The 52,099-nt window shown below is 44.3% G+C and carries 50 protein-coding genes, 1 tRNA gene and 1 pseudogene; 42 read left to right on the top strand and 10 right to left on the bottom strand.

Annotated features, from left to right (window positions below; genetic code table 11):
- Positions 1–114: 114 nt before the first annotated feature.
- The 5 genes and pseudogenes from BACCOPRO_RS17165 to BACCOPRO_RS05930 all read left to right on the top strand — a co-directional run bounded on the left by BACCOPRO_RS17165 (position 115) and on the right by BACCOPRO_RS05930 (position 3,395).
- Positions 115–894: a toll/interleukin-1 receptor domain-containing protein gene (locus BACCOPRO_RS17165; protein WP_008141850.1), complete on the top strand. Its 780-nt coding sequence runs from the start codon at positions 115–117 to the stop codon at positions 892–894.
- Positions 895–906: 12 nt separating this feature from the next.
- Complete coding sequence (locus BACCOPRO_RS05945; RefSeq protein ID WP_008141848.1) at positions 907–1,743, top strand: DUF4062 domain-containing protein; 837 nt, start codon at positions 907–909, stop codon at positions 1,741–1,743.
- A gap of 9 nt (positions 1,744–1,752) precedes the next feature.
- A pseudogene (locus BACCOPRO_RS05940) lies at positions 1,753–1,932 on the top strand (AlbA family DNA-binding domain-containing protein); the annotation flags it as partial.
- A gap of 129 nt (positions 1,933–2,061) precedes the next feature.
- Entirely contained in the window at positions 2,062–3,042 is a 981-nt protein-coding gene (locus BACCOPRO_RS05935) for a virulence RhuM family protein (RefSeq protein WP_008141844.1), read from the top strand.
- Between the two features lie 14 nt (positions 3,043–3,056).
- Positions 3,057–3,395 (top strand): hypothetical protein, encoded by a 339-nt coding sequence (locus BACCOPRO_RS05930; RefSeq protein WP_008141843.1) that lies wholly within the window; start codon positions 3,057–3,059, stop codon positions 3,393–3,395.
- Between the two features lie 860 nt (positions 3,396–4,255).
- Here BACCOPRO_RS05930 and glsB read toward each other — a convergent pair.
- Both glsB and glsA read right to left on the bottom strand, forming a co-directional pair.
- Positions 4,256–5,239, bottom strand: a complete 984-nt coding sequence (glsB, locus tag BACCOPRO_RS05925) for a glycine N(alpha)-acyltransferase GlsB (RefSeq protein ID WP_008141839.1) — start codon at positions 5,237–5,239, stop codon at positions 4,256–4,258.
- 23 nt (positions 5,240–5,262) lie between these two features.
- On the bottom strand, positions 5,263–6,081 hold the full coding sequence (gene glsA / locus BACCOPRO_RS05920; RefSeq protein WP_008141838.1) for a lyso-glycine lipid O-acyltransferase GlsA: 819 nt from the start codon (positions 6,079–6,081) through the stop codon (positions 5,263–5,265).
- A gap of 293 nt (positions 6,082–6,374) precedes the next feature.
- On the opposite strand from glsA, the gene rsmH reads away from it, so the two are divergent.
- The 15 genes from rsmH to BACCOPRO_RS05845 all read left to right on the top strand — a co-directional run bounded on the left by rsmH (position 6,375) and on the right by BACCOPRO_RS05845 (position 24,372).
- Positions 6,375–7,289, top strand: coding sequence for a 16S rRNA (cytosine(1402)-N(4))-methyltransferase RsmH (rsmH, locus tag BACCOPRO_RS05915; RefSeq protein ID WP_008141837.1), 915 nt, complete (start codon positions 6,375–6,377; stop codon positions 7,287–7,289).
- A 12-nt stretch (positions 7,290–7,301) separates the two neighbouring features.
- Complete coding sequence (locus BACCOPRO_RS05910; protein ID WP_022276774.1) at positions 7,302–7,649, top strand: FtsL-like putative cell division protein; 348 nt, start codon at positions 7,302–7,304, stop codon at positions 7,647–7,649.
- A gap of 2 nt (positions 7,650–7,651) precedes the next feature.
- Positions 7,652–9,781 (top strand): PASTA domain-containing penicillin-binding protein, encoded by a 2,130-nt coding sequence (locus BACCOPRO_RS05905; RefSeq protein WP_008141835.1) that lies wholly within the window; start codon positions 7,652–7,654, stop codon positions 9,779–9,781.
- 7 nt (positions 9,782–9,788) lie between these two features.
- On the top strand, positions 9,789–11,255 hold the full coding sequence (locus tag BACCOPRO_RS05900; protein ID WP_008141834.1) for a UDP-N-acetylmuramoyl-L-alanyl-D-glutamate--2,6-diaminopimelate ligase: 1,467 nt from the start codon (positions 9,789–9,791) through the stop codon (positions 11,253–11,255).
- Positions 11,256–11,266: 11 nt separating this feature from the next.
- A complete protein-coding gene (gene mraY, locus BACCOPRO_RS05895) occupies positions 11,267–12,535 on the top strand; it encodes a phospho-N-acetylmuramoyl-pentapeptide-transferase (RefSeq protein WP_008141833.1) in 1,269 nt (422 codons plus the stop codon).
- A 4-nt stretch (positions 12,536–12,539) separates the two neighbouring features.
- On the top strand, positions 12,540–13,874 hold the full coding sequence (gene murD / locus BACCOPRO_RS05890; RefSeq protein ID WP_008141832.1) for a UDP-N-acetylmuramoyl-L-alanine--D-glutamate ligase: 1,335 nt from the start codon (positions 12,540–12,542) through the stop codon (positions 13,872–13,874).
- Between the two features lie 10 nt (positions 13,875–13,884).
- A complete protein-coding gene (locus BACCOPRO_RS05885; protein WP_008141831.1) occupies positions 13,885–15,216 on the top strand; it encodes an FtsW/RodA/SpoVE family cell cycle protein in 1,332 nt (443 codons plus the stop codon).
- Positions 15,217–15,275: 59 nt separating this feature from the next.
- Positions 15,276–16,406 carry an undecaprenyldiphospho-muramoylpentapeptide beta-N-acetylglucosaminyltransferase gene (gene murG / locus BACCOPRO_RS05880; protein WP_008141830.1) on the top strand — a complete coding sequence of 377 codons (1,131 nt, stop codon included), beginning with the start codon at positions 15,276–15,278 and terminating at the stop codon, positions 16,404–16,406.
- Positions 16,396–17,772, top strand: coding sequence for a UDP-N-acetylmuramate--L-alanine ligase (locus BACCOPRO_RS05875; protein WP_008141829.1), 1,377 nt, complete (start codon positions 16,396–16,398; stop codon positions 17,770–17,772). The genes murG and BACCOPRO_RS05875 overlap by 11 nt, the downstream gene beginning before the upstream one ends.
- Complete coding sequence (locus tag BACCOPRO_RS05870; protein WP_008141828.1) at positions 17,769–18,506, top strand: cell division protein FtsQ/DivIB; 738 nt, start codon at positions 17,769–17,771, stop codon at positions 18,504–18,506. Before BACCOPRO_RS05875 ends, BACCOPRO_RS05870 begins: the two co-directional genes overlap by 4 nt.
- A gap of 3 nt (positions 18,507–18,509) precedes the next feature.
- Positions 18,510–20,081: a cell division protein FtsA gene (gene ftsA, locus BACCOPRO_RS05865; RefSeq protein ID WP_008141827.1), complete on the top strand. Its 1,572-nt coding sequence runs from the start codon at positions 18,510–18,512 to the stop codon at positions 20,079–20,081.
- A 45-nt stretch (positions 20,082–20,126) separates the two neighbouring features.
- Complete coding sequence (gene ftsZ / locus BACCOPRO_RS05860) at positions 20,127–21,434, top strand: cell division protein FtsZ (protein WP_008141826.1); 1,308 nt, start codon at positions 20,127–20,129, stop codon at positions 21,432–21,434.
- A gap of 38 nt (positions 21,435–21,472) precedes the next feature.
- Positions 21,473–21,922: a GatB/YqeY domain-containing protein gene (locus BACCOPRO_RS05855; protein WP_008141824.1), complete on the top strand. Its 450-nt coding sequence runs from the start codon at positions 21,473–21,475 to the stop codon at positions 21,920–21,922.
- A 224-nt stretch (positions 21,923–22,146) separates the two neighbouring features.
- The gene (locus BACCOPRO_RS05850; RefSeq protein WP_008141822.1) at positions 22,147–23,061 is read left to right on the top strand and encodes an ABC transporter ATP-binding protein; all 915 of its coding nucleotides are present in this window, start codon (positions 22,147–22,149) and stop codon (positions 23,059–23,061) included.
- Positions 23,062–23,079: 18 nt separating this feature from the next.
- Positions 23,080–24,372: an ABC transporter permease gene (locus BACCOPRO_RS05845; protein ID WP_008141821.1), complete on the top strand. Its 1,293-nt coding sequence runs from the start codon at positions 23,080–23,082 to the stop codon at positions 24,370–24,372.
- 5 nt (positions 24,373–24,377) lie between these two features.
- Here BACCOPRO_RS05845 and recO read toward each other — a convergent pair whose 3' ends face one another.
- Positions 24,378–25,103 (bottom strand): DNA repair protein RecO, encoded by a 726-nt coding sequence (recO, locus tag BACCOPRO_RS05840; protein WP_040311249.1) that lies wholly within the window; start codon positions 25,101–25,103, stop codon positions 24,378–24,380.
- A 173-nt stretch (positions 25,104–25,276) separates the two neighbouring features.
- Between recO and BACCOPRO_RS05835 the strand changes: the two genes are divergently transcribed.
- The 5 genes from BACCOPRO_RS05835 (at position 25,277) to BACCOPRO_RS05815 (ending at position 31,071) form a co-directional block, all read left to right on the top strand.
- Positions 25,277–25,348: transfer RNA gene (locus tag BACCOPRO_RS05835), tRNA-Glu, on the top strand.
- Positions 25,349–25,390: 42 nt separating this feature from the next.
- Positions 25,391–25,645 carry a 30S ribosomal protein S20 gene (rpsT, locus tag BACCOPRO_RS05830; protein WP_008141817.1) on the top strand — a complete coding sequence of 85 codons (255 nt, stop codon included), beginning with the start codon at positions 25,391–25,393 and terminating at the stop codon, positions 25,643–25,645.
- A 198-nt stretch (positions 25,646–25,843) separates the two neighbouring features.
- Entirely contained in the window at positions 25,844–27,814 is a 1,971-nt protein-coding gene (gene gyrB / locus BACCOPRO_RS05825) for a DNA topoisomerase (ATP-hydrolyzing) subunit B (protein WP_008141816.1), read from the top strand.
- Between the two features lie 756 nt (positions 27,815–28,570).
- A complete protein-coding gene (locus BACCOPRO_RS05820) occupies positions 28,571–30,262 on the top strand; it encodes a hypothetical protein (protein ID WP_008141814.1) in 1,692 nt (563 codons plus the stop codon).
- An 83-nt stretch (positions 30,263–30,345) separates the two neighbouring features.
- On the top strand, positions 30,346–31,071 hold the full coding sequence (locus tag BACCOPRO_RS05815; protein ID WP_008141813.1) for a BT1926 family outer membrane beta-barrel protein: 726 nt from the start codon (positions 30,346–30,348) through the stop codon (positions 31,069–31,071).
- Between the two features lie 127 nt (positions 31,072–31,198).
- Here the strand turns inward: BACCOPRO_RS05815 and BACCOPRO_RS05810 are convergent, their stop codons facing one another.
- The 4 genes from BACCOPRO_RS05810 to BACCOPRO_RS05795 all read right to left on the bottom strand — a co-directional run bounded on the left by BACCOPRO_RS05810 (position 31,199) and on the right by BACCOPRO_RS05795 (position 34,087).
- The gene (locus BACCOPRO_RS05810) at positions 31,199–31,966 is read right to left on the bottom strand and encodes a UDP-2,3-diacylglucosamine diphosphatase (protein WP_040311248.1); all 768 of its coding nucleotides are present in this window, start codon (positions 31,964–31,966) and stop codon (positions 31,199–31,201) included.
- 56 nt (positions 31,967–32,022) lie between these two features.
- Positions 32,023–32,343: a metal-sulfur cluster assembly factor gene (locus tag BACCOPRO_RS05805; protein ID WP_008141811.1), complete on the bottom strand. Its 321-nt coding sequence runs from the start codon at positions 32,341–32,343 to the stop codon at positions 32,023–32,025.
- Between the two features lie 62 nt (positions 32,344–32,405).
- Positions 32,406–33,098, bottom strand: a complete 693-nt coding sequence (gene radC, locus BACCOPRO_RS05800; protein ID WP_008141810.1) for a RadC family protein — start codon at positions 33,096–33,098, stop codon at positions 32,406–32,408.
- Entirely contained in the window at positions 33,098–34,087 is a 990-nt protein-coding gene (locus BACCOPRO_RS05795) for a glycosyltransferase family 2 protein (RefSeq protein WP_008141809.1), read from the bottom strand. The genes radC and BACCOPRO_RS05795 overlap by 1 nt, the downstream gene beginning before the upstream one ends.
- A 150-nt stretch (positions 34,088–34,237) precedes the next feature.
- Between BACCOPRO_RS05795 and BACCOPRO_RS05790 the strand changes: the two genes are divergently transcribed.
- Genes BACCOPRO_RS05790 through BACCOPRO_RS05775 form a run of 4 tightly spaced genes read left to right on the top strand, consistent with a single transcriptional unit; the run spans position 34,238 to position 36,575 of the window.
- Complete coding sequence (locus BACCOPRO_RS05790) at positions 34,238–34,744, top strand: GFO_1088 family ECF-type sigma factor (protein WP_008141808.1); 507 nt, start codon at positions 34,238–34,240, stop codon at positions 34,742–34,744.
- A complete protein-coding gene (locus BACCOPRO_RS05785) occupies positions 34,741–35,202 on the top strand; it encodes a hypothetical protein (protein WP_008141806.1) in 462 nt (153 codons plus the stop codon). The genes BACCOPRO_RS05790 and BACCOPRO_RS05785 overlap by 4 nt, the downstream gene beginning before the upstream one ends.
- 13 nt (positions 35,203–35,215) lie before the next feature.
- The gene (locus BACCOPRO_RS05780) at positions 35,216–35,665 is read left to right on the top strand and encodes a DUF6108 family protein (protein WP_220095125.1); all 450 of its coding nucleotides are present in this window, start codon (positions 35,216–35,218) and stop codon (positions 35,663–35,665) included.
- A 25-nt stretch (positions 35,666–35,690) separates the two neighbouring features.
- Positions 35,691–36,575, top strand: a complete 885-nt coding sequence (locus tag BACCOPRO_RS05775; protein WP_008141803.1) for a hypothetical protein — start codon at positions 35,691–35,693, stop codon at positions 36,573–36,575.
- 81 nt (positions 36,576–36,656) lie between these two features.
- Here BACCOPRO_RS05775 and efp read toward each other — a convergent pair whose 3' ends face one another.
- On the bottom strand, positions 36,657–37,223 hold the full coding sequence (efp, locus tag BACCOPRO_RS05770; RefSeq protein ID WP_008141802.1) for an elongation factor P: 567 nt from the start codon (positions 37,221–37,223) through the stop codon (positions 36,657–36,659).
- 190 nt (positions 37,224–37,413) lie between these two features.
- On the opposite strand from efp, the gene rpmH reads away from it, so the two are divergent.
- The 7 genes from rpmH to BACCOPRO_RS05740 all read left to right on the top strand — a co-directional run bounded on the left by rpmH (position 37,414) and on the right by BACCOPRO_RS05740 (position 42,841).
- Positions 37,414–37,575: a 50S ribosomal protein L34 gene (gene rpmH, locus BACCOPRO_RS17445; protein ID WP_007564314.1), complete on the top strand. Its 162-nt coding sequence runs from the start codon at positions 37,414–37,416 to the stop codon at positions 37,573–37,575.
- 147 nt (positions 37,576–37,722) lie between these two features.
- A complete protein-coding gene (locus tag BACCOPRO_RS05765; protein ID WP_008141801.1) occupies positions 37,723–38,370 on the top strand; it encodes a PASTA domain-containing protein in 648 nt (215 codons plus the stop codon).
- 25 nt (positions 38,371–38,395) lie between these two features.
- On the top strand, positions 38,396–39,460 hold the full coding sequence (locus BACCOPRO_RS05760) for an RluA family pseudouridine synthase (RefSeq protein ID WP_008141800.1): 1,065 nt from the start codon (positions 38,396–38,398) through the stop codon (positions 39,458–39,460).
- A gap of 2 nt (positions 39,461–39,462) precedes the next feature.
- A complete protein-coding gene (locus BACCOPRO_RS05755) occupies positions 39,463–40,443 on the top strand; it encodes a D-alanine--D-alanine ligase (protein ID WP_040311244.1) in 981 nt (326 codons plus the stop codon).
- Between the two features lie 167 nt (positions 40,444–40,610).
- The gene (locus BACCOPRO_RS05750) at positions 40,611–41,765 is read left to right on the top strand and encodes a 1-acyl-sn-glycerol-3-phosphate acyltransferase (RefSeq protein WP_008141797.1); all 1,155 of its coding nucleotides are present in this window, start codon (positions 40,611–40,613) and stop codon (positions 41,763–41,765) included.
- A complete protein-coding gene (locus tag BACCOPRO_RS05745) occupies positions 41,762–42,418 on the top strand; it encodes a NigD1/NigD2 family lipoprotein (protein ID WP_008141796.1) in 657 nt (218 codons plus the stop codon). The genes BACCOPRO_RS05750 and BACCOPRO_RS05745 overlap by 4 nt, the downstream gene beginning before the upstream one ends.
- A 24-nt stretch (positions 42,419–42,442) precedes the next feature.
- Entirely contained in the window at positions 42,443–42,841 is a 399-nt protein-coding gene (locus BACCOPRO_RS05740) for a rhodanese-like domain-containing protein (RefSeq protein ID WP_008141795.1), read from the top strand.
- A 77-nt stretch (positions 42,842–42,918) separates the two neighbouring features.
- On the opposite strand, the gene BACCOPRO_RS05735 is transcribed toward BACCOPRO_RS05740, so the two are convergent.
- On the bottom strand, positions 42,919–43,881 hold the full coding sequence (locus BACCOPRO_RS05735) for a Rossmann-fold NAD(P)-binding domain-containing protein (RefSeq protein WP_022276798.1): 963 nt from the start codon (positions 43,879–43,881) through the stop codon (positions 42,919–42,921).
- A gap of 180 nt (positions 43,882–44,061) precedes the next feature.
- On the opposite strand from BACCOPRO_RS05735, the gene BACCOPRO_RS05730 reads away from it, so the two are divergent.
- The 6 genes from BACCOPRO_RS05730 (at position 44,062) to BACCOPRO_RS05705 (ending at position 50,636) form a co-directional block, all read left to right on the top strand.
- Positions 44,062–44,292, top strand: a complete 231-nt coding sequence (locus BACCOPRO_RS05730) for a DUF2007-related protein (protein WP_008141792.1) — start codon at positions 44,062–44,064, stop codon at positions 44,290–44,292.
- Complete coding sequence (locus BACCOPRO_RS05725) at positions 44,289–44,759, top strand: amidohydrolase family protein (RefSeq protein WP_008141791.1); 471 nt, start codon at positions 44,289–44,291, stop codon at positions 44,757–44,759. Before BACCOPRO_RS05730 ends, BACCOPRO_RS05725 begins: the two co-directional genes overlap by 4 nt.
- Positions 44,760–44,772: 13 nt before the next feature.
- Entirely contained in the window at positions 44,773–45,741 is a 969-nt protein-coding gene (locus BACCOPRO_RS05720; RefSeq protein WP_008141789.1) for a lytic transglycosylase domain-containing protein, read from the top strand.
- Positions 45,742–45,772: 31 nt separating this feature from the next.
- The gene (gene lacZ / locus BACCOPRO_RS05715; RefSeq protein ID WP_008141787.1) at positions 45,773–48,883 is read left to right on the top strand and encodes a beta-galactosidase, LacZ type; all 3,111 of its coding nucleotides are present in this window, start codon (positions 45,773–45,775) and stop codon (positions 48,881–48,883) included.
- Positions 48,884–49,098: 215 nt separating this feature from the next.
- Positions 49,099–49,542: a radical SAM-associated putative lipoprotein gene (locus tag BACCOPRO_RS05710; RefSeq protein WP_008141786.1), complete on the top strand. Its 444-nt coding sequence runs from the start codon at positions 49,099–49,101 to the stop codon at positions 49,540–49,542.
- Complete coding sequence (locus BACCOPRO_RS05705; protein ID WP_008141785.1) at positions 49,539–50,636, top strand: TIGR04133 family radical SAM/SPASM protein; 1,098 nt, start codon at positions 49,539–49,541, stop codon at positions 50,634–50,636. The genes BACCOPRO_RS05710 and BACCOPRO_RS05705 overlap by 4 nt, the downstream gene beginning before the upstream one ends.
- 70 nt (positions 50,637–50,706) lie before the next feature.
- Here the strand turns inward: BACCOPRO_RS05705 and BACCOPRO_RS05700 are convergent, their stop codons facing one another.
- Positions 50,707–51,366 carry a hypothetical protein gene (locus tag BACCOPRO_RS05700; RefSeq protein WP_008141783.1) on the bottom strand — a complete coding sequence of 220 codons (660 nt, stop codon included), beginning with the start codon at positions 51,364–51,366 and terminating at the stop codon, positions 50,707–50,709.
- Positions 51,367–52,099: the final 733 nt, after the last annotated feature.

The raw sequence follows: 52,099 nt of genomic DNA, 5'->3' as shown, positions 1-52,099 counted from the left end.
GGAGATAATAAGTTCTGCCATCCATAAATTAGTAATAAAAGATGTGGTTCTACATGCGGACAAAAAAATTGAAGCAACAAAAGAAATAATAAATAATAAATAAGAAATAACATTATGGATAATTCTATTAAACAAAATATAGCAGAATGCCATAATATAGTGAATCATATTCGTGGTTCTATATATAATGGAAATTGTAATCGTTGCTTTCAATGTGGAGAATTAAGTAAATTATATAGTGCACTTAGCAATTTATCAACAAGCATTAAGTCGAATTTACCTATTGAAGAAGTATTTATACAGAAATACTTACCCGCATTGATTGGAACGCCTAAAATCAAAATTGATAGTTTAATAGCTATTGAAGTTATCATCAATATCATAATGGCAAAGTATGATTTAAAAAATGTAAATCAAAAGAAAATATTCATTAGTCACTCTTCTAAAGATAAAGCTATCGTTCAATTATTTGTTGATGACATTCTGCAATTAGGAATAGGATTAAAACCAGAGCAAATATTTTGCACCTCTATTGAAGATATGGGTATTAAAAATGGAGAAGATATTAGGAAGCACATTCATAATAACATAAAGAATGCTGACTATTCTTTCTTGCTTATATCCAAAAACTATAAAGAGAGTGAGATTTGTTTGAATGAAATGGGAGCTGTTTGGGCTTATGATAACAATGTTAAGTTATATTTATTGCCTGATGCAAATTTTAAAAATATTGGTTGGTTGTGTGATACAAGAATTGCTGAAAGAATAGATAGTTCTATTTCTTTAGATGCATTACATGAACAGCTACAACGATATTATTCTTTGCAAAATACATCCATTACAAGTTGGAGTAGACATAGAGAAAAATTCCTTCAGGACATTAAACAGATTTAATTATAATACTGTATGTTTCAAGCAAATGTATATAAAATAATGATAGGTGCTCCTTCCGATATTAAAGAAGAAGTTAACATTGCAATAGATGCAATTTACCATTGGAATAATATTAATGCCGAAAAACAAAAAACTGTACTATTGCCATTGCATTGGTCTATTAGTGCATATCCTATAATAGGTATGCACCCACAAAAAGCAATTAATCAGCAAGTAGTAAATAAAAGTGATTTACTAATTTGCATATTTGGAGCCAAATTAGGCACTCCAACGCAAGATTACGCAAGTGGAAGTGTTGAAGAGATAGAAGAGCATCTAAAAGCTGGAAAGCCTGTAATGATATTTTTTAAGCAAGCTCTAAATATCAATGAAATCAATATTGAGCAAATTTCCCGTTTACAAAATTTCAAGAAGGAAATTGGACAAAAAGCTCTATATGAAGATTATAATAATGTTGATGAATTTAAACGAATCTTAGAAGATAAACTTTCTTTATGTATAAATGATAATTTTATAAAGGATAAAATCATTGTAAATGAATTAGAAGTTAATAATGAGATTTCTCACGAAGAGCTATCTGACTATGATAAAGCACGATTAAAATCGTGGACTTCTGTAGATAATCCTGATTTTTTTCAAGCCCATTTTATAGGAGGATGCATATACGGTTTAGGAGCTTCAAACCAGTATGAAATTAGAAGTGGGCGAGAAAAAATAGAATGGGATTCTTTTTTTGATAAACTATTAAAACTTGACCTTATTAAGATTAAAGGTTACGACAAGTACAATCACCCTATTTATCAATTAAAAGAATCAGCATATAAATATGTAGAAACACATAATTTATAAAATTACTTTATGCCAACCGAATCTCAAAACATAGAATTCAAAGAATCTTGGCGTGACGAATTTCTAAAATGGATATGCGGTTTTGCTAACGCACAAGGCGGTGTACTTTACATCGGCATAAAAGACAAAGGTGAAATATGCGGTGTGCAAGATACCAAAAAGCTGATGGAAGATATTCCTAACAAGGTACGTGAGCTACATAGAGTTTATTTTCCCTAACGACAAGCAAAGTTGGTTGCAAAAATATCGCCTTACGGCAAAAGGGTTAGCGTTGAAAGAGTGTTTGAGGAATAGCAAATAGCAATTTAGATAATAAACATGAACGAAGAAAATAAAATAATTCTATATCAGGACGATAACGAAATAACTCGTGTATCGGTACGTTTTGCTGACGAAGATTTATGGCTGACTCAGAGTCAGTTAGCAGAGATATATGACACATCACAACAGAATATTAGTCAGCATATAGACAATATCTATAAGGATGGAGAACTTATAGCAGAAGCAACTAACAAGAAATTCTTGTTAGTTCGTCAGGAAGGCAATCGTCAGGTAAGGCGTAATATAGACCATTACAACCTCGATATGGTTATAGCTTTGGGATATCGTGTCCAGTCTCAAATAGCAACACGCTTCCGGCGTTGGGCGACACAACGTTTGCATGAATATATTCAGAAAGGTTTTGCGATGGACGATGAACGGCTGAAACAGGGAGGAAACCGCTATTTCCGAGAGTTATTGCAGCGTATCAGGGATATTCGCAGTAGCGAACGAAATTTTTACCAGCAGGTTACGGACATATATGCTACAGCTACGGACTATGATCCTCGTAGTGAAATGACTAAAACTTTTTTCGCCACCGTGCAAAACAAACTGCATTATGCGGTTCATGAGAATACAGCTGCTGAGGTAATATATAACCGTGTGGACAATGAAAAACCGTTCGTCGGAATGACCAATTTCAAAGGTAATTACGTAACCAAAGATGATGTAAAAATTGCGAAAAATTATTTGTCAGAAATAGAGCTGCAACGGCTGAATCTGTTAGTTTCAGGATTTCTCGATTTTGCAGAATTCCAGGCATTGGAGATGAATCCTATGTCTATGAAGGACTGGATAGAAGCTCTTGACAATCAGATTATAGCTCACAAACGAAAAATCCTGATTGGTAAAGGTAATATTTCACATAAACAAGCCATAGAAAAAGCTGAAAAGGAATTTGAGATATACCGCAAGCGAGAAATGGATATGCTTGAAAGTGATTTCGACAAAGAGGTTAAAAGATTAAACAAGAAATAAAGTGATATTATAATATGAATAATGCAATTGATTTAGCCTTTCTTACGGCAAAAGTAGCTACATTAAAAGATGAGAAAGCAAAAATGATTGTTGAAGGTGCTTCTTTAGCATATAACATAGCTCAAGTTGCCCGTTTCCGTTCTATGATTGTGGAATTATTACAAATATGCAACTATATTGTGTACAAAGCTAGAATCACAGGAGGATGCACACAAGGAGAATATGATTTAGCTTTGGAATGCCAACGGCAAATTGAAGAATGCAACCAACAAATTGCCAAACACGGGACAATGACTGTGGTAGATGGTATATCTTTGCTTATGGATATGTTTGGTAATTTGAATAAAAAATGAATCGGTTGGAATCCCACACCGAGCTGAAGCAAAAACACAAGTCATCTGCTTGTATTTCAAAATAAAGCGTTACCTTTGTAGAGTAATAGGAAATCGACTCCGCAAGACACTGCAAAATATTGCAAGAATTTGGTGGAGCAATAGCGGGAGATTACTTCTTTAGCTAAAAGATACATCAAAGATATTCAGCCACTTATCGTTAGATTACGATTCCTGGTGGCACCACTTTGAAGAAAATAAAAGACAATGAAATCCTGATTTCCAAGCGAAATCGGGATTTTTTGTTTTCCAGCAGCATGTAAAAAACAAAAATATCACCGTTCGAGGTGGAGCAAAAGCAGGAATGGCGGCAATCATCAGCCGCATCTAAAATACGGACAATGCATGTAGTTCCATACGAATAATAAGCCGCAAATTCTGCGGTTAACTATCCGCAAAATATTTATTTACAGAAAAGCTGTGGCGCCTCATGTATATACGAACATAAAGAATGTACTTTCCTTTCGTGAAGCAAGAAACCTGGGAGTGAAAATACTGACCGCTCGACACTCCGACATCGAGTAGTACAATCCGCCAAATCGAGTAGTACGATTCGGCCTCAACGTACTACTCGATGAGACGGAAACGTGCGGTCGATTCGGTCTCAACGACCGCACGATTCCGGCCCATCTTCCAGACACCTTCAGAGGGTCTTCAGAAAGCCTTCGGGCTTTTAAAAAAACGTTTCGATGTTTCAGACAAAACGCTTCGGCGTTCTACTTAAAACGTTTCAGCGTTTTTTCAAACGAAAACTGCCCTGCACCAACCTTTCTTTTCAGGCTGTTACAGGGCAGACTTATTACAAGTAAATCCAGATATCTTTATTTTTTTGACACAACCGAGCAGGCTCCGGAAGTAATTTGCAAAGCTTCCGGATGTTCCTTGATATAGGACTCAATGTGACGGACACGCTTTTCTTCCAGAATTTCATCAACCGCAATCAGAATACCGGTTTCTTCCACATCTCCGAAGCCGTCATTGATAGCCGTACCAAACATACGCATCGTCGGCGACAGGCTCATGTAGGCATTTACCAGCGGCGGAATATTGTAGCCCAGTTTGCGGACTTCCGTATTCAGCACCTTGTAGTCTTCCTTGAACGTATCATAACAGAAAAGCTTTTCCAGTTCCGAGGTTTCCGTTTCTATCTGAAGAGGTTCCATCGGAGTTATCAGGTTGTCTTTGTCCGAGAAATGCTTCTTGAGGAAATACAGGATCATGTCGCGTCCGCGGTGACTGTAGCTGGGATACATGGTCATCTTTCCATAGAAATACTTCACATTCGGCTTAATGACCGTCAGGGCTCCCAGTCCATCCCACAAGTTGTCGAGTGCAAACAAACCTTTTGAACCGGCACGAGTGGACTGATATTCCAGTGTCACAAAAGAGCGTCCGAGCTCAATCGTCGTAGGAAGATACTCTTTCAGAAACTTTTCTGAGAAATTAAACATGTGTGCCGTAGCCAGTACAGGCTTACCCTGTGCATCAAATTCAACTTCATCTCCCAGTATATACCGATATCCCCCTAAAATTTCTTCCGCATCCGGATTCCAGACAATCAGCTGATGATATGGATTTTCCATCAAATCATATTCATCCAAGTCCAGTGCTTTTCCCGTACCGCCACCGGCTGCACGGAATGCAATCTCACGCAAACGTCCGATCTCCTTCAATACATTCGGAGCATTTTTCCACGTAACGATATAGATCTCGTTATGGCTCTTGTTCGTGAACCGCAGGCGTTTGTCTTCCGTAAGTTCCGACTTCAACACTTCCTTGTTAATCGGTGCAATAATATCTTCCATATATTTCTGTTAATAGCTTTTTCTCAAAGTTTATATACCAGTTCGCGCACATAGTCGGCCCATTCGGCAGCATTCCTTGACTTGTTGAAGGTTTGCCAGGGAATAGGCTTCCCGAAAGTCACCTTAAAGGTCTTGTGACGGTTCTTGTACATCTCATCGACCAGAAACAGCATTGCTACATTGAATTTCACTCCCAAAAACTTGCAGAGGTTCGCCAGATTGTAGAAGAAGTTAGAGTTTCTTCCTTCGAAATGAATAGGAACTACCATTCGCTCGGTCTCTACGCTCTTTACGATAAATGTCTTCTTCCAGGGCAAATCTTTGATAACTCCATGCTGACGGCGCGAACACAAACCGGCCGGAAACATAATGATATGATCATCCGAACGGAAACCGGCTTCCACCATTCTGGGGAAATCCCGCGACTGGGAACCCGTCTTGTTGATCGGAATGCAAAGAGGCGCAAGCCCATGCAAGTTCATCAACAGATCGTTGACCAGATACTTGATGCGGCCTCCATAGTGTTTCCCCAACACATAGCCTAGCGCAACTCCGTCCTGACCTCCCAGCGGATGATTGGAAACGAATGTACACAAGCCTTCAGACGGCAGGTTTTCAATGCCTTCCACTTCCAGCTTGATGTCCAGATATTCCATGCAAGCTTCCAGAAAGTCTACCCCCGACTTGTCAGCCGTACGGGTCAGAAAGGCATTTACCTCATCCTGATGGACAATGCGCTTGAGAAAGGACACGACAAAACGGGGAATCTTTTTGGCCTTTTCCCCTGCCTTATCCTTCAGGACCTTATCTATGTCAATTAAAAAAATAGAATTTTCAGCCATCTTCGCACATTTTTACTGTGCAAAAGTAACGTATCTTTTGAAAAGTCACTCATTTATTCTAGAAAAATGTTACAATTCACCTTAAAAAAGATACAAAGCTTTCCTTCCGGATGAGAAATAATACACTTATGTAACACGGCAGAAACAGCCGTAAACAGGTCATTTATCGCTTTAACGACCTGTTGATAACTTCTTGAAAGTTTTTTATTTATTTATAGTTAGTATTTGTCGGGAAATATCTAATTTTACGCCTTGATTAATATAATAAGGTATTCCTAGCAAAAAACGGACTGATGAACGAGACTGAACAAACATATCACATTCCTGTATTACTGGAAGAAAGCATTGACGGAATGAACATCCAGCCGGGTGGTATCTATGTAGACATGACATTCGGCGGAGGAGGACACTCTAAAGAAATCCTGCGGCGCATGGACAAGGACAGCCGGCTGTTCAGCTTTGACCAGGACGAAGACGCCGAACGCAATATTGTGAATGACGAACGCTTCACATTCGTACGAAGCAACTTCCGATACCTCCACAACTTCCTGCGCTATTATGGTGTGGAAAAGGTGGATGCCATCCTGGCCGACCTGGGCGTTTCGTCGCATCACTTTGACGATTCGGAACGGGGATTCTCGTTCCGGTTCGACGGCAATCTGGACATGCGCATGAACAAACGGGCAGGTATCACTGCCGCAGACATCGTGAACACGTACGAAGAAGAGCGGCTGGCCGACTTATTCTACCTGTACGGCGAACTGAAGAACAGCCGGAAGCTGGCTGCAACCCTCGTAAAAGCACGCAGCAGCAAGAAGATCGTTACCATCGGAGACTTTCTGGATATCGTCAAACCGCTCTACGGACGCGAAAGAGAAAAGAAGGAACTGGCAAAGGTCTTTCAGGCACTGCGCATCGAAGTGAACCAGGAAATGGAAGCCTTGAAAGAAATGCTTTATGCGGCAACTGAGGCTCTGAAGCCGGGCGGCCGCCTGTCGGTCATCACTTATCATTCACTGGAGGACCGCATCGTGAAGAATGTCATGAAAACCGGCAACGCCGAAGGCAAATCCGTTCAGGACTTCTACGGCAACGTGCAGTCTCCTTTCAGACTGGTAAACAACAAGGTAATCGTTCCGACTGAGGAAGAAATCATACGCAACCCGCGTTCACGCAGTGCCAAACTAAGAATCGCTGAAAAGAAATAAAGACCGATGATTATGGAACAACAAGACGAGAAACGACAAGAAACTTCACATATCACCCTGCGAAGTATATTGGGTGGAGACATCCTGGCTCACGACTGGCTGAAGAGACAAGCCAAACTGCTTGTGCTCATCGTCATCCTGACGTTCCTGTATATCGACAACCGTTATGCCTGCCAGCAGGAGCTGATTGAGATCGACAAGCTGAAGAAAGAACTGACCGACATCAAATATGATGCCCTGACCATTTCTTCTGAACTGACAGAGAAGAGCAGACAGTCGCGCATTGAAGAATTTATATCCAAGGAGGGTACTCCGCTGGAAACCGCAGCCACCCCCCCCTATCTGATTAAAGAAAAGTAAGCATGATACCTGAACAGAAAAAAGTTATGTTGCGCTATACGACTCTCGTGCTGTTCTTTGCACTGATGTCCGTATGCATTATTGTGAAAGCGGGACTCATCATGTTTGCCGAAAGACAATACTGGAAAGATGTAGCCGACCGCTTCGTCAAGGAAAATGTGGCCATCCCGCCTACCCGGGGAAACATCATCTCTGCCGATGGCAAACTGATGGCCAGCAGCCTGCCCGAATATAAAATCTACATGGACTTCAAGGCCGGAGGCTATAAGAAGGATACCATGCTGATGAACCACCTGCAGGAAATCTGCGAAGGGCTTCACCAGATATTTCCGGATAAAAGCGCCCAGGAGTTCAGACGGCACATTCTCAAGGGAAGAAAACAAAAGAGCCGCAACTATCTGCTGTATCCCAAACGCATCTCTTACATCGAATACAAGGAAGTAAAGAAGCTTCCGGTATTCTGCCTCGGCAAGTATCAAAGCGGCTTCCATGAACTCAGCTTCAACCAGCGGAAGAAACCTTTCGGTTCGCTGGCCATGCGTACACTGGGAGACATGTATCCGGACATGGCACAAGGAGCCAAGAATGGTCTGGAGCTGGCGTATGACTCTTTGTTAAAAGGAGAAAACGGAATCACGCATCGCCAGAAGGTGATGAACAAATACCTGAATATCGTCGACAAGCCGGCAGTGGATGGCTATGACATCATTACGACAATCGATGTCAATATGCAGGATATTGCAGAAAAGGCTTTGGTGGATCAGCTGAAGAACCTTGAAGCACAATCCGGTGTGGCAGTCGTCATGGAAGTGGCAACCGGAGAAGTGAAAGCCAACGTGAACATGACCCGGGCCAGCGACGGAAATTATTACGAAATGAGAAACCTCGCCATCAGCAACCTGATGGAACCCGGTTCAACCTTCAAGACGGCATCCATCATGGTAGCCATGGAGGATAAATACATCACTCCTGATTATGTAGTCGATACCGGGAATGGTATTGTCAACATGCATGGCAGCAACATGAAAGACTGGAACTGGCATCATGGAGGCTACGGTCCGCTTGATGTAACTCACATTCTGGAATATTCTTCCAACGTGGGTGTTTCAACGATCATCGATAAATTTTACGGGAAAGATCCCCAGAAGTTTATTGACGGCTTGAGAAGAATGGACATTGATACTCCGCTCCACTTAGGCATTGCCGGTGAAGCCAGCCCGCGTATTCTGGGTCCCAAGGAACGTTCTTACTTTGCCCGGACCACTTTACCCTGGATGAGTATCGGATATGAAACGATGTTCCCGCCGATCTACATCCTGAACTTCTATAATGCCATTGCCAATAATGGTGTCATGGTAAAGCCTAAGTTCGTAAAAGCCATTGCACGCGACGGAGACATTGTCGAAGAGTTCGAAACAGAAGTGGTCAATCCCAAGATTTGTTCGGACACTACCCTGATGTATATCCGGGAAATTCTGAAGAAAGTGGTTTCTGAAGGTCTGGCCAAACAGGCCGGAAGCAAGCAGTTCTCCGTTTCAGGAAAAACCGGAACGGCACAGATTTCCCAAGGTAAGGCGGGATATAAAAGCGGTAAGACCAAATATCTGGTCAGCTTCTGCGGTTATTTCCCATCCGAAAATCCGAAATACAGCTGCATCGTTTCCATCGAAGGTCCTAACGGATATCCGTCCGGAGGTGTACAGGCCGGAAGCGTGTTCAGCCGCATTGCCGAACGGATCTATGCAAAGCATCTGTACAAGGATCTGGCCGAAGCCAAGGATTCTACTGCCATATTCATCCCCGACGTGAAAAACGGTGATCTGAAAGAGGCTGCCTTTATCCTGCAGCAACTGAATATCGCCAGCAACGGAAGCAGTATTCCGCAAGGAAAGAATCCGGTTTGGGGAAAGGCAACACATACTGCGAACGAGGCAGAACTGAAGAAGATGACAACAAACAAAAAGCTTGTCCCCAACGTAAAAGGCATGGGAGCTAAAGATGCCGTATACTTATTGGAGAGTTACGGGCTGAGAGTAAAACTTTCAGGTCTGGGAAAAGTCAGTGCACAAAGTATCCAGCCGGGAAGTTACATACATAAAGGACAAACCATATCATTAACACTAACAAACTGAGAATACAATGAAACTGGGAAATATACTGCAGGCCATTACTACAGGAATGGTCAAAGGCAATTTGGATAAAGAAATAAGCGGAATCCAGATGGACTCCCGTCAGATTAAAGAAGGTGACCTTTTTGTCGCCGTCAAGGGTACACAGACTGACGGACATGCTTACATCGGAAAAGCAATCGAAAAGGGTGCGACAGCCGTAGTATGTGAAACGCTGCCCGAAACCTTGTCAGAGACTGTAACCTATATACAGGTTAACGACTCGGAAGATGCGGTTGGCCGTCTGGCTACAACTTTTTATGGAGATCCGACCTCGAAGCTGGATCTGATCGGAGTAACCGGAACAAACGGAAAAACGACAATCGCCACCTTATTGTATAATATGTTCCGCAAATTCGGCTACAAAGCCGGACTGATCTCCACGGTTTGCAATTACATTGACGGCGAAGCAATCCCTACAGATCACACTACCCCCGACCCCATCACACTGAATCAGCTGCTGGGACGGATGGCGGATGAAGGTTGCAAGTATGCATTTATGGAGGTAAGCTCTCATGCTGTTGCCCAAAAGCGGATCGGAGGCCTGAAATTTGCAGGAGGTATCTTCACCAACCTGACACGCGACCACCTGGACTATCACAAGACTTTTGAGAATTATCTGAAAGCAAAGAAGGCATTCTTTGACGGTCTTCTCAAAACAGCTTTTGCCCTGACAAATGCCGACGACCGCAACGGACTGGTCATGACGCAGAATACAAAAGCTAAAGTGGCAACCTATTCGCTCCGCTCACTGGCAGATTTCAAGGGTAAGGTGCTGGAAGATGGTTTCGAAGGAATGTTGCTGGATATCAACAACCGGGAAGTAAACGTCCAGTTCATCGGACGCTTTAATGCTTCTAACCTGCTGGCTGTATATAGTGCTGCATGTCTGCTGGGAAAACAACCGGAAGATGTTCTGCTCTTGCTGAGCACACTGCGTCCTGTTTCCGGACGTTTTGACTCACTCCGTTCAACGAAGGGTTATACTGCGATCGTAGATTATGCACACACTCCCGATGCCTTGACGAATGTTCTGAATACAATTCATGAAGTTCTGAACGGCAGAGGAAAAGTCATCACCGTCGTAGGAGCCGGAGGAAACCGCGACAAGGGCAAACGCCCGATTATGGCTCAGGAAGCTGTTCGCCTCAGCGACAGAGTCATCATTACTTCCGACAATCCGCGCTTTGAAGAACCGCAGGATATCATTAATGACATGCTGGCCGGCCTCAAGAGCAATGATATGAATAAGGTGCTTTCCATTACAGACCGCAAAGAGGCTATCCGCACAGCCTGCATGCTGGCTCAAGCCGGAGACGTGATCCTGGTTGCAGGAAAAGGACACGAAAACTATCAGGACATCAAAGGTGTAAAACATCATTTTGATGACAAGGAAGTTTTGAGTGAAATTTTTAAGAATGAAAACAATCAAGAATAAATCAGACCAAGATGCTATACTATTTATTCAGATACCTTGAACAATATGACTTCCCGGGAGCACGTATGTTTGGCTACGTGTCTTTCCGCTCATTAATGGCAGTCATTCTTTCTCTGCTGATTTCTGCAATCTTTGGTGAATATTTCATCAAACTGTTGAAGCGGAAGCAGATTACGGAAACACAGCGGGATGCTTCTATCGATCCGTTTAATACGAACAAGATCGGGGTTCCGACCATGGGAGGAATCATTATCATTGTTGCGATCCTGATTCCCTGCCTTCTTTTGGGAAGACTTCACAACATTTATATGCTGCTGATGCTAATCACCACCGTCTGGCTGGGTACGCTTGGCTTCCTGGATGATTATATCAAGGTATTCAAGAAAGACAAGGAAGGGCTTCACGGCAAATTCAAAATCATTGGTCAGGTCGGACTGGGACTGATTGTCGGCCTAACGCTTTACCTCAGCCCGGATGTAGTGATTCGGGAAAATGTGGAAATCCAGCGAGACGGACATGTGGTGGATGTGATCCATAAATCACACGATGAGAAATCTACCAAGACAACGATTCCGTTCTTTAAAAACAACAATCTGGACTATGCTGATTTTGTCGGATTCATGGGAGAACATGCACAGACAGCCGGGTGGATTGTCTTTGTACTGATTACGATCTTTGTGGTAACAGCTGTTTCGAACGGCGCCAACCTGAACGATGGTATGGACGGCATGGCAGCTGGTAATTCAGCAATTATAGGAGTAACGCTCGGTATCCTGGCATATGTCTCGAGTCACATTGAATATGCAGGTTATCTGAATATCATGTATATCCCGGGAAGTGAAGAACTGGTAATCTTCATCTGTGCTTTCATCGGAGCCCTGATCGGTTTCCTGTGGTACAATGCTTTCCCGGCTCAAGTATTTATGGGTGACACCGGAAGTCTGACTATCGGCGGTATTATCGCTGTATTCGCCATTATCATCCACAAGGAACTCCTGATTCCTATTTTATGTGGTATATTTCTGGTGGAAAACCTGTCCGTCATCCTGCAGGTTAAATATTTCCAGCGGGGAAAACGGAAAGGACGTAAGCAACGCGTATTCAAACGTGCTCCGATTCACGACCATTTCCGTACGACTCTGGCCCAGTTGGATCCAAACTGCACTTACCTGATCAAGAATCCGGCAAGTGTATTCCATGAGTCAAAAATTACGGTCCGCTTTTGGATTGTAAGTATTGTGTTAGCAGCTATTACGATTATAACTTTAAAGATAAGATAAGATCATGGCAAAGAGAATTGTCATATTAGGAGCTGGTGAAAGCGGCGCGGGAGCTGCCGTACTGGCAAAGAAACAAGGCTTCGATACCTTTGTATCAGACATGTCCCAAATCAAGGACAAGTATAAGAAGATGTTGGATGAAAGAGACATTCCATGGGAAGAAGGCCATCACACGGAAAGTCTTATCCTGAATGCCGATGAAGTTATCAAGAGTCCCGGCATTCCCAATGATGCACCTCTGATTCTGAAACTGAAAGAACAAGGTACACCCATTATCTCAGAAATTGAATTTGCCGGCCGATATACGCAGGCAAAGATGATTTGTATCACAGGCAGTAATGGCAAGACGACGACAACCTCACTGATTTATCACATCTTTAAAAAGGCAGGACTGAACGTCGGACTGGCCGGCAATATCGGACAGAGCCTTGCTTTTCAGGTGGCAAAATGCAATTATGACTATTATGTCATTGAATTAAGCAGTTTCCAACTGGATAACATGTACAAATTCCATGCTAATATCGCCGTGCTGATGAACATTACGCCCGATCATCTGGACCGTTACGGATATCAGATGCAAAACTATGTAGATGCCAAGTTCCGCATTATCCAGAACCAGACCGATGCTGATGCATTTATCTTCTGGAATGACGACCCGGTTATCCAACGGGAATTGCACAAATACGGCATACACGGCCATTATTATCCATTCGCAGAAAAAAGAGAAGAAGGACTGGCTGCTTTCGTGGAAGAAAACAAGGTCTATTTCACGGAACCGATAGCTTTCAATATGGAACAGGAAGAATTGGCTCTTACGGGTACACATAACCTGTTCAATTCCATGGCTGCTGGAATCTCTGCCAATATCGCAGGTATACGGAAAGAATGTATCCGTGAAGCGTTGAACGACTTCAAGGGAGTGGAGCACCGCCTGGAAAAAGTTTGCCGCGTACGAGGAGTAGAATACATCAACGACTCCAAAGCAACAAATGTCAACTCTTGCTGGTATGCCCTGCAAAGCATGAAGACCAAAACGGTTCTCATTCTGGGAGGAAAGGACAAGGGTAACGACTATAATGAAATAGCTGATCTGGTTCGGGAAAAATGTTCCGGTCTGATCTTCATGGGACTGCATAATGAGAAACTGCACGACTTCTTCGACGGTTTCGGATTGCCGATTGTTGACGTACAAAGCATGAAAGATGCAGTCGATGCAGCCTACCAGATGGCTAAGAAAGGTGAAACCGTCCTGCTTAGCCCCTGCTGCGCAAGTTTCGACCTGTTCAAAAGTTATGAGGACAGAGGCGACCAGTTTAAAAAATACGTAAGAGAACTCTAATAAACCAGAGATGGACCTGTTAAAGAATTTATTCAAGGGAGATAAGGTTATTTGGATCATATTCCTTTTTCTCTGCCTGATATCCATTGTAGAAGTATTCAGTGCATCAAGTACACTGACCTACAAGAGTGGTGATCATTGGGGACCTATACGTTCCCATATGATTCTGCTCTTTATTGGGGCAATCGGTGTTTGGATTATTCATAATATCCCTTGCCGCTGGTTCAAGACATTCATTGTTGCGCTTCCGCTTTCATGGTTACTTCTCCTGGGGGTTTTATTGCTAGGAGCTTTGACCAATGGAGCCAGACGATGGATCGACCTGGGCTTTTTCCAGTTTCAGCCTTCTGAAGTTGCAAAGATGGCAACAATCATTTCCGTTGCTTTCATATTGTCCAAAACCCAGGAGGAAAACGGAATAAACAAAAAAGCCTTTAAGCTGATTTTAGGAATTACAGGCGCAACGTGTCTGCTTATCGTCACCGAGAACCTTTCAACAGCAGTACTGCTGGCAGGAAGCGTTTATCTGATGATGTTCATAGCCCGGGTTCCATTTAAACAGATGGCAATGCTGACCGGATGTGGCCTGGCTGCGATTCTTTTGGCTTTCAGTACAATCAAATATGTTCCGGCTTCTGCATGGGACACCATCAAACTTCACCGAATGGTTACCTGGCAAAGCCGACTGAACAACCATTTTGATCCTGCTGAAATCCCTGCTGCCAAGTTTGATATTGACGGAGATGCTCAGGTTGCTCATGCCAATATTGCCATCGCCACCAGTCACATTCTTGGGAAAGGACCGGGAAACAGTGTGCAGCGTGACTTCCTCTCACAGGCCTTCTCTGATTTCATCTACGCAATCATTATTGAAGAACTCGGACTTGTTGGAGGAGCTTTTACGGCCCTGCTCTACATCGTTCTGCTGATGCGAATAGGTAAAATTGCAAGGAACTGTGACAAGCCCTATTATGCTTACCTCGTCATGGGCTTCGGCATTATCATTGCCCTTCAGGCAATGTTCAATATGATGGTAGCGGTAGGTCTGATGCCGGTAACCGGACAGCCTCTTCCTCTGATCAGTAAAGGAGGATCCTCCACTTTGGTCACATGTGTTTACATCGGCATGATTTTAAGCATCAGCCGTCATGTCTATGAGCTCAAGAAACAAAAAGAAGAAGAGGAGGCCCAAAAGCAAGAAGAAGTTCAACAAGCAGCTCTTTCTCTGCTACAAAGTGCAACCTCTCTGGCAAAGCAGAATCTAAAAGAGTCAGACAGCGAAGTTTCTGAAGAAAAAATCAGTGAACGAGAAATAAAGAATGACAATAGGCTTGAAATTTAAATGAACTCTAATTCCTATTTTTCAAGTTTATTCCTAACTTTGCAGGAAATAGTTTATTTATGAAAAAAAATATACGCATAATCATCAGTGGAGGCGGAACCGGAGGTCATATATTCCCGGCAGTCTCCATAGCCAACGCCATTAAAGAACAGCATCCCGAAGCAGAAATCCTTTTCGTGGGCGCAGAAGGCCGTATGGAGATGCAACGCGTACCGGCTGCCGGTTATCAGATCATCGGATTACCTGTAGCTGGTTTCGACCGGAAACACCTGCTCAAAAATATCAGTGTACTCATTAAACTCATGAAAAGCCAGATAAAGGCCAGACGAATCATCAAAGAGTTTAAGCCGGATGCTGCAGTCGGTGTAGGCGGATATGCCAGCGGACCGACACTAAAAGTTGCAGGAAGCATGGGTATTCCAACCTTGATTCAGGAACAGAATTCCTATGCAGGAGTTACCAATAAACTATTGGCCAAAAAAGCATGCAAGATCTGTGTTGCTTACGAAGGCATGGAACGTTTCTTTGACAAGGAAAAAATTATTCTGACCGGTAATCCTGTACGACAAAACTTGCTTAACCAACAAATGTCACGGGAAGATGCCATCCGTTCTTTTAACCTCGACCCGACAAAGAAAACAGTCTTGATTGTAGGAGGAAGTTTAGGAGCACGCACCATCAACAATTGCGTACTAAACGGATTGGATCAGATCAGACAGTCTGGTGTACAGTTTATTTGGCAAACAGGAAAGTTCTATATCAATGAGGCCAAGGAAAAAGTAGGCCAGGCAGAGAACTATCCGATGCTGCACACAACAGACTTCATTACAGACATGGCTGCCGCATACAGCGCCGCAGATTTGGTCATCAGCCGGGCCGGTGCCGGATCTATTTCCGAATTCTGTCTGTTAGGAAAGCCTGTTATCTTAGTTCCATCGCCCAATGTTGCAGAAGATCATCAGACAAAGAATGCGTTGGCACTGGTCGCTAAAGATGCTGCATTATATATCAAAGATGCTGAAGCATCGGAGAAACTGCTGAAAACAGCCATTGAAACGGTGCAGCAACCGGAAACTTTAAAGAAATTAAGTACAAATATAGCTAAGCTGGCTTTCAAAGACTCAGCAAATACCATTGCTGAGGAGGTATGGAAACTGGCACTTAAATATAGAGAAAATCATGAACATTAATATATTGAAAGCAGTATACTTCATCGGTGCCGGAGGTATCGGCATGAGTGCATTGGTTCGCTATTTCTTGTCTAAAGGCAAGAAAGTAGGCGGTTACGACCGTACGCCAAGCGAACTGACCGAAAAACTGATTGCTGAAGGAGCTGCCATTCATTATGAGGAAAATGTATCTGCCATTCCAGAAGACTTTCTGGATCCGGAAACAACCTTGATCGTTTATACACCTGCTATTCCTGCTACACATAAAGAATTTGTTTATTTTCAGGAAAAAGGTTTCAATATACAAAAGCGGGCACAAGTTCTCGGAATGTTGACCCGTACAGAAAGAGGATTATGCGTTGCCGGTACACATGGCAAGACCACAACTTCTACCATGGCTGCTCACCTGTTGCATCAGTCTCACATTGGATGTAATGCTTTCTTAGGAGGTATTTCCAAAAATTATGGAACGAACCTGCTCCTTTCAGACAAAAGTGACTTTGTTGTCATCGAAGCTGATGAGTTCGACCGTTCCTTTCATTGGCTCACTCCATATGCAACAGTAATTACTGCAACAGACCCCGATCATCTGGATATTTACGGTACTGAAGAAGCCTATCTGGAAAGTTTCCGCAAATATACGTCTCTGATACGCCCGGACGGTTTCCTGATCATACATAAAGGATTAGCAATGCAGCCTGACGTACAGCCCGGAGTAACAACTTACACATACTCCATAGAAGAAGGGGATTTCCATGCAACTAACATCCGTATCGGAGGGGGTGAAATCCAGTTTGATTACATTTCTCCGCTGGGAAACATCTGCGATATACGGTTGGGAGTTCCTGTGTATGTCAATATTGAGAATGGAATCGCCGCTATGGCTTTGGCACAAATAGCCGGAGCAACCGCTGAAGAGATAAAGACTGCCATGGCAAGTTTTGGAGGAGTAGACCGTCGTTTTGATTTCAAGATCAAGAACGATCATCTGGCTTTCCTGAGTGATTACGCTCATCATCCGGAAGAAATCCGGAAAAGCATTACTTCCCTCAAAGCACTTTATCCGGACCGGAAAATCACAGCAGTCTTCCAGCCTCATCTGTATACACGAACACGCGACTTCTACAAAGAGTTCGCCGAAAGTCTGTCCCTGCTCGACGAAGTGATCCTACTGGACATCTATCCGGCACGAGAACTTCCCATACCGGGAGTTACCAGCCGGTTAATATATGACAACCTGCGTCCCGACATGGAAAAAACATTATGTACCAAAGAAGAGCTTCTTGACCTGTTGAAAAAGAAACATCTTGAAGTACTGGTTACCCTGGGAGCCGGAGATATTGACAATTTTGTACCACAAATTTATGAAATGCTGAAAGACCGATGATCAAACGAATTCTCATACTCTGTACACTGCTGCTGATTTCGGCTTACCTCGTGTTGGCCGTTACCGCTTTTAATGGCAAACCCGACAATCGGATTTGCAAGGGTATGGAATTGGTTGTCAAAGACAGTGTCAATTTCGGATTTGTAACTCCAGCTGAAGTAAAAGCTCTGTTAAAAGCCAAGAAGCTGTCTCCGGAAGGAAAACCTTTGAACAGCATCAATGTTCGCAGACTGGAAGAAACACTTGACAAGCATCCGTTTATCAGCGATGCAGAGTGTTACCTGACCTCCGGAGGTAAAGTCGGCATTGAAATCTATCAGCGCATTCCTCTGATGAGAATCATGAGTGACAATGGCGACAATTATTACATCGATCAGGAAGGTAATATTATGTCAGCCCCCGGAAAGCCGGTTCATGTCGCTGTAGCTACAGGATACATAGACCGCAAGTTCGCTCAGGAAGAGCTTCACAAGCTGGGAAACTACCTTCAGGCTGATCCCTTCTGGAGTGCACAGATTGAACAGATTCATGTCACTCCCAAACTGGAACTGGAACTTGTTCCCCGTGTGGGAGACCATATACTGTTTTTAGGAAAAGCAGGAAACTATGATGAGAAGTTTAGAAAACTGCGTACATTCTACGAAGAGGCGCTGAGCCATGTAGGATGGAACAAGTACAAGCGAATCAGCATAGAATTTAATAATCAGATTATTTGTACCAAAAAAGAGAAGTAAGATATGGCAGCAACGGATTTTATAGTAGCAATCGAACTGGGATCTACAGAGATAACAGGCATTGCAGGCAAGAAGAACGCGGACGGAAGTATCCGAATCCTGGCATACGCCTCCGAACGTTCATCAGATTGCATCAAGAAAGGCGCAATCTACAATTTGGATAAAACAACACAATGCTTGACTTCAGTCATCAAGGAACTGGAGGAGACGCTGCATGCCCCCATCCGGAAAGTATACGTAGGTATCGGAGGGTTGTCTGTCAGAAGCATACGCAATACAGAATCCAAGCAACTGGGAGAAGACACGAAAATCTCACAGGCACTGATTGATTCCATCATGCAAAGCAACCGGGAAATCCCTTTGATCGACCGGGAAATTCTGGCCGTAGAGCCACAGGAATATAAAGTAGGAAACAATTTGCTCACCGAACCGGTAGGTGTTCCCGCTGATTATATCGAAGGACATTTCCTGAACATCATTGCCCGCCATTCCCTCAAAAGCAATATCAAGCAATGCTTCAAACAGACCGGTTATGAAGTCGCCGATTACTTCCTTTCTCCTTTGGTTACAGCCAACGTGGTTCTAAGCGACAGTGAACGCCGTTCCGGATGTGCACTCATTGACTTCGGAGCCAATACAACAACGGTTTCTGTTTATAAGAACAACATACTGCGTCATCTGGCGGTAATCCCGTTGGGTAGCGAAAATATCACTCAGGACATCTGCAGCATGCATTTCGAAGAAGAAGAAGGCGAACAGCTGAAACTGCGCTTCGGAAGTGCTTACACAGAACTTTCCGACAACGACGAGGAAACAAACCGCAGTTATAACCTGGACGGTCGTTGCACCATCCCGGCACGCCAGCTGGAAGATATCGTGGAAGCCCGCGTTAATGAAATTATCACCAACGTATGGAATCAGATCATGGTTTCCGGCTATGGAGATAAACTGTTGGGCGGAGTTGTCTTCACCGGAGGTATGACTAACCTGCCGAATCTGGACAAGGCTTTCACTCACATTACAAAGATCGAAAAGATCCGTATTGCAAAATCTTCCGAAATCAGCCTCGAAGGAGATATCGAACTGCCACAGGATGGTACTCAGAACACACTGATCGGAATCCTGGCATCTGGAAAAGAAAACTGCTGCCGCATTGATCCGAGAAAGGGTGTTCAGCTGAGCTTCACCGAAGATCTCCAGCAAAAGGAAGCAGAAGCCAAGCGGAAAGAAGAAGAACGCAAGCTCAAGGAAGAAGAAGAAAGACGTCAGGCGGAAGAAGCTGAACGCAGACACCGTATTGAAGAAGAAAAGAAACGTCAGGAAGAAGAACGGGCCATGAAGCGTCAGAAGGAATATGAATCCTATATGGAACGGGCCCAAAGCCTGCTGGGAAAAAAGAACTATAAGGCAGCTCTTCAGGAAATTGAACATGCAAGAGCCATGAATCTCCCTGAAAAGGCTGAAGAAATCAATGTGCTGGAAGACGAAATCAAGGCACAAAAGAAAAAGAACAGCTGGTTTAGCAACCTGACTGAAAAAATAACCAAGATGTCAGACGACATCATGAAAGATTGAGAAAAGAAAACAGAGTATTCACCGTATAAATAAAGAGGAAGAATTATGTCTGATGAACTTATGCCCTTCACTTTCCCGGAAAGTGGCACATCGAGCATCATTAAAGTGATCGGTGTAGGCGGTGGCGGCGGTAATGCTGTCAACCACATGTATAGAGAAGGTATCCACGACGTTACGTTCGTGGTCTGCAATACAGACAATCAGGCGCTCGAAGAGTCGCCTGTCCCCCAGAAAATCCAGCTCGGAAGCGAAGGCCTCGGTGCCGGTAACCGTCCGGAACGTGCGCGTGCTGCTGCCGAAGAGAGCCTGGAAGATGTAAAGGAAATGCTGAACGACGGCTGCCGGATGGCCTTTATCACAGCCGGAATGGGTGGAGGTACCGGAACCGGTGCTGCACCGATTATTGCCAAGACTGCCAAGGAAATGAACATCCTGACAGTAGGTATTGTTACAATCCCCTTCGTATTCGAAGGCAACAAAAAGATCGACCAGGCCCTGGACGGCGTGGAAGAGATGAGCAAACATGTTGATGCCTTGCTGGTGATCAACAACGAACGCCTGCGCGACGTTTATTCCGATATCAGCGTAATGAATGCATTCGGTAAAGCCGATGACACACTCTCCATCGCAGCCAAGAGCATTGCTGAAATCATTACCTTGCGCGGTACGATCAACCTTGACTTCAACGACGTCAAGACCGTTCTGAAAGACGGAGGCGTCGCCATTATGAGTACAGGCTTCGGAGAAGGAGAAGGCCGTGTTACACAGGCCATCACAGATGCTCTTCACTCTCCGCTGCTGAACAACAACGATATTTTCAATTCGAAGAAAGTGCTGTTCGTCATCACCTATAGCCCCAGCAGCGAACTGATGATGGGTGAAATGGATGAAATCCACGAATTCATGAGCCGCTTCGGTAAAGACGTGGAAACCAAATGGGGTCTTTACATTGACGACACGCTGAACGACAAAGTGAAGTTCACGATTCTGGCCACCGGTTTCGGCATCAAAGACGTACCGGGAATGGACAGCGTATTGGAAAAGCACTCTCAGGAAGAACAGAAACGCCTGGAAGAGCTGGAAGAAGAAGAACAGAAAAAAGAAGAACGCCGCGGTGACTATTACGGAAAGAGCATTCTGAAGAACAGCAACCGGAAACGCCGTCACAATCTGTATGTCTTCACACAGGAAGACCTGGACAATGACGATATCATCAGTATGGTAGAAACCACACCGACATACAAGCGTACAAAGGCTGTTCTGGAAGCCATCCAGTCAAAAGCTACGGCAGAAGACAAGATGACTCAGAAACTGGAAAGCAATGAGTCAGGAAGTATGACCATTACTTTCTAAACCACTCGGATTCAACAACTAATGTAATTATAAGAACTATGGATTTATTTGATCAGATCAGCAACGATATCAAAGAGGCCATGAAGGCCAAAGACAAAGTAAAACTGGAAACCCTGCGCAATGTCAAGAAGTTCTTTCTGGAAGCAAAGACAGCACCGGGAGCCAACGATACTCTGACCGATGACGCTGCATTGAAAATCATGCAGAAACTTGTCAAACAAGGAAAAGATTCTGCTGCCGTATACGAACAGCAGGGACGTGCAGACCTGGCTGAAGCCGAACTGGCTCAGGTAAAAGTAATCGAAGCTTACCTGCCCAAACAGCTTTCGGCTGAGGAACTGGAAGTCCGTCTGAAAGAAATCATTGCCCGCACCGGAGCAACTTCCGGCAAGGACATGGGTAAAGTCATGGGCGTAGCTTCCAAAGAACTCGCCGGACTGGCTGAAGGACGCGCAATCTCTGCCAAAGTAAAAGAACTGCTGGGATAAGGATTCCTGAAAGATATTTTTATTAACCCTTCAGGGAAAGCCTGTTTGTAGTGCTCTTGTCAAAAGAGACAACTATAAACAGGCTTTTTTGATATTTTCCTGTTCTCATACTTGTCAATCCGCAAGGATTCATTACATTTGTCTGCAAAACTCCGGATTCCAGACGAAATATGTTAACCCGATGAGATCCGGAAAACCGAAAAACTCAATTAATAAATCTTTTTATGGTCAAACCTTTTTTAGAAACACGTCAAGTGGTAAAGCGATACGCCAGCCACACTGCACTGAACGGAGTCAGCATTCAGGTACCTGAAGGTAAGGTGTTCGGACTACTGGGCCCCAACGGAGCAGGCAAAACTACCTTGATCCGCATCATTAACCGTATCACGGCTCCCGATTCCGGAGAAGTATACTTCAACGGTCACCTTTCACGGCCGGAAGATATCTTCCACATCGGATACCTGCCCGAAGAACGGGGACTGTACAAGAAAATGAAAGTAGGCGATCAGGCCATTTACCTGGCCCAGCTGAAAGGACTGAGCCGCAGTGAAGCGACTGCCCGCCTGAAGAAATGGTTCGAAAAGTTTGAAATCACCCCATGGTGGAACAAAAAACTGGAAGAACTGTCCAAAGGTATGCAACAGAAAGTGCAGTTTATCATTACCGTGCTCCACAAACCCCAGCTGCTGATCTTCGACGAACCTTTCTCCGGATTCGATCCGGTCAATGCTGAATTGCTGAAACGGGAAATTCTGGAACTGAAAAATCAGGGACACACCATCATTTTCTCTACCCACAACATGGCTTCCGTGGAAGAAATCTGTGACAACATTGCACTGATCAACCATTCGGAAGTTGTGCTTCAAGGTAACGTCAACGAAGTACGAAGCCGCTTCAAGTCGGATACATACACCCTGTCTGTACGTGCAGACCATCCCCTGAAAGACACCGCGCTCTTCCAGGCTACTCTGACACAAGCATCCGGTAACGAAAGCCATTACACGCTGCGTAAGTTACAGGAAGTTTCCAACTCCGATCTCCTGTCGGAAGTGGGACAGCAGGCCGAAATCCTCTCCTTCTCCGAATGCCTGCCTTCCATGAACGAAATCTTCATCCGTACGGTAGAAGGTAAAAAATAACTTAAACCATCAGCAAACATGAACAAGACATTTATCATCATACAGCGCGAGTTCATGAACCGCGCCAGTAAAAAGTCATTCATCCTACTGACCATCCTCATGCCCTTCATCTTTGCAGCTACCGTTCTGCTTCCGGTCATGCTGGCCATGGTGAAAAGCGACGAAGCCAAGGAAGTGGTAGTCGTTGATCAGACAGGAAAATATCTTTCCCAGTTCCAGGACAACGAATCCTATCATTTTGTACCGGGCAGTGAAATGAAAGAAGAATACCGCACCGACACATCCGGCGTCAGTGCCGTTGTGATGATTACCGACGATCTGATCAAAGATCCGTCAGCAGCCGTCATCTATTCACGCAAGGAAATCCCCAACAGTCTGTCGCGCATCGTAAACGAAGCTTTGAATACCCAGATCCGCCACGACAAACTGATCCACTACAACATTCCACAATTGCAGGACATTATGAAGGATTTCGACCAGACCTATTCCATCCGTACCGTCAAATGGAGTGAGGACGGAAGCGTACAGGAATCCAACTCCGGCCTGGCAACCGCATCGGGCATGATTCTGACCATCCTGATCTACATCTTTGTACTCAGCTACGGAGGAATGGTCATGCAGAGTGTCATGGAAGAAAAGACCAACCGCATCGTAGAGCTGATGGTTTCATCCGTCAAGCCCTTCCAGCTGATGATCGGTAAGATTATCGGTATCGGTCTGGTAGGAATCGTCCAGCTTTGTATCTGGGGAATCATGCTGACGGCCATACTGGCTGTTGCCGGAAGTATGCTCGGCATAGCCGCCCTTCAGTCGCCCGACACCGCACAGATGATGGCCATGGAAGCCCCCACAAGCGATGCCGCTTCACTGGTAGCTGCCCTTCACAACCTGAATCTGGCAAAGATGGGAACGCTCTTTGTACTCAACTTTGTGGGAGGCTATCTGATCTATGCCTCCATCTTTGCTGCCATCGGTGCCTCCATCAATGAGCAGGAAGACTCACAGCAGTTCATCATGCCCATCACGCTGCTGATGATATTTGCACTCTATGCTGCCATTGCCAGCGGTGACAATCCCGACGGCCCCCTGGCACAATGGTGTTCCATGATTCCCTTCACCTCGCCCATCGTCATGATGGTACGCGTCCCCTTCGACGCACCGATGTGGGAAATCCTTCTTTCACTCGTCATCCTTTACGGTACAGCACTCGGCATGATCTGGATTGCCGGAAAAATCTACCGCATCGGCATCCTGATGTACGGCAAGAAACCGTCACTGAAAGAAATGATGAAATGGATCACCTATAAATAAAACGGTTATACGAAAAGCTCCTGAAGAACAGGAAGAGACTTCAATTCGGGAAAATCCGGCAGATGAAGCCGGTAATATTCATTGATGATCTCCAGGCAACGGTTACGTTCTCTCCGGCTCATGGCAAACAAATGCATGGTTTCATAATTCATACGCATCAGCAGACTGATATGTGAAGCCTCCTGCGGACCGACATACATGCCATGCCGGGGAGACTCCGCTACAAAACAAGCATTCAGCAGGTCAAAGCAGTCCCCTTCGGCATATCCTTCCACATTGGGATACAGTCCGAGGAAACGGGAGAGACGCATCAGAAAGACCAGATGGAAATTGGCAAAGTTCGTATCACAGGCATCCAGCCAAAGAACAGAATGAACCAGATAAGCAAAAAGCGGAGCATTTTCGGCCTCTTCCTTCAGGGCACGATACAGAAACTCTGCCAGGAAAAGGGCAATCGCCGACTTATAAGGATCATAAGGCAATGACTGAAAGGGCTGCCAGGATTTCGCTTCCCGTATGGGGTGAAGCCCGGAACGCGGACGGATATCCGCTTCGAACTCTACAAGCGACAGGGGTTGAAACAGCAACCCGTTGACAGCCGACTTCCGCGAACGCGATGCCGGGATGAGGAAAGACATCCGTCCTCCCTGCTCCGTATAAATATGGACAATATTCGACTTGTCACTATATTTCACGGTATGCAAAACGATTCCTTTTGACTTGCGCAACATACTGCCTGCAAAGATAACCGAATAAAAAGGCATTCCGGATGCATTTAAGCAGAAAAATGCGAAAAAAAACAGCAAATGTTTTGGTAGAATGAAAAATCTTCCTACCTTTGCATCCGCAAACGAGAGATACAGTCCTCGAAAGCCAGTCAGGAAAATCGCCTGAAATCAAGGAAGGCCCGTTCGTCTATCGGTTAGGACGCAAGATTTTCATTCTTGAAAGGGGGGTTCGATTCCCCCACGGGCTACATAATAAACAAAATCACGAACAATATTAAAGATTAGTCGAGATGGCAAATCACAAATCATCTATCAAAAGAATCAGACAGGAAGAAAAAAGAAGACTTCACAACAGATATTATGCCAAGACAATGCGTAACGCTGTGAAGAAGCTTCGTACAACTACTGACAAAGCAGAAGCTGTAGCTTTGTTGCCGAACGTACAGAAAATGCTGGATAAGTTGGCAAAACGCAACATCATCCACAAGAACAAAGCTGCAAACCTGAAGTCTAAACTGGCTGCACACATCAGCAAACTGGCTTAAGGAATTGCTTAGCGTAAAAGAGATAAGAAGGCTGGATTTATAAATCCAGCCTTTTGTCGTTTTATCCCCTCCCATCGCCATTATCCCCCGTTTCCACCCTCACACAGGCATCACATAAAAATAGTTTAAATCGTTGAAATCTCGTAGTTTTTTAGTAACTTTGAGCACTTTATAACAACTAGAAGAGTTAATAGAAAAATGAGTGAAGAACTGACACCTAACAGCGGCAGCAACTACTCGGCCAGCAACATCCAGGTACTCGAAGGCCTGGAAGCCGTACGTAAGCGTCCCGCCATGTACATCGGCGATATCAGCGAAAAAGGCTTGCACCACCTGGTTTATGAAGTCGTGGACAACTCCATCGATGAAGCACTCGCCGGATATTGCACACATATAGAAGTAACAATCAACGAAGACAACTCCATCACAGTACAGGACAACGGTCGAGGAATCCCCGTGGACTTTCACGAGAAAGAAAAGAAGTCCGCCCTGGAAGTCGTAATGACCGTACTCCATGCCGGAGGAAAGTTCGACAAAGGTTCCTACAAGGTGTCCGGCGGTCTGCACGGAGTCGGTGTTTCCTGTGTGAACGCCCTGTCCACTCACATGACGACCAATGTCTTCCGCGGAGGTAAAGTCTACCAGCAGGAATATGAATGCGGAAAGCCGCTTTATCCGGTAAAGGAAGTCGGAACCTGCGCTCCCGGCATGACCGGTACACGCCAGACTTTCTGGCCCGACGGCAACATCTTCACCGTAACCGAATATAAATACAGCATCCTGCAGGCCCGCATGCGTGAACTGGCATACCTGAACAAAGGTATCACCATCACCCTGACCGACAAGCGCGTGAAGGAAGAAGACGGCAGCTTCAAGCAAGAAGTATTCCACTCAGAAGAAGGAGTGAAAGAATTCGTACGCTTCCTGAACTCTACCAACACACCGCTTATTGACGATGTCATCTATCTGAACACCGAGAAACAGGGCATTCCTATCGAATGCGCCATTATGTATAACACCGGATTCCGCGAAAACCTTCACTCGTATGTCAACAACATCAACACCATTGAAGGCGGTACACACGAAGCCGGATTCCGTACGGCACTGACCCGCGTACTGAAGAAATACGCCGAAGAAAGCAAGGCTCTGGAAAAAGCGAAAGTGGAAATTTCGGGTGAAGACTTCCGTGAAGGTCTGATCGCCGTTATCTCCGTAAAAGTAGCTGAGCCGCAGTTTGAAGGTCAGACTAAAACCAAGTTGGGTAACAACGAAGTAAGCGGAGCCGTAAACCAGGCCGTAGGCGAAGCCCTGACTTACTATCTGGAAGAACATCCGAAAGAAGCGAAGGTTATTGTTGACAAGGTAGTACTTGCCGCAACAGCACGTATCGCGGCACGCAAGGCCCGCGAATCCGTACAGCGCAAGAGCCCGATGGGCGGAGGCGGACTTCCCGGAAAACTGGCAGACTGCTCAAGCCGCAATCCGGAAGAATGCGAACTCTTCCTTGTCGAGGGAGACTCTGCAGGCGGATCAGCCAAACAAGGACGCAGCCGTCAGTTCCAGGCCATCCTGCCCCTGCGCGGTAAAATCCTGAATGTAGAAAAAGCAATGTGGCACAAAGCTTTCGAGAGTGACGAGGTGAACAACATCATCCAGGCACTGGGCATCCGTTTCGGAGTAGACGGAGATGAAGACAGCAAGAAAGCCAATATCGATAAGCTGCGCTACTATAAGATCATCATCATGACCGATGCCGACGTCGATGGATCTCACATCGATACCTTGATCATGACCCTGTTCTATCGCTATATGCCCGAAGTCATTCAGGGAGGACACCTCTACATTGCCACTCCCCCGCTCTACAAATGTTCAAAAGGCAAAATCAGCGAATACTGTTATACCGATGAAGAACGCCAGGCCTTCATGCAGAAGTACGGCGACGGCTCCGAAAATGGTATCCACACCCAGCGATACAAAGGTTTGGGTGAAATGAATCCGGAGCAGCTGTGGGAAACCACCATGAATCCGGAAACCCGCATGCTGAAGCAGGTACACATTGAAAACGCCGCTGAAGCCGACTACATCTTCTCCATGCTGATGGGCGACGATGTAGCTCCGCGCCGCGAATTCATCGAGAAAAATGCAACTTATGCCAATATTGATGCATAAGGTGTTTTCTTTTCATAATTTTAATTTTTAAAATCCATCCTCGCATCTTACAGTTGAGGATATCCCCGGGGATCCACATCTCCGGGGATTTTTATTTTTACCCTCACCATCCCCCTCCAGAAACGACCTCCCGGAATCGACCGTATAATGCGGCTGAATCGACCGCACGATTCGCCCCCAACGACCGCATAATCTGGCCTCAACGACCGCACGATTCCTGGGCAATGACCGCACGTTGTCAGGGCATCCTGCAGATACCTTCACCAGAGCGAAAATAGCCCGCGGGCTTTTTAAAAAATGTTTCGGCGTTTTAAAAAAAGACTTCGGGATTTGATATAAAACGTTTCGGCATCTTCTCTCCCGGTCAAATTCATCGAGAAATTGATTAGGATAAACCCTAAATATCCCGAATTTTACAATTTTTTCATTTCAATCTTTTTGCAACAATTCAGCTTCTTTAGAGCCAGAAAACACCGCCCATCCGGCATTTTTTCCCGAAAAACAGCCCGATTTGTCTATTTGTACGTGCATTTATACGCTTTGACAAGCGTCTAAACACACAATTGCGTACGTTTGCAACAGGTAAAACGAAAAACCAATTTATAAACCTTAAAATAATGAAAGGAGAAACGAAGACCCGGACATGAAACTTGAACACTTGGATTAATGCCTGTCTAAGATAGGCAAACCGTAGCACATTTGCAAGAGAAATTCAAACAAACATTATTATTAATAATACTAACTTATTTAATTATTATGAGAAAGAAATTTATTGCAGTGTATGCCTTAATGGCCGTACTTGCACTCGGTTCCACTACTTTGACTTCTTGTGTTGATGACACTGAATCAGCATCAGTAACTGCTATGCGTGATGCCAGACTCAGACAATTACAAGCTCTGGCAGATCAAGAAGAATCACAAGCTAAAATTGATGCTATTACAGCTCAGATGAAAGAAGCTACAAGTGAGGCAGAATTAGCTATGCTTAAGGCACAATATGAACAGCAACTTGCCAATTATCAACAATTGAAAGCCATGGCAGAGCAGCAAATGGCAACCGGACTGAATCAATATCAATCTAAGTTGTATAATGATTACAAGAATGCTATTGACCAAGTAAATGACCTTGCTGGTGAAATTGCTGAACAAAGCCTTGATCTGATTGAACTGAAAGCAGACTCTTCATCAGCTGCTGCCTATGCACAGGAAGAGATCATTAAAGCTAACCGAAACATCGCTTATCAGGAAGCTTTGAAGAATAATTATGAAGCACTTGCTGCCACTGATATTGAAGAACTGAAAGCTAAAGAAGCAGAAGCAGAAGCTGCCAAAACAGAAAAAGATAAGGCTTTATCCTTAGCTGATAATTCCAAGACAGAAGCAAATAATGCCTTCACAAATGCAAAGGCAGATATTATTCGTCGCTATGTTTATCAACAAACAATTAATAACGAAACCGTAACTAAGATATCTGAAACTAAGCCATCAAGTAGTACGGATTATGAAACTTTGGAACCGACCAATGAGGTAGCTTTAGCAGCCTACACATTAAATGATTTGGGCAATAGCGGTGACATTACGAATTGGAATACAAATATTGCTACTACAAAAGAAGTGAAGGTTTCTGAAGAAAGCACAACATCAATTAATCAGTTTGAAATTCTGGCAAGTACTTTATCTCAAGTTACTCGTAAGGTAGAAAGCATGGTAAAGGGTGCTACTGATGATTTGGGAACTGAAGGAGATAAATCTGACAAAAATACAGCATGGGGTAGACATCAGCAATTGGTAGAAGCACTTGAAGCTGCTCAGAAAACATACAATGATGCGGTTAAAGCAGACCCCAAGGGAGACCACTCCAGTCTTTTAAATTCTGTAAAGGATGCACAGGAAGCAGTTGATACTGACCTGGAAAAAGAAGTGAACAAGCAGGGAAATAATACTTTATTATATTACCAAAAGGAAGCTGAAAAAGCAGAAGCTACACAAACTAAATTCAATGAAGCTGTTGCTGTCTTTAACGATGCTACCAAGTACAAAGCTTATACAGACCGTGTTGCTGCTATTTTGGCCAAGGAAGGAAAGGCTGTAGATGCTGCCAAGGATGCTTATTGGGATGCAATGCAGGAACTTGCTATAGCAGAAGCTAATGTTGAAAGCATAAACAATCTTATCGCAGACACAATGGATCCTGAAACATTAATTGCAGATTGTGATACTCAGATTGCTCTGGAAAAAGAAACTCTGGCAATAGCAGAAGCATTGATTTACAATGTTAATGCTGGAGGAGCATCAGCTACTGAAAGAGAAGCAGCTTATGCAGATCTAATTGAAAATGCAGAAAAGAAGATTGAGTATTGGGAATCTAAGAAAGAGTTGCTGCAGAAGATGGCTGAACAATACAAATCTCAATTGGAAGCCTCTCTTAACAGTGGTTCTGCAGAATAATAGCTTATGCTAGCAACGCTAATAGATTAAAGTTTAAAAGTTCGGGGAATGTTTTCCCCGAACTAACATAAAAAAATAAGAATATGAAAATTAAGAAACTTTTAATATTAGCCGCTCTCCCAATGATTGGACTTGCTGCCAACGCACAGGAAAAAGGACCTCAGAAGAATGATTTCACAGTTGCTGCTACATTGAGCTATAACAATAGCGTAATGGGAGAAGCTGCTGGCAGATCTTCTTCTTATAAACTCGAAGCCGCCTCAACTAATTGGAATGACAAGAATTTGTCTGTGGGTATCGAAGGTGGTTGGTTTTTCCTGGATGAATGGAAACTGGTTTTAGGAGGCGGAATGAACATCAGCAAACGCCCGGGTTGCGTAGGACTTCCGGGAAGTGGTTATGAATATGGTGATGTTCCCGAATATCAAGCTGTAGACGATGAAACTTTTGTACAATTTAATGTATACACAGGTGTAGATCGTTACTTCAAAACGAAAGTCGATGGTTTATATCTCTATGCTGGTGCAAGAATTGGTTATGCTTACGGGCGTAACTCTTCTTACACGGATGATGAGTATAGCATGGGCAAATCAATTGGTGAAGCTTTCAACATCCGCGGTGCATTGACCGGCGGTGTAGAATATTACATCACTGACGGACTGTTTGTAGGTGCACAGGTTGATCCGTTCGCTTACACTTATAACAGTACATTGATTAAGCCTCAGGCAGGATTAAGCAATTTACAGGCAAAGAATCATAATTTTGGAATCTTAGCCGCTCCGACCATCAAGATTGGCTTCAAGTTTTAAGAAGCACATAAATAAATTCAAGTTAAATTCAAGTTTTAATAAGTAGAAAGGCCCGGCTTCGCTGCGACAGCGAGGCCGGGCTCTTTTTATCCCGTCAGGAAGAAAACAGTCTTTCTCCCCCAATCATTTATCCGAGTGTTGTCTCTCCTTCGATGTATTGCTCCAGGAAAAAGTTTTCTCCGTCAAAAACGGCATACGAGAAGTCATTGATCCAGTCGCCCAGAATGGTGAGACGCGTATTCCGCGTCAGCATCAGATCGAGCATGATGTGACGATGGCCGTAGATGAAATAGTTGATATCCGGATGATTCTTCAGGTATTCTTTGGTATAAAGCACCAGAGGTTCCTTGTCCTCACCCATGTAGTCCGGCTCGCGGCCGTTCTCACGCTTCATGCGGCTGTGCTTTGCCCACTCCAGTCCGAAGTCGATGCTCCAGCGCGGATGAAGTGCAGAAAACATCCGCTGCAGCAGTTTGCTGTGGAACATGGCACGCAGGAACTTGAATTTGCGGTCATGATCTCCCAGTCCGTCACCATGGGCCAGATAAAATTCCTTGCCGTAAATCTCGCAGGTGAGCGGTTCGCGATGGATCGTCACGCCACATTCCTTTTCCAGATAATCACCACACCAGATGTCGTGGTTGCCAATAAAAAAGTGTACTTCCACTCCTTTGTCTGTCAGTTCAGACAATTTTCCCAGGAATCGTGTATAACCTTTGGGGACGACCAGCCTGAATTCATACCAGAAATCGAACATATCACCAAGCAGGTAAACAGCCGATGCGCGGTCTTTAATGCTATCCAGAAAATTCACCAGTCTCCGCTCCTGGGTACGTCCGTGCGGAATTGCCCGTGAGCCCAGATGGGCATCCGAGAGAAAATAAACATTCTTCATCGCTTGTTCCATAGTCGTCTCTTTTTTATTGATAGCTTGCTGCAACAGGCCCCATCTTACAGGAAGCCCAGTTCCAGTTTTGCTTCTTCGGTCATCATATCCTTGTCCCATTCCGGTTCGAACACCAGATTGACTTGCGCAGCTTTCACTCCGTCTACGGATTCTACTTTCTGACGCACGTCTTCCATGATAAACTCTGCTGCCGGACAGTTGGGAGCCGTCAGAGTCATATCGATCGTCAGTTCACCGTCATCCTGCAGGTCTATCTTGTAAATCAGTCCCAGGTCATATACGTTGACCGGAATTTCCGGGTCGTACACGGTTTTCAGCATATCGATAATCCGTTCCTCTATCTTCAGTTTTGCTTCGTTGTCCATATAATCAAGCTTTTATATTACGAGAGCACAAAAATAACAATTTTATTTTCCATACACAACATTCAGAGCCTGCCTTCGTCAGCATAGCTGTAATAACCGCCGTCGGAAACGATCAGATGATCGAGCATCCGGATATTCATCACTTTGGCTGCCTGACTGAGCGCCTGGGTCAGACGGTCATCGTCCGTGCTGGGACGGGTGTTTCCCGAAGGATGATTGTGACAAAGCACCAGTGCCGTGGCCCGTTTCAGAAGGGCTTCCCTCAAAATGCAGCGGACATCTACCTGCGTGGAAGCCAGTCCGCCCTGACTGATACGCAGGGCATCTATCAGACGGGAGGCCTGATTGAGCAGCATCACCCAGCATTCTTCGACAGGAAGATCGCACATCAGGGGATGAAAATAAAGGAAAATGTCTTGTGAACAGCGCACCCGGAGACGTTCTGACGGACCTTCGTCTTTACGGCGTTTGCCCAGTTCCGAAGCGGCAAGAATAGTAATGGCCTTGGCCGGCCCGATTCCTTTATAGGCACAAAGATCGTCCACGCTGCGCTTGCCGAGTTCGCTCAGGCTGTTCCTGCAGTCATCAAGAACCTTACGCATCAGTTCCACAGCCGAATCTTCCGTATTGCCCGAACCGATCAGAATGGCAAGCAGTTCGGCATTGCTCAAGGCTCCCGGGCCATGAAGCATCATTTTTTCACGCGGACGGTCTTCTTTCGCCCATTGATTGATGTTGAGCTTTTCATTACTCATTATTGGTAAAAGTTTTTCTCGAAAGCGGAGAAAGAATCCTTGCCCAGCACACAACGTTTCCACCAGGCCCGCAGGAATCCGCTTCCATATCCTGTTAACTGTATGAACGCTGCAACCACGGAAAGCATACCTATTTTCAGACTTTTATTTTGCAAAGAAGAGTCCACGCAGATAATCAGGGCAAACAAGGCCAGCAGCAACAGGCTCCAGGGGCACACCAGTGCTGCAAGCAGAACCAGCACGACACCGACGGTAAAGGCAGCCGGAAGCAGATGAACCAGCTTCAGTGACTCGGGATATTTCTTATAAAGATTGATACGTGCGATGCCGGAGTTATGCACCTGCTTGAAGAATTTCTTCAGATCGGTACGCCGTTTGTGCCATACCCAGGCTTCAGGAAACAGGCGGCAGCGATAGCCTCCCTTGAAAATCCGGATACTGAAATCAATATCTTCGCCGAAACGCATGTGGGAAAATCCGCCTAATGCCCGATAAACTTCCGTCCGCACTCCCATGTTAAAACTGCGGGGATAGAACTTATCCATTTTCTTCTTACCGCCACGGATGCCTCCGGTCGTAAAAAATGAAGTCATGGCATAGTTGATGGCTTTCTGTACGTCTGTAAAAGAATCATGTGCCCGGTCGGGTCCTCCGAAGGCATCTGCCGGTTCACGGCCCAGCTCTGCTTCAATAGCTTCCAGATAACCGGGCGGCAAGACACAGTCTGAATCCAGAATCAGCACGTAAGTACCCTGACTACGTTCCACTCCGTAGTTGCGGGTCTGCCCGGGACCGGAATTGGGCTTATTATAATAATGTATATCCAGACAGGCGGTATACTTCTCCACCACATCCTTGCAAGGAACGGCAGAACCGTCTTCCACTACGATCACTTCAAAGTCCTTGAAACGCTGTTCCGTCAGACTCTGCAACAGTTCGTCCACTTCATCAGGACGATTATATACAGGAATAATCAGAGAATATTTCATAAGTGCTGTTTCTGTTAACCGTACAAATATACACTTTTCTTATTCCATCGAATCATGCCACAATTCATTTTTTCTCCTTTTTTTCTGTTACAAAAACCGTAACTTTACGTTTAGCTTTATGAAAACAAACAAGAACGGCCATAACAAAACATGAGCAAAGAAACACTGACATCCACTTTCACCGAACTGAGGAAGGGTTTTCTCAGGCTTGCCATGCGCTTTCTTCCCAGCCAGGAAGACGCTGACGATGCCCTGCAGGAAGCTTTCTTCCGCCTGTGGAAACAGGCAGACCGGATCAGTTCGCGTGAAGAGGCGGAAGCGCTGACGGTGGTAACGGTCAAGAATCTGTGCATTGATATCCTGCGCCGCAAAAGTCACCTGCAGACTGTGGAACTGGACGAAAACAGAGACAATGCGGTGGGCGATCCGGAATCGGAAGCCCAGGAAAGGGAGGAGCGTTTCCGGATCATCGAAAGAATCATTGAACTTCACCTGACCCCGCTCCAGAGACAAATCCTGCACATGAAAGAGTATGAAAATAAAGATTATGAAGAAATTGCGGAAATATTGGGCATGCAGCCCCCGGCTGTCCGCATGCAAATGTCGAGAGCCAGAAAAGAAATCAGAGCATGTTACTTAAAACAAATGGAACGATGAAACGAAACGAACGTACATATCAACAGTGGAAAGACCTGGCAGAGCGCTACTTCGAAGCCGAAACAACTCCCGAAGAGGAAAAGGAGCTGGCTTGTTTCCTGGCTACTCCCCTATCACAGAGCAAAGATTTCGAAGAGCTCCGTGCCGTTATGGGCTTTATGGCAATGGGACGCGCAACACATCGTAAACGACAAGTTCACACATTCCGCTATGCCGCTGCAGCAGCTGTAACAGGCATCTTGCTGACGGCTACGGTCTGGCAACTGGCCGGAACAAAGGATGTCTGCGTTGCCTACATCAATGGCGAACGCATTACCGATACAGAAACCGTACTGAACGAAGCAATGAAATCTGTCGGGAAGGTACGTCACAATCCGGAAGAAGCAAACAGTCTGGAGAAACAACTTACCGATATTTTCCAGACGCTGGAAGAAAAGGATACTTTGTCTGTCAACTGATAATACAATGCTTATGATACAACGATGGATAGGAATAGGAATACTTTCACTGCTGGCTCTGCCTCTAATGGCCCAGAAGGGACTGCAGGTGAATACCTTGTTCGACGGACGTTTTAAAAAAGATCACAGAGCCGTAGAAGTGCTTATCAAAGGAAAGGAGTTGAAGAAATATCACCTGAGCCTGTTCAGAAGCCTTACGGTGACCAATGCTCCGGCCGTTTTCCGGGAAATGGAAACGCTGGTCTGTCAGGATGCAAAAAGTGCCGTGGACAAGGAAGTAGGTACAATCGGGAACCGTCTGTACTATGGCTTCTACTGTTTTTCGGAAGAAGAAGGAACTTTCAGATACCTCTTCTACCGCAACACTTCCGTAAAGCCCGAAAGAGAAAAGCTGCCGGAGGCTACAGTCGTCTACATGGAGGGGCAAGTCACCCTGGAAGAACTCAAACAATTATTTCAATAAGAATAACAATTAACACAGATAGCATATGAAAAAAATAATCTTACTGGCAACAAGTTTACTCTTTATGGCAGATATGTATGCCCAAACAAGAGATTCACTGGAAGTAACTCATACAGTCAGCATAGAAAACCCAGACCGGGTAACATTGCGACAATCAGACAAACAACTGACAGTTGAAATAGAAGGAGAAAATGGAAATCCGGATTTTCATTATGTACGCGAAGTCAACCTTTCCGGATCTGAGTCCTCCGTAACCAAAGAACGGAATGGTAACTGGGACTTCAACATACCTTTCCGCAAACAGACTGCACAAGGCAAGCGCAAACGTAATGCTGTAATTCTGAAAGATCTCAAACTGGGATTATCAACCGCCCTCAATACTCCGGCCGGCATGGATGTCAATATGGCTTCTTCCTGGGAAATTACGACTCCAACTTTAGGCTGGGCTTACTATCCCTGGCGGACAAACACTTATTTCTCTATCGGAATAGCAGGAAGCTGGCGAAATTACCGAATGACCGGCAAACAACGTTTCATTAAGGAAGGCAGTAATCTGGTGCTGGGAAGTTATCCGGAAGGAGCAGATATCCAGTTCTCACGCATCAAGATTTTCAGCTGGTCGGTTCCGATGATGATCAGTCACAAATTCAAAAACGGACTGGGATTTGATCTGGGAGCCATTATCAACTTCAATACGCATGCCAGCCTGAAAACCCGCTACAAGCTGGACGGGGAATCCTATAAAATAACCGACAACAATATCCACCAGACTCCCGTCACGGTTGATCTTCAGGCTTCTTTCCAATGCAAGATTGTCGGTATCTACGTGAAATACAGTCCGTGCCAGATTTTGGATGCGGCCTATGGACCTAAGTTCTCAGCCTTATCCGCAGGTATTGTTCTGTTCTGATGCGATTACACCAACAGTATAAAAACAACAGCAGCCATTCTTCCGAAGAAGGATGGCTGCCGTCTTATAAGGATAAATCAATTATGCTTTTACGCGACCAACATAAGAACCGTCACGAGTGTCAACTTCGATGATTTCATCCTGGTTGATGAACAAAGGCACACGTACAGTAGCACCAGTTTCAACAGTTGCAGGTTTTGTTGCATTGGTAGCTGTATCGCCCTTCAGACCCGGTTCAGTGTAAGTAACCTTCAGCTGAACTTTCACCGGCAACTCAGCAAACAAGATAGTTTCTGTAGAAGCGTCAGATACAACATCGATCACCATTTCTTCTTTCAGGAAGTCTACACCTTCAATCAGGTCGTGAGCGATAGGAACCTGTTCGTAAGTTTCCTGATTCATGAAGATATAGTCTTCACCTTCTTTATAAAGGAACTGATAAGGACGACGTTCTACACGTACATCTTCCAGCTTTTCACCGATATTGAAACGACGTTCCAACACGTAACCGTCTACAACATCTTTCAGTTTAGTACGCATGAAAGTGTTACCCTTACCCGGTTTTACATGCAGGAAATCAATACAGAAATACAGCTTACCGTCCATACGGATCGCAGTTCCGATTTTAATGTCTTGAGCGTTAATCATAACTAGTATTCTTTTATTAATGTGATTATAAATTATTCTATAACTGAATTCGGCTGCAAAATTAATCTAAATCACGAAAAAACACAAAAAGTTTTGTCTAAAAATGACTTAGCCCTTTGTATATTAAAAAAAAGTCACTAATTTTGCAGCCCGAACGCATAGAATAATAACATAAATAGTATATACGAAAATGAAAAGAACATTCCAACCCTCTAACAGAAAGAGAAGAAACAAACACGGTTTCCGTGAAAGAATGGCTACCGCAAACGGTCGCCGAGTATTGGCTGCACGTCGCGCTAAAGGCCGCAAGAAATTAACTGTATCTGACGAATACAACGGAGTTAAAGCATAACCGTGTGCGTTGGAAATAGAATTTAAGAAGGTCTCGTCTCCGGACGATGTTTCTTCTTTACAGGCGCGGATTACGCGGATTACACGGATTCTTAGTTGTCCGCGTAATCAAACGTAATCCGCGCCTGATTTATTTTAAAAGTATTATATGGTTACACTGAAAGATTTCTTTTCATTCCAAAAGAACCGTTTCTTCTGGATTAATCTGATAGCCATGATCGTGGTTATCATTGCAGTGTGCTGGGGCACATTATACGGACTGGATATTTATACCCATCACGGTGAATCTTACGTTGTTCCCAACGTGAAGAACAAGAGCATGCTGGAAGCAGAGAAATCACTGAATGCCCAGCAACTGAAAGCAATTATCGTTGACTCCAGCTATGTCAAAGGTATGCCGGCCGGCATGGTACTGGAACAGACTCCCGTGGGCGGTTCGCGGGTAAAGGAAGGACGGGCTGTCTATCTGACCGTTACAACCAGCGATGTTCCATTGGTCAAACTGCCGGACCTGATCGACAACAGTTCGCTTCGCCAGGCTGCTGCCAAGCTGAAATCCATCGGCTTCAGACTGACAGAACCGGAATACATTGCTGGTGAGCAGGACTGGGTATACGGAATCAAGTACCGGGGACGGGCACTTCAGACAGGAGACAAAGTTCCTCATGAAGCCTTGCTTACCTTATGTGTCGGAAATAAGAAGCTTCAGGATTCACTGGCTGTAGATTCATTCTCCATTCAGACGGAAATGAATACAGAAGAAGACCAACCGCAAGTAGATGATTCGTGGTTTTAATAACCTATAAAACAAACTGTAACGAATGGCAGAAGACTATATAGATGAACTGGACGAAACGCTGGATGATTTGGAACCGGTCAGCGGAACACCCGAACTTTATGAGCATTTCCGGGTGGTGGTCGACAAAGGACAAAGTCCCGTACGAATAGATAAATATCTTTTTGAACGTATTGTCAATGCTTCACGCAACCGTATACAGACAGCAGCCGATGCCGGATTCGTTATGGCTAACGGAAAGCCTGTCAAAAGCAGCTACAAAGTCAAGCCGCAGGACGTACTGACCGTCATGATGGACAGACCTCGCTACGAGAACGACATCATTCCGGAAGATATTCCGCTGGATGTTGTGTATGAAGACGAGGATCTGATGGTTATTAACAAACCGGCCGGACTGGTGGTTCATCCGGGATGCGGCAATTACCACGGAACACTGGTCAATGCAATTGCATGGCATCTGCGTGACGTTCCAACATATAATCCCAACGATCCGCAAGTGGGACTGGTACACCGTATCGATAAAGATACTTCCGGGCTGCTGGTTATAGCCAAGACACCTGATGCGAAAACAAACCTGGGATTACAGTTCTACAATAAAACAACCAAGCGCGAATATAATGCCCTTGTCTGGGGAATCGTGGAAGAGGACGAAGGTACCATCACCGGAAACATCGGCCGGAATCCGCGGGACCGCATGCAAATGGCAGTAATATCTGACCCGACTCAGGGAAAACATGCCGTTACTCATTATCAGGTATTGGAACGGCTGGGATATGTCACACTGGTAAAATGTGTACTCGAAACCGGACGTACGCATCAAATCCGTGTGCACATGAAACACATCGGACATGTACTTTTCAATGACGAACGGTATGGAGGCCATGAAATTTTAAAAGGAACTCATTTCAGTAAATACAAACAATTCGTTAATAACTGCTTCGATATTTGCCCCCGACAGGCTCTTCATGCCAAGACGTTAGGCTTCGTGCATCCCCGTACGAAAGAAGAGATGTTCTTTACTTCAGAACTGCCTGAAGACATGACCCGTCTGCTGGAGCGATGGAGAACCTATATCAGCAACAGAGAATAATTATGAAACGTACAATTGCTATTGTAGCAGGAGGAGACTCTTCCGAACACGGAGTTTCCATGAAAAGTGCAGAAGGTATCTATTCCTTCATCGATCAACAAAAATACAACCTCTACATTGTAGAGCTCACACACAAAAGCTGGGAAGCAATCTTGCCGGACGGAACACGCGCCGCAATCGACAAGAATGATTTCAGTTTCGAAGAAAACGGGAAAAGAATCAAGCCGGACTTCGCTTATATCACCATTCATGGAACTCCGGGAGAGAACGGAATCCTGCAAGGTTACTTTGAACTGATAGGCATGCCCTATTCCACCTGTGACGTACTAGTATCAGCCTTGACCTTCAGTAAATTCCTGCTTAACCAATACCTGAAAGGGTTTGGTATCCGCGTAGCCGAATCCTTACTGGTGAAGAAAAAGAACGGTATCACCGACGAACAGGTCATAGAAACCATCGGACTTCCCTGCTTCATCAAGCCGAATGCCAGCGGTTCCAGTTTCGGAGTTACCAAAGTAAAGACCAAAGAACAGATTCAGCCTGCCCTGGAAGCAGCGTTCAAGGAATCAGACGATGTGATGATTGAAGCCTTTATGGACGGAATTGAATTGGCTAACGGTTGCTACAAGACCCACGACAAATCAGTAGTATTTCCGATCACTGAAGTCGTAAGCAAAAATGAATTCTTTGACTTTAATGCCAAATACAAAGGTGAGGTAACTGAAATCACACCGGCACGCCTCAGCCCGGAACTGACTCAGCGGGTACAGCAACTGACTTCTGCCATCTATGATATTCTGGATTGCAAAGGAATTGTACGCGTAGATTACATTATTACGGAAGGCGACAAGATCAATATGCTCGAGATTAACACCACGCCAGGTATGACAGCTACCAGCTTTATCCCACAGCAGGTACGCGCTGCCGGACTGGATATTAAGGACGTCATGACAGACATTATTGAAGATCATTTCCGTCAATAAAAACCGGATACAGAACTTTAGGAAAGTGTGTGAAAACGGGAAACAGCATACCATCAAACCTGCCCGTTTCACACACTTTCTTTGTATGAAAAATATCCTGTGCGCATTTTATTTGTCAGAATATTTATTAACTTTGCCTTACATTAAACTATTAATTGTAAGTTGAGATGAACATTCCTGCCGAGTTTGACGAAATACGGCCCTATTTGCCTGAAGAACTTCCTCAGATTTTCGAGGAATTGATAGCTGATCCTACTTTCCAGGACATTATGACTCGCATAATTCCTGATGTGCCTGTTGAAATCCTCTGTGCAAAACTTCGCCAGTGCAAAACCAATCTGGAAGTACAGAAAACTTTTTTCCACAAGCTGCTTCATGACATCATGGATCAGCATAGTGACGGATTCGACATGGACACCTCATCTCTGAATGATAAAACAAGAAACTATACTTTCGTTTCTAATCACAGAGACATCGTACTCGACCCAGGATTCCTTTCCGTCGGTCTGCTGGACAACGGATTTCCGAACACGGTAGAAATCGCAATCGGTGACAATCTGTTGATTTTCCCCTGGATAAAGAAACTGGTACGCGTCAACAAGGCATTCATCGTACAGCGTACAATCAACCGCAAGCAGATTCTGGAATCTTCCATGCGCATGTCCCGCTACATCCACTTTGCCCTGACTCAAAAGAAAGAAAATATCTGGATAGCCCAACGGGAAGGACGGGCTAAGGATTCTAATGACCGGACACAGGAGAGCGTACTGAAAATGCTGGCAATGGGAGGAGAAGGTGATTATGTTGACCGTCTGAAGGAACTCAACATCGTTCCGACTTCCCTGTCATACGAATATGACCCATGCGACTATCTGAAGGCTATGGAAATGCAGCAGAAACGGGATATCGAAGGATTCAAGAAAAGCCAGGAGGACGATTTGCAAAACATGCAGACCGGTATCTTCGGCTACAAAGGACATGTACATTTCCAGACAGCTCCCTGTATCAACGAAGAGTTGGAAGCTTTCCGCGGACTTCCCAAAACAGAAGTGTTTGCACGGACAGCCAGTCTGATCGATCACTACATCCATCTCAACTACCGCTTATATCCGGGAAATTACATTGCATGTGATCTGTTGGAAGGAAACCAGCACTTTGCTTCCCGATATACAACGGAAGACGTAGCCCGATTCAATACTTATCTCCAGAAAAAACTGGATATGATTTCGCTTCCCGACAAAGACGAACAATTCCTGCGGAAATGCATGCTGACCATGTATGCCAATCCGGTCATCAATCATCAGAAAGCTCTGGAAGAATGAGATATCTGCTGATTCTGCTTCTTTGTACAGTCGTTCTGGTCTCTTGCCAGGAAGAATATGTATACCCCAGCGTTGTGACTGAATTCATAGATGCCAGGACTAACGGAGAAGGAAAACTTACCTGGCTTATTACGGACCAGGGTGATACGCTTGATATTCAGGAACGCTCCGGACTGGACGGGCTTTGTGCCGACAGTACTTATCGTACAATTACAATTTACGAACACTTGGAAGAAGAAGCTTCACAGACATATCCAATGGTAAAGGTATATTCTGTCCAGCAAATCTTATCTATTTCTCCGGTTGACAAAAATAATTTTTCACCCGGAGAAATAAGTACGGATCCACTCGACATTCAAAGCATCTGGAGATCCGGGAATTATCTGAATCTGATTCTCCTGCCCTTAGTCAAAGAAGGCAAACATATTTATATGGCAGTAGAAACAGAACTCACCCGCCACTCCGACGGACATCAGACGCTGAGTCTCATCCTCCACCATGACCGCAATGGAGATGAAGAAGCTTTCACCCGCAAAACATATCTTTCCATTCCTCTAAGCACTTATAAAGGGAAATTACAGGAAGGAGACAGTATCACCCTTACACTGAATACCTATCAGGAAGGAATGACTAGCCGTAGTTTTGCCTATTAATAGAAATCAATACAAATAAACGATATGATAAAAAGTCTCTATTTCATGTTTTTCGTATGCATTGCCCTATGGGGACTGATTGCATGCGGAAGCAGTTCAAAAAATGATTTTCCCAATCTATCCCCTGATGAATTTGAACGTCTCATCCAGGATGAAAATGTACAACGGGTAGATGTGCGTACCGTAGCAGAATACAGCGAAGGTCATATTCCGGGAAGTATTAACATCAATGTACTGGATGAACAGTTTGCGGCTTATGCTGATGAGCTTCTGGACAAGAATGAACCTGTTGCTGTCTATTGCAAAAGCGGAAGAAGAAGCCGAAATGCTGCCCGCCTGCTGAGCCAGAAAGGCTTCAAGGTCTATAATCTGGACAAAGGATTTGAAAGCTGGAAAGAAAACGGAAAAGAAATTGAAAAATAACAGATAAGCTGTTTCAAGAACGGGGATTTACTTTTTTATCCAAAAGGTCTGAAGAAAAAGTAAATCCCCGCTTTCTATTATAAAGCCTCCAACATTCGTTTCAGAACGACAGTTGCTGATATCTCACGGTTGGCAGCTTCAGGAATAACCAGTGATGTAGGCGATTCAATTACATCGTCTGTCACAATCATGTTCCGGCGAACCGGCAGACAATGCATAAAGAAGGCATTATTGGTCAGTGCCATGTGAGCCGTATCAACAGTCCAGCTCATATCTTTACTCAGGATTTTTCCATAGTCATCCGGATTGGTAACTCCCGGACAAGCCCAGTTCTTCGCATAGATGAAATCTGCTCCTTCAAAAGCTTTCAACTGATCATATTCCACTTTCGCACCACGCACAAACTTCGGATCAAGTTCATATCCGTGAGGATGAGTTATGACAAAGTCCACGTCTGCTTCATTCATAAAATCAGCAAAAGAATTCGGTACAGCCTGCGGCAAAGCACGGGGATGAGGAGCCCATGTCAGAACAACTTTCGGACGTTCCTTCCGTTTATACTCCTCAATAGTTATCAAATCAGCAAAAGCCTGCAAGGGATGTCCGGTAGCAGCTTCCATGGAGAATACAGGTTTCCCGGAATACTGAATAAACTGATTCAGAATTTTTTCCGTATAATCATCTTCCCGGTTCTCGAAACGGGCAAACGAACGAACTCCGATAATATCACAATAGGAAGCCATCACCGGAATAGCTTCCAGCAGATGTTCACTCTTGTCACCATCCATCACAACACCACGTTCTGTTTCCAGTTTCCAGGCTCCCTGGTTAACATCAAGTACAATGACATCCATTCCCAGATTACGGGCAGCCTTTTGTGTGCTAAGACGAGTACGCAAACTGTTGTTGAAGAAAATCAGCAAACAAGTCTTATGCTTGCCAAGTGATTCGTATTTATAACGATCTTTCTTGATTTCAAATGCTTCCGAGAGGGCTGTTTTCAGATCTCCCAAATCAAATACATTGGTATAAGTTCTCATATTCTCAACAGACTTAAAAAATAATTCTATGCAGCAAATGTACAATTTTAAGTATGATTTACGCAAAAATATCATTAAAAAACAAGATATCTGACAATATTTGACAAAACTTTCTTATCTTTGGATAAAGAATAGAGAGATTATAAATCCTGTTTTATTAACCCTTAAAAACTTAAGATTATGGGAGCCAAGACGTACGGATCATTAGTAGAAGTTTTCAGAGGCAGCCTCTGGGAAGCTGAATTAGTTAAAGGCTTGCTGACCTCAGCCGGTGTAGAAGCCATGATAAAGGATGAAACATTGTCTGCTATCGCCTCTCCTTATAGCAATACCGAAGGAGGTGTCTTAGTTATGGTTAATAAGGAGGAAGAAGTTTATGCCAAAAAAGTTGTAGCAGAAAGAAAAGCATGAAGAATAAAATTTCCGCAGCCTTTGCTGCACTTTGCCTGACTGTGTCTCCGCTGGAAGCACAGGATTTAAAAACCACAACATGGTCTTCATTCGGTGTATCGTTTAAAGCACCAAGTGACATCACGATAGAAGATGATTCAGAAGAGGGGTACATTGTCAGTACCCCTACCTATTATATTACAGTTCAATTACTGGAAGGAGAAGGACTGAAACGAAGCGAACTGGCCTCAGAGCTCAAGAATATCGCAACTGACGATGAAATAACAGAGCAGTCCTCCGTAACAGAGTTTGAACTTCCACAATTTTACGGAGTACGCCTTCAAGGGATTTGTGACACGGAACAGTGCCTTTACAGCTATTTGCTTGCAAAAGATGAAAGCTGCGGTTTCTATGTATCCATTACTTACCGTGAGAAAAATGACAAAAAACCGGAAGACATACTGAACAGTTTCAAACTGGAAGAATAACAGATCTATACCTATGAAAAAGACTTATCAATTATATGCACCATGGATTACGGCACTTTTGATTGCTCTCACTCCTTTCTTGCTCAGTTCTGATATATTCCATAACAAGAAAGAAGAAAAGGAAGAGATCATGGAATACAGTTGTATTCCAGTTCCTGACAGCATCGAATTCTGCGGAACAAAAATTGACCTGACCCGCTATGACCGGCGCGAACGAATGGATCGGGAACTGATGGCATTTACCTACATGCACAGCACTTCGCTGCAGATCATCAAACGTGCTAACCGGTACTTTCCTATTGTAGAGCCTATTCTGAAAAAGAACGGTATACCCGATGATTTCAAATATCTCATGGTTATTGAAAGCAACCTCAACCCTCAGGCTCGCTCACATGCCGGAGCGGCCGGGCTCTGGCAGTTCATGCCGGGAACAGCCCGTGAGTTTAATCTGGAGGTAAATAATCATGTAGATGAACGCTATCATGTTGAAAAGTCTACACAGGCTGCCTGCAAATACCTCAAACAGGCATATGCACGCTTCGGCAACTGGGAAAGTGTTGCAGCTTCCTATAATGCGGGACAAGGACGTATCTCCAAACAAATGGACAGCCAATATGCGGACAATGCACTCGACTTACAGCTTGTAGAAGAAACAGCCCGCTATGTATATCGCATTCTGGCAGCTAAAATGATGCTGACCAATCCCAAACAATTCGGATTCCGGTTAAAATCCAGCGACCTTTATCCGATTATTCCTTATCGGAACATTACAGTCGAAGAAAGTATCGATGACTTGGCCCGCTTTGCAAAGGGACAGGGCATTAATTATGCGCTGTTACGCAACATGAACCCCTGGCTAAGAAGTTCTTCACTTCCGAATCACGGAAAAAAGAAATACATTCTGGCCATTCCGGATAAGGAAAAAATGCATTATAACCCTAAAGTAACAATCCCCTATAATCGAAACTGGGTAACAGAATAGATTTATCTTTTAAACTATAATACCTATACACATGAAAAAACAACTTTTATTAGGCATCCTAGGCTCCTGCATATTTACCGGTCAGGCTCAGACCTTCAAAGAATGGCAGGATGCCGAAATCAATGCGATCAACAGAGCACCGATGCATGCCAACTTTTTCGCTTACGAAAACACAGACGCTGCTACCAAGGCCGTTAAAGAAAAATCTGCCAATTACATGAGCCTCAATGGTACCTGGAAATTTTTCTGGGTCAAAGATGCAGATGCACGTCCTACCGATTTCTGGAAAACAAGCTTCAATGACAAAGGTTGGGACAACATGCAGGTTCCTGCCGTATGGGAATTGAACGGCTACGGAGACCCTATCTATGTCAATGTCGGATATCCCTGGAGAAATCAGTTCAAGAACAACCCGCCTTACGTGCCCACTGAAGGTAATCATGTCGGATCCTATCGCCGGGAAATTACGATTCCGGCAGACTGGAACGGAAAAGAAATCTACGCTCACTTCGGAGCTGTTTCTTCCAACATGTATCTATGGGTTAATGGACGTTTTATCGGTTACAGTGAAGACAGCAAACTGGAAGCAGAATTTAACCTGACCCCGTATCTGAAAGCAGGACAGAAGAATCTGATCGCTTTCCAGGTATTCCGCTGGTGTGATGGAACCTATCTGGAAGATCAGGATTTCTTCCGCTATACCGGCGTTGCCCGCGACTGTTATCTGTATGCCCGCAACAAAAAACGAATTGATGATATCCGTGTTACTCCAGACCTGGATCAGGAATACAAGAATGGTTCACTGGACATCAACCTTAACCTGAAAGGAAGTGCTAACGTAGCTCTTGAACTGTTGGATGCACGCAATCAGGTAGTTGCTTCTACTGAAGTTAAAGGTTCCGGAAAGGTCAGCACAACTCTGAATCTGGAAAACCCGAAGAAATGGACAGCTGAAACCCCGTATCTGTATACGCTGCGGGCTACACTGAAAGAAGGAAACAAAACCACCGAAGTGGTTCCTGTCAAAGTAGGTTTCCGCAAGATAGAACTGAAAAATGCACAGATTCTGGTGAACGGACAACCCGTTCTCTTCAAAGGAGCTGACCGTCATGAAATGGATCCCGACGGAGGATATGTTGTATCACGCGAACGCATGATCCAGGATATCCAGCTGATGAAACAGTTCAACCTGAATGCAGTCCGTACCTGCCACTATCCGGATGACAGTTTCTGGTATGAATTATGTGACAAATATGGTATTTATGTCGTAGCAGAAGCCAATGTTGAATCTCACGGAATGGGATACGGAGAAGAAACTCTGGCAAAAAATCCTTCATTCAAGAAAGCGCACATGGAACGCAACCAGCGTAACGTACAGCGCAACTTCAATCACCCGAGTATCATTTTCTGGTCATTAGGCAACGAAGCCGGATATGGTCCGAACTTCGAAGCTGCTTACGATTGGATTAAAGCAGAAGATCCCAGTCGCGCCGTTCAGTTTGAACAGGCTGGTTACAGTGGAAAGACCGATATCTTCTGTCCGATGTACTATGATTATCAAGGCTGTATAAACTACTGCGAAGATGACTCCAAACAAAAACCATTGATCCAGTGTGAATATGCACACGCCATGGGTAATTCACAGGGTGGTTTCAAGGAATACTGGGACATCATCCGCAAATACCCGAAATATCAGGGAGGATTCATCTGGGACTTCGTAGATCAGGGTATCCGCTGGAATGGTAAAGACAACAAGATGATTTATGCATACGGAGGCGATTTCAATAATTTTGATGCCAGCGACAACAATTTCTGCTGCAACGGACTGGTTAATCCAGATCGTCAGCCGAACCCGCACATGCATGAAGTGGGCTATTTCTATCAGAACATCTGGACAACAGGCAGCGATTTGAAAAACGGAGAGATCAATGTTTATAATGAAAACTTCTTCCGCGATCTGTCTGCCTACACCATGGAATGGGATTTGCTCAAGAATGGAAAGATCGTTCGCAGCGGCCTCATCGAGAACCTGAACGTAGCTCCTCAGCAGACAGCGAAACTGAAACTGGATCTGGGAAAGACCTGCACCTGTGCAGAATGGCTGTTAAATGTCAGATATATCCAGAAAAATCGTGAAGGAATGATCCCGGCAGGACATGTGGTCGCTAAAGATCAGCTGGTGATCAACGGCTACAAGGCACCTGAAATGAAATTCGAGAATATTACCGAAAGTAATCAACCTGTTATTGTTCCTCAAGCAGACGACAAGAACCGTAACCGACTGGTTATTACCGGAGAAAATTTCAACATCCAGTTTGACAAAGCCAATGGTTATTTAAGCGCCTATACAGTCAACGGACTTGACATGATCAAAGAAGGTGAAGCTTTGACTCCTAATTTCTGGCGTGCCCCGACAGACAACGACTTTGGTGCCGGACTTCAGAGACGATATGCAGCATGGAAGAATCCGGGTATCAAGTTACTGTCAATGAAACATGAAACTGTTGACGGAAAGGTTGTCGTTTCTGCCAACTACGAAATGAAAGAAGTTTCAGCCAAACTTGCTCTCACCTACACCATCAACAACCAGGGAGCTATTAAAGTTACCCAGAAAATGACTGCAGACAAAGCAGCAAAAGTTTCCAATATGTTCCGCTTTGGTATGCAGCTTGTCATGCCGAAATCTTTTGAACAGATTTCCTATTATGGACGTGGCCCTGTTGAAAACTATAGTGACCGTAATCACTCTACCGATCTGGGCATTTATAATCAGACCGTAAGTGAACAGTTCTACGCTTATGTACGTCCGCAGGAAAACGGTAACAAGACAGACATTCGCTGGTGGAAACAACTGAATGCGGCAGGCGACGGACTTCAGTTCATTGCCGAGGCACCGTTCTCAGCTTCTGCCCTGCATTATACAATTGCCTCACTTGACGACGGAGCACAGAAGAATCAAAGCCACTCCAATGAAGTGAAAGAAGCCGATCTGACCAATGTACTGATCGATAAAGCACAAATGGGACTCGCATGTGTCAACAGCTGGGGTGCTATTCCCGAGCCACAATACCTGCTCCCGTATGGAGACTATGAATTTACATTCATCATGATGCCGGTACAGCATAGCATGACAATCGAATAAAAAAGTCAATTCGCTCTTTATAGAATGTATGGGTCTTTTGATAAAAGACAACACTTATCAACAAGGCTCATACATTCTTTTTTATCACAGAAATAATATTGTCAGGAAGATCCGACAATGATTTTAACAGGTTATATGAATTTAACCGGACTGTTCATGCAGTAAAGTGACAAGTCACTCATTTTTAGAATAGAAACCTCTTAAAATATAATGTTATGAAGCAAAGTTCAAAATGGCTGAGAGCCTTTAATGTTTTTCTGTCTTCCATATTGGCTCTGTTAGGGTATACGTCCTGTGGTGAATCTTCAGTAGAATACGGAACCCCCTATGCAAAGTATGAGATCAAAGGAAAAGTCACAGACAAAGAAAACAAGAATGCAGTGTCAGGAGCACGTGTCATCGTAAAAGCCCTGAATCGGGATTTACGACCTCTATCCTCCTATTTTACGGACACGGTTTACACGGACAAAGAAGGGAATTATATCTATCAGAACGAAGATGCAATGAGTGAAAACTACCAGGTAGTCTGCGAAGATCCGTCAAACACCTACCAGTCTGATTCCACCCGGATAAAAATGGAACCAGAAGGCGGAGAAGGCTGGTATCAGGGTAGTGACAGCCGTACTGTTGACTTTGAGGAAGATAAAAAGAAACCATGAAGACACCGGTAGAACGAATTTCCTTACGCAAGCGGCTTGCTTTGGAAGTATCTCGCCAGGTACGTGAGAACAACAAGAAATTACACCCGTTACGCCAGCTATTCTGGGAGTGCACACAGCGATGCAATATCCATTGCAAGCATTGTGGCAGCGACTGCAAAAGTACAGCAGAAATCCCCGACATGCCTGCGGCTGATTTTCTACGGGTTATTGACAGTCTTACTCCCCATGTCAATCCCCATGAAGTAAACATCATTTTTACAGGAGGCGAGCCATTGGTCCGCAAAGATCTGGAGGAAGTCGGACAGGCCTTATACCATCGTGGCTATCCGTGGAGCATGGTTACCAACGGGCTTTATCTGACCGATTCCCGTCTGCAGCATTTATTGAAAGCCGGACTCCATTCAATAACCATCAGTCTGGACGGATTTGCAGATGATCACAACTGGCTGCGCGGACATCCCCAAAGCTATCAGCAGGCAATGCATGCCATCCGTATGCTGGCACGTGAACAACAATTGACATGGGATGTTGTAACTTGCGTCAACCGCCGGAACTATTCCTACCTGGAGCAACTGAAAGACTCTCTCTATGAAGCCGGTGTCCGCCATTGGCGGTTATTCACCATCTTTCCGGTGGGACGTGCCGCCCATTATCCGGACTTCCAGCTAGAAGATAAAGACTTCAACGGACTCATGGAGTTTATCAGACAGACACGTCAGGAAGGAAAAATCATGGCCAGCTATGGATGCGAAGGCTTCCTGGGAAGTTATGAGGCAGAAGTACGCGACGGCTTTTATACCTGCAATGCAGGAATCAGCGTGGCCTCTGTTCTGGCAGACGGCTCCATCTCAGCCTGTCCAAGCATTCGTTCCAACTATTCTCAGGGAAGTATTTACAAAGATGACTTCATGGAGGTATGGGAAAACCGTTTTCAGCCTTTCCGGGATCGCTCCTGGATGAAAAAGGGAGCCTGTGCTTCTTGCTCCTTCTTCCGTTATTGCGAAGGAAACGGCATGCATCTGCATGACAACAACGGAGAACTGCTGTTCTGTCATCTGGAACGTTTGAAACGGGCCCAGCAGAAGCTATAAAGAAAACGAGGCTGTCTCAAATGACTTTAAGATAGCCTCGTTTATTTGTATTATTCTAATCTAAAAGATATTATTGCTGATGTGTTGCGTAAGCGCCTTCTTTTGCTATTTTTATGTAGATAGGCATATTATTATTGGAGATGTCTTCTTCAAGTCTTATGGTATAAAACACATAACCGTCTATGCCATATTTTTCATACCATTTTCGTGGCTCAATGCCCGAATCACGCAATCCGCAAAACCAAGTTCCACCTTCAAATGGAATGCCAGATGAATAAGCGATGATAGGTATATCTGGACTATCACCTGAAGTAAATGTTTCTAGCAAAATTTTCATATCATCTATACGCACCGTATCATTGAAAATAACATGATTGTAACTGGAAGGATAGAAACAAGAAATACGGAGACTATCTTTTCCGTAAGGGATTGCCATAAAATCTAGAGTTTCAATACTATCAACAAATATAAAATGAACATAATCCGCAAGTAATTCACGTTCTATAAAAGTCCCCTTATCACAAATCACTTTTTTTATCTTTGCTCGCTTCCCATTGAACTCCCCTTTTATTGTTAAACGAGAATGTTGTACCTTTTGCATTTCAAAATATTGTTGCATAAGTTCGGGCAACGAGTCAATTTTATTTTCATATTCAAGTTTTATTTGTTGAGCTTGCACTTGCATTACAGTAAACATAGCCAAAAGTGAAATAATAACCATTCTTTTCATATCTGTAAAAATTATTTTTGCTAAGTTAGTAATTTATTTAACTCTTCTCTATTATTAAATTGATAAATTTTTCCTTTAACCTTTATATATCCTTCTACCTCGGCATTATCAATAGGCTCGAATAGGCTTTTAATAGATACATCCAAAACGGTGGCCATTTTTTCAATGGCATCAAGTTAGGCATTTCCGTATATGGTACGATTTAATGAAGCAAGGATCAACGCCCATTTCAGAAGCAAGGTCTTTTAGTCGCTTCTTTTACTCCTTGCATAGTCGTTTTACGTTTTCAGCTAATACTTTCTCCATATTCAATCTTTGACACAAACCTAATGAATTTGTTTTAAGCATCAAATAATTAATCAATATTTTAAATTTTAATCAATCCTAATTTGCGGGGTAATTACGTTTATGTATTTGTCGTGATATAAATGATGTGTATAACAATTATGGTGAAGACAGTAATTTTTACAAGGGTTTCGACAAATGTCCAAAAGTACGATAGGCAAGTAAATAAGTTAACGGTTCTAACAAAATCAAATGCTTGGAGTGTTGAGGATTTCGGGAACAAAGGCAAATACTGAACGTACAAAACTTATGAATATGATAACCTTTGTTGAAGCTAAACATATTAATTAAGGTATTGGCTACGGAACTATCTCAGTTGAGACATGACACCTTACAGGTACTGGAGGTTATCGATGAGAATCCCTCAGATTTTTACGTTGATCCGTAA

The organism is Phocaeicola coprophilus DSM 18228 = JCM 13818 (assembly GCF_000157915.1).
Classification (GTDB): Bacteria; Bacteroidota; Bacteroidia; order Bacteroidales; family Bacteroidaceae; genus Phocaeicola; species Phocaeicola coprophilus.
This window is presented reverse-complemented; position numbering and strand designations above follow the sequence as displayed.

Excerpts from the sequence above, each read along its gene's own strand:
- BACCOPRO_RS17165 (WP_008141850.1), top strand. The coding sequence starts at position 115 with ATGGATAATTCTATTAAACAAAATATAGCAGAATGCCATAATATAGTG.
- BACCOPRO_RS05945 (WP_008141848.1), top strand. The coding sequence starts at position 907 with ATGTTTCAAGCAAATGTATATAAAATAATGATAGGTGCTCCTTCCGAT.
- BACCOPRO_RS05935 (WP_008141844.1), top strand. The coding sequence starts at position 2,062 with ATGAACGAAGAAAATAAAATAATTCTATATCAGGACGATAACGAAATA.
- BACCOPRO_RS05930 (WP_008141843.1), top strand. The coding sequence starts at position 3,057 with ATGAATAATGCAATTGATTTAGCCTTTCTTACGGCAAAAGTAGCTACA.
- glsB (WP_008141839.1), bottom strand. The coding sequence starts at position 5,239 with ATGGAAGATATTATTGCACCGATTAACAAGGAAGTGTTGAAGTCGGAA.
- glsA (WP_008141838.1), bottom strand. The coding sequence starts at position 6,081 with ATGGCTGAAAATTCTATTTTTTTAATTGACATAGATAAGGTCCTGAAG.
- rsmH (WP_008141837.1), top strand. The coding sequence starts at position 6,375 with ATGAACGAGACTGAACAAACATATCACATTCCTGTATTACTGGAAGAA.
- BACCOPRO_RS05910 (WP_022276774.1), top strand. The coding sequence starts at position 7,302 with ATGGAACAACAAGACGAGAAACGACAAGAAACTTCACATATCACCCTG.
- BACCOPRO_RS05905 (WP_008141835.1), top strand. The coding sequence starts at position 7,652 with ATGATACCTGAACAGAAAAAAGTTATGTTGCGCTATACGACTCTCGTG.
- BACCOPRO_RS05900 (WP_008141834.1), top strand. The coding sequence starts at position 9,789 with ATGAAACTGGGAAATATACTGCAGGCCATTACTACAGGAATGGTCAAA.
- mraY (WP_008141833.1), top strand. The coding sequence starts at position 11,267 with ATGCTATACTATTTATTCAGATACCTTGAACAATATGACTTCCCGGGA.
- murD (WP_008141832.1), top strand. The coding sequence starts at position 12,540 with ATGGCAAAGAGAATTGTCATATTAGGAGCTGGTGAAAGCGGCGCGGGA.
- BACCOPRO_RS05885 (WP_008141831.1), top strand. The coding sequence starts at position 13,885 with ATGGACCTGTTAAAGAATTTATTCAAGGGAGATAAGGTTATTTGGATC.
- murG (WP_008141830.1), top strand. The coding sequence starts at position 15,276 with ATGAAAAAAAATATACGCATAATCATCAGTGGAGGCGGAACCGGAGGT.
- BACCOPRO_RS05875 (WP_008141829.1), top strand. The coding sequence starts at position 16,396 with ATGAACATTAATATATTGAAAGCAGTATACTTCATCGGTGCCGGAGGT.
- BACCOPRO_RS05870 (WP_008141828.1), top strand. The coding sequence starts at position 17,769 with ATGATCAAACGAATTCTCATACTCTGTACACTGCTGCTGATTTCGGCT.
- ftsA (WP_008141827.1), top strand. The coding sequence starts at position 18,510 with ATGGCAGCAACGGATTTTATAGTAGCAATCGAACTGGGATCTACAGAG.
- ftsZ (WP_008141826.1), top strand. The coding sequence starts at position 20,127 with ATGTCTGATGAACTTATGCCCTTCACTTTCCCGGAAAGTGGCACATCG.
- BACCOPRO_RS05855 (WP_008141824.1), top strand. The coding sequence starts at position 21,473 with ATGGATTTATTTGATCAGATCAGCAACGATATCAAAGAGGCCATGAAG.
- BACCOPRO_RS05850 (WP_008141822.1), top strand. The coding sequence starts at position 22,147 with ATGGTCAAACCTTTTTTAGAAACACGTCAAGTGGTAAAGCGATACGCC.
- BACCOPRO_RS05845 (WP_008141821.1), top strand. The coding sequence starts at position 23,080 with ATGAACAAGACATTTATCATCATACAGCGCGAGTTCATGAACCGCGCC.
- recO (WP_040311249.1), bottom strand. The coding sequence starts at position 25,103 with ATGTTGCGCAAGTCAAAAGGAATCGTTTTGCATACCGTGAAATATAGT.
- rpsT (WP_008141817.1), top strand. The coding sequence starts at position 25,391 with ATGGCAAATCACAAATCATCTATCAAAAGAATCAGACAGGAAGAAAAA.
- gyrB (WP_008141816.1), top strand. The coding sequence starts at position 25,844 with ATGAGTGAAGAACTGACACCTAACAGCGGCAGCAACTACTCGGCCAGC.
- BACCOPRO_RS05820 (WP_008141814.1), top strand. The coding sequence starts at position 28,571 with ATGAGAAAGAAATTTATTGCAGTGTATGCCTTAATGGCCGTACTTGCA.
- BACCOPRO_RS05815 (WP_008141813.1), top strand. The coding sequence starts at position 30,346 with ATGAAAATTAAGAAACTTTTAATATTAGCCGCTCTCCCAATGATTGGA.
- BACCOPRO_RS05810 (WP_040311248.1), bottom strand. The coding sequence starts at position 31,966 with ATGAAGAATGTTTATTTTCTCTCGGATGCCCATCTGGGCTCACGGGCA.
- BACCOPRO_RS05805 (WP_008141811.1), bottom strand. The coding sequence starts at position 32,343 with ATGGACAACGAAGCAAAACTGAAGATAGAGGAACGGATTATCGATATG.
- radC (WP_008141810.1), bottom strand. The coding sequence starts at position 33,098 with ATGAGTAATGAAAAGCTCAACATCAATCAATGGGCGAAAGAAGACCGT.
- BACCOPRO_RS05795 (WP_008141809.1), bottom strand. The coding sequence starts at position 34,087 with ATGAAATATTCTCTGATTATTCCTGTATATAATCGTCCTGATGAAGTG.
- BACCOPRO_RS05790 (WP_008141808.1), top strand. The coding sequence starts at position 34,238 with ATGAGCAAAGAAACACTGACATCCACTTTCACCGAACTGAGGAAGGGT.
- BACCOPRO_RS05785 (WP_008141806.1), top strand. The coding sequence starts at position 34,741 with ATGAAACGAAACGAACGTACATATCAACAGTGGAAAGACCTGGCAGAG.
- BACCOPRO_RS05780 (WP_220095125.1), top strand. The coding sequence starts at position 35,216 with ATGATACAACGATGGATAGGAATAGGAATACTTTCACTGCTGGCTCTG.
- BACCOPRO_RS05775 (WP_008141803.1), top strand. The coding sequence starts at position 35,691 with ATGAAAAAAATAATCTTACTGGCAACAAGTTTACTCTTTATGGCAGAT.
- efp (WP_008141802.1), bottom strand. The coding sequence starts at position 37,223 with ATGATTAACGCTCAAGACATTAAAATCGGAACTGCGATCCGTATGGAC.
- rpmH (WP_007564314.1), top strand. The coding sequence starts at position 37,414 with ATGAAAAGAACATTCCAACCCTCTAACAGAAAGAGAAGAAACAAACAC.
- BACCOPRO_RS05765 (WP_008141801.1), top strand. The coding sequence starts at position 37,723 with ATGGTTACACTGAAAGATTTCTTTTCATTCCAAAAGAACCGTTTCTTC.
- BACCOPRO_RS05760 (WP_008141800.1), top strand. The coding sequence starts at position 38,396 with ATGGCAGAAGACTATATAGATGAACTGGACGAAACGCTGGATGATTTG.
- BACCOPRO_RS05755 (WP_040311244.1), top strand. The coding sequence starts at position 39,463 with ATGAAACGTACAATTGCTATTGTAGCAGGAGGAGACTCTTCCGAACAC.
- BACCOPRO_RS05750 (WP_008141797.1), top strand. The coding sequence starts at position 40,611 with ATGAACATTCCTGCCGAGTTTGACGAAATACGGCCCTATTTGCCTGAA.
- BACCOPRO_RS05745 (WP_008141796.1), top strand. The coding sequence starts at position 41,762 with ATGAGATATCTGCTGATTCTGCTTCTTTGTACAGTCGTTCTGGTCTCT.
- BACCOPRO_RS05740 (WP_008141795.1), top strand. The coding sequence starts at position 42,443 with ATGATAAAAAGTCTCTATTTCATGTTTTTCGTATGCATTGCCCTATGG.
- BACCOPRO_RS05735 (WP_022276798.1), bottom strand. The coding sequence starts at position 43,881 with ATGAGAACTTATACCAATGTATTTGATTTGGGAGATCTGAAAACAGCC.
- BACCOPRO_RS05730 (WP_008141792.1), top strand. The coding sequence starts at position 44,062 with ATGGGAGCCAAGACGTACGGATCATTAGTAGAAGTTTTCAGAGGCAGC.
- BACCOPRO_RS05725 (WP_008141791.1), top strand. The coding sequence starts at position 44,289 with ATGAAGAATAAAATTTCCGCAGCCTTTGCTGCACTTTGCCTGACTGTG.
- BACCOPRO_RS05720 (WP_008141789.1), top strand. The coding sequence starts at position 44,773 with ATGAAAAAGACTTATCAATTATATGCACCATGGATTACGGCACTTTTG.
- lacZ (WP_008141787.1), top strand. The coding sequence starts at position 45,773 with ATGAAAAAACAACTTTTATTAGGCATCCTAGGCTCCTGCATATTTACC.
- BACCOPRO_RS05710 (WP_008141786.1), top strand. The coding sequence starts at position 49,099 with ATGAAGCAAAGTTCAAAATGGCTGAGAGCCTTTAATGTTTTTCTGTCT.
- BACCOPRO_RS05705 (WP_008141785.1), top strand. The coding sequence starts at position 49,539 with ATGAAGACACCGGTAGAACGAATTTCCTTACGCAAGCGGCTTGCTTTG.
- BACCOPRO_RS05700 (WP_008141783.1), bottom strand. The coding sequence starts at position 51,366 with ATGAAAAGAATGGTTATTATTTCACTTTTGGCTATGTTTACTGTAATG.